The sequence below is a fragment of the Apibacter sp. ESL0432 genome (genome assembly GCF_019469225.1).
Taxonomy (GTDB): Bacteria; Bacteroidota; Bacteroidia; order Flavobacteriales; family Weeksellaceae; genus Apibacter.
Genome location: NZ_CP048266.1, coordinates 922,742 through 980,412, shown reverse-complemented (window position 1 = coordinate 980,412; position 57,671 = coordinate 922,742). Strand labels below are relative to the sequence as shown.

Sequence of the window (57,671 nt, the reverse complement as noted above, 5' to 3'; positions counted from 1 at the left end):
GTACTGATTGAAGACAGCATCGAAGAATTAGACCATCGCTTAAACTTGCACAAATCGCCGGACATAATATTCATTGACAGTTTACAATATTCAGGAATCAATTATACCTCGTATAAAGAATTGATTAAAAAATACTCAAACAAATTATTTATATGGATTTCACATGCCGAAGGTCGCAATCCGGAAGGACGAATTGCAAAAAAAGTACGATACGATGCCTTTGTTAAAATTTATGTTGAAGGCTATACAGCAAATGCCGTAAGTAGATACGGGGGAAAAGAAAGTTATATAATTTGGCAAGAAGGTGCCGACCAATACAATCTAACCATTAGATGAAAATCAATCAGTTAGAAAAAAAAGTTAATTGTTAAACTTTCACCCCATGAATAACAATAAAAATGGACTCCCAAAAACTTGGTAAAACTAACCCGAAATAAACATTTATGACAGTAAAAGAACTAAAAGAAAAAATCAAAGATTTGCCTGACGATATGGAAGTAATTCTAGAGCAAACCAAAGAAGAGTTTAAATATGGTCTATTAAACACAATTAAAGTAAATGAAGAATTATTTATAGATCCTTTTTTCCGGGTTACCCTGATGACTGATGAATCTATTATTTTATCTGATGAATAAACAACTATGAAACCAACCCATACACAAATTAATTTTTGCCGACTTACAAAAACTTCACAAGAAGACTATCAAACCAATCTGTTTGAAACGGGATGCGAATTTGCCGAAAACTTGGGATATACCTGTCCTCAAAAATATAAAGAAGAATACATACAAATATTACTTTCTCTTCCCCAATATTGGAAGTGGTGGTCAACCCAATGGAATATCCGAACACAAGAAGCATTCGGAGTAGTCGGAATATCAGAAAATGAAACCCATATAAATTCACTTGAAACAGATGCCCTCAACGAAGCATTTGCCTCGGCGCACAGCTTATCAAGCTATCAACATATTTACCCTAATAATTTAGTAATGAAAGCCTTAAAAGAAAAAATACAAACACATGAAACCACTACCCTTAAATCAAATACCTCTAAAGGAATGGAGCGAAACCGAATTAGAAGATCACGTGTATCGGTTGAGCTGTGAATTAGATAAATATCAACAAGGAAGCATTTTGCTTAGAATTTTACTCCGTATGGAAAGAACACGAATACTAAAAGAATTAATACGAAGAGACGAAAATAAATGTTAACATGAAACTATTGGCAAATATTGAAATATTACGAGATCTTTTATCCTATGATACGGAAGAAAAGAAATTTTTAAACTTAGCAGAGCGCTGTGAAATCCATCGAAACATAGGCAAGATTACAAGATGTCAGCCCCCTTCTTTTCCCCTTTCATTACAGGAAAAATTATTATCCAAACTTTTGGAAATCAGAAGAACCGAATGGAAACGCCCTACGATGCATTGGGAAGAAAATCATTTCGGCCAAAAAGTGAAAATAAAAATTAACTAGCTTTTAAAAACTTTAATTTAAAATCAATCATAACATGTCCATACCAGATCTAAGCACAGTAACCGAAAAAGAGCTTTTAGAAGCTTTAAAAAAGAAAAAAAAAGAAAAAGAATCGGACCGGATAGCTTATAAAGAGTTAGTTGAAGAAACTATACCGGAAGTCATCCACCATCTTATTAAAACTTCACAAGAACTTCGCTCTTCCAAAAAATTTACCTTTTCTGCCTTAAAAAAACTTATTCAATTAAAATATTCCATATACGGAGTAAAAGAAGAACAACAATCCCATACATTTACCACCGCAAACGGCGAATCTGTAACCATCGGTTACCACGTTACCGATAATTGGGATGACACGGTAAACTCAGGAATAGCTAAAATAAATGAATACATAAGGTTCCTTGCCAAGAAAGAAGCCGACGCCCATACTATAACCATCATTAATCAACTATTAAAAAAAGATGCCAAAGGAAATTTAAAAAGTTCCCGTGTGCTTGAATTAATTTCATTAGCCGATAAGTTGGATCACGAAACTTTCACCGATGGTGTTCGTATCATACAACAAGCCTATAAGCCTACCCGTTCCAGCTTTTTCATAAAAGCTCATTACCTCGATAAGTTGGGTCATAAAGTAACCATAGATCTCTCCATCGCCTCCGTGGATTTTCCAAAAGATTTTTACTTAACATTCTTACTTCCTGAAAAACATAAACAAGATGAAAACACCTAAAGTACATGACTATCAAATCAAGCAACTTTTCAGTTTATTCTCCGAAGAAGTAAAAAAAGACCCTGCCCTGCGTCAACAGTTAATTTTTCATTTTACTCACGGGAGGGTAACCAGCACCAAAGATCTTACCGATGAAGAAGCAAACAGGTTAATTGCTGCTCTCAAAGAAACATATACCCACTGGGGAAAGTTTGATAAAAATAATAAACAGCATTTAACTCTATTACGTTTATGTTACGATTTAAATTGGACTATTTTTAATAAAAAACATAACCGTATAGTCGCCGATTTAAATACTCTGGGAAAATTTATAGCAAGTAAAAAATCACCCGTAAGAAAACCTTTATTAGAAATGTCAGTAAAAGAATGCAGTAAACTAATTACGGCCTTAGAAGGAATACTTAAATTTAAGTATAAAAAAATGGATTGAGAAATACCGACGCCACCTGTTGAAAAATATTTTGTTTGTGCATTTTATTTTTAAAAAAAACAGGGTCATCAATGAGCGATAATTGCTGTATAAACAAATCTGTTGAATCGTTCGAACAATAAAATGATAAGAGGTTACATCATTCTAACTGCCAAAAAATCACAAAAAAATCATTATTTGGATATTTCATACAATAATAATAATTTTGTGTAAATGAGTACCAAAAACTTACGAAATAATACAAAATTAAGATACAGAGCCATAAAAGAAGAATACCGTTTACAAGTTAAACGCAATAACGGTATGCCTCTTACTCAAATATACAGACAATTTATTTATCCCAAGTTTTTCATATCCAGACAAACCTTATATACGATCATATTTACTCCGGATTCCGATTTAAACTAGCAATTGGATATACTCATCGTATAAAATACATGAAGTTCTTGAATACCATCCTCTCTTAGGACAGATTTCCAAGAAGATCTTTTCAAGCTTCCGCAAAAACTTTTCGGTCTCCATTCGTGCAATTTTTCATGTATTTTTTTTAAATAATTCCAACCTTCCCAAGCATTTGCTTGCACATCCTCAGAATTACTGCTTTGACTTGAAAATTTTAAAGTAGCAACCGTTATGTCAAACGTTATAAAACCTTGTTGTTTATGATGGGAAGTCATTGACTTGCTTTTTCCATTATCCTCGAAAGTAGCTTCTGTAATGGAAATTAATGCACAAGGCCAAGATAAAGGGTAAGGGATTTCCTCATAATTTAATTGTCCCCAATCTTCTCCAACATATGAAAATTCCTTAATTTCAGCTATTCTCGCCTGTAGAGATTCTAAAATTTCGATCATTAATTATAAATTTGGTTAATAAATATCTTACATCAACATAAAAAGTATTATTTAACAAACTTTCTCAAATACTCTTCAGTTGAAAATTTTATCAATAATGAATTGCTTATAAAAACTTATATTCTTAAAAAAGGTTACTCTTTACTAAAATCACTAATTAATAAGTAACCGATACATGGCTAAAAAATAATTCGGCTGTAGATCATAATTAACCGCATCTAAGAGTAACCTGTACTATGGTTTTAAACAAATATCTAAGAAAATAAACGCAACTTGTATTAGTATGTAAAGAAACTTGACACTTCTGTGCAAGTACTTTACAAGATTGTCAAGAAGCTTTACAACTTTCTTTACTTGCTATCTTTTATGATTCAATTTTGCCGTATAAAATTTCGAACGATTAAGGATTAGTTACGGTAAAAGAATTATCCGTCATTAAAAAAAATCATTTGAAAGCATACAAAGAAAATAAACCAAATAAAAAAATATTGTCTGCTAAGCAAAAGGTTAACCAACGCGTTAAAACGAAATTCACGAATGAATCGCAGGCAGACAGTATTTAATAAAATAGCAATATGAACCTTAAAAAATCTATACGAACCATAAAATATTTGGTTATACACTGTGCCGCGACTCCCGAAGGAAGGAACGATAAGGCCAAAGACATAGATCGTTGGCATAAAGAAAGAGGATGGGCCGGAATCGGATACAATTACGTCATAGATTTAGATGGTACTGTTGAACCGGGAAGGGATGTAGACAGGATACCTGCCCAAGTTGCCGGACATAACAAAAATGCCATAGGTATTTGCTATATAGGAGGAGCTGACAAAAACTTGAAAGCTAAAGACACACGAAATCCGGCCCAAAAAAAAAGTCTGATTGAATTACTTAAAGAATTAAGAAAATTATATCCAACTGCTCAAATACTGGGACATAGAGATTTTGCATCTGCCAATACCACTTGTCCAAGTTTTGATGCCATAGAAGAATATAAAAATATTTAAAGAAATGAAATCGTACAATTATAGGAAGATCGTCGTAATTTTTATTATTCCCGTATTCTTTACTATGCTTTTGATAAGCTGTAATGAAAATAATAAAATAGCAACCCCTGATCGATTCACAGATAAAAAAATAACTAATAATGAAGTAATCAGAGATTCGATTTTTAAAATCCAACCCGATACAAGTTCTTTAAAGGCTTTAATTGAGTGGAGAAACGGAAAAGCTGTAATTAAAGAGATCATCCAATCAGAATCCGGAAAAAACCATCTAAAATTCCCTAAAATCCGAATAAAGGATAATATTCTTACCGTGGATTGTGAAACTCGTGCGCAAGAATTAGTGGCCACTTGGAAAGAACATCACACAAAAGAATTTAAAACCGAAACCATAACCCATACCGAATTTAAAAATTTATCACGCTGGGAAAGTTTTTGTTTAGGGACAGGTAAAATTGTGACTTTATTATTCATAAGTACTTTCATTATCTATCTACTTAGAAAGGGTATTAAGAAATAAAGTGTATTACAATCAATCATAAAAAAACAAATAAGATAAATAACATCAATAATCAAAAATCAAAATTAACTAATAATGAATTTACCAAAAATAACCATAGACTTTGACAATGGTGTTCTAGGAGCAGTAGCAGCCAATTCGGATGGCGTATTCGGATTAGTGGCACATGCAGAAGCTACTGAATTTTTCGAATTGAATAAACCCTACATGGTTAAATCCATGAAACAAGTAGCTCAATTGGGCATAGTATCGTCAACGAACCAAAATTTATATAAAACCCTTTCTGAATTTTATAAAGAAAGCGGAGAAGGGCGTGAATTATGGTTACTGGGTATGCCTAAAAGCACAAAAACCTCAAATTGGTTTTCAGTGGATGAAGTTACAGGAAAAGCACCGGTTGAAATATTATTAAATGCTGCCAATGGTAAGCTTACCGGTATTTTTACTAAATGTTCTTCAGATGATAATGAGAATTTAACCATCGTAAACGGATTAGATGAAGATGTGTTACTTACTGCAACCAATGCTCAATCCTTAGCAGAAAGTTACACAAAATCTAAATATGCACCTTTCTTTGTGGTTTTAGAAGGATATGGATTTACCGGTAATGTAATTGAATTACCAAACTTATTCGAATATTCCAACAACCGTGTATCCATACTTTTAGGTGATACAGAAAAAGGTAAAGGTTCAGCCATCGGTATCGTAGCCGGCAGATTGGCAAAAAATCAAGTACATCAAAATATTGGAAAAGTTAGAGACGGGGCTTTAAGCAATTTACATGCTTACATTGCAAATGAACCGGCAGAAACTTTTGATGTAGAAGCTTTAAATGAAAAAGGGTTTATCTCCTTCAGAACTCATGTTGGAAAATCAGGCTATTATTTTACAGACGACCATACTGCCAGCCCGGTGAGTGATGACTATCATTATCTTACTAACAGAAGAGTAATTGACAAAGCATACCGAATTACGTATCAAACATTAATCAACTATTTATTGGATGATATCGATTTGGAAATCGACGGAACCATCAACCCTATTTATGCCAAATGTATAGAAGGTGATCTTGAAAATGCTTTGGTTTCGCTTATGACAAACTACGGTGAATTGTCTTCTAACATTGAAAATAGAGATAATGGAGTTAAAATATTTGTAGACCCGTCTCAAAACGTTGTGGCAACATCCCGAATAAATGTTGTGGCTCGAGTTCGTCCTCACGGATATAACCGATTTGTAGATGTGTTATTAGGCTTTGATATAACTAAAAAATAATAAAAAAATGTTTAACAGTAGAGAATATGAATGGGCAGATTTTACTGCTACGTTAGGAGGTAAAGATTTAACCGGAATCAGAGGTGTAAAATATACCCGAAAAATAGAAAGAGAAGCCGTATATGGAAAAGGCAGAAATGCACGAGCAATTCAATCCGGAAATGTTTCAATAGAAGGTGAAATTACATTACTTCAATCAGAATATGAAAGTTTAGTAGCTTCTGCTAAAAACAGAGATATACTTAACCTTTGTTTAGATTTAGTAGGTGCCTATGGTAACCCAACCAATGGAGATATGTTAATTATGGATCGTATCACCGGTGTACGTTTTACAGAGGCCGGAAAAGAATTTAAACAAGGAGACAAATTCATGGAAATTACCCTTCCGTTTATTGCTCTTGATGTAATATCTCAATGCTAATTAGAAATTAAAAAAAATTATGAATACTCAAACTAACCCAATCAGCCAAGAACAAATCGAGGCATGGAAAGCTAAACACAAAGAAATTTTTAAATTAATTGTTGAAGATAAAGAGGCCTATCTAAAAAAACCGGACAGGAAAATCTTAGCTGCCGCAACTGCTGCAAGTTCAACTAATCCTATGAAGTTTAATGAAGTTATTCTTACCAATTGTTGGTTAGGGGGAGATGAAGAAATAAAAACCGATGATTCTTACTTTTTAGGTGCTTCCGCTAAATTAAGCGAGCTAATTGAAATAAAACAAGCGGAATTGGAAAAGCTTTAGCCGCTGCCAAGATCGTCGAGGAAAATGTAGAATGGATACGTTTGAGCCATGCCATGCTCAGATATTATTTTCATATAGATCCGGATATATTAACAGATAAAGAATGGGCAGAAAGAATGCAAGAGCTTAATTATATCCGGATTAAAGAAAATTCAACTAATGCCAATTAATGTCATACCTAGTGAAAAACTCAAAAGAGATAACCGATAATGTTCTAAAAGCCATACAAAAAATGGGTATGGGTAACAATTCTGCATCATTTAAAATGCAAGAATTGGTTTATATAAGTACAATAAGTTTACACGCAAGATTAGGCAATTTAGCTTCCAAGACATCTAAAAAGTTAATTAAAGCAGCGGAAAATTCTAATAGATCAATATCAGAAATTCAAAAATCCGTAACCAATACTTTAGAAAAATTAGAGAATAATTCTAAAAAATTAGGTTATACTATTAAAAGTATCAATTCCAATTCTTTAGAAAATGTAGTGGAACTTTCTAATAATTCAGGATCCGGAGCTCAAAATAACGTTTCCTATAATTTTACTAATACAACGGAAAGTTCTAATAAATCAGGAATTGAAATTCAGAATTCCGTTATAGGTAATTTATTTAAAGCAACAGAATATTTTAAAAATTTTGGACCCGGAATTCATAAAATCTTTGCTGATAATTTTATTAAAGCTGCGGATAGTTTTAAAAAAATAGCACCTGTAATTCAAAAAACTTTTGTTAAAACAGCAGATATTTTTAAAAAATTAGGACCTATAATTCTAAAAACTATTTATAATAAGATAGCTAATTCATCAGGACTTACAAAAAAAATAGCTCCTTTTATTCTAAAAACTATACTTAAAACAGCCAATAGTTTTAAAAAATTAGGATCTATAATTTATAAATCTGTTTCTAATATAATAGGTAAAACCATTGGATTTTCTAAAAGATTTGGATCTGCGCTTCAAAAAACTGTTTCTAATAGTAGATTAGGCAAAACCATTGGATTTTCTAAAAAATTAGGATCCGTGGTTCAAAAAACCGTTACTAAAGCTGCATCAAAAGTAAAAAATTTTGGTAAAAGAGGCATATCTAAAAAGAGTTCAAATAATCAAAAATCCGGAAAAAATAGTGCAAACAGTACTTCTGATTCTGAAACAAATGGCAGTGAAAATGAATTAAATTTTAAGTTTCCACAAGAAGCATTTGTCGATTTTTTGAATATGGGAATTCAAAAAGAATTAAGCAAAAAAAAGTTTGAGGTTTTACTTAGTTCAAAGAGTTCTGCTAAAAAAATGATGGATGATATTATAAATCTGTCGAAAAAAGTAAAGATTTTTGATCAATCCACTCTGGAAAGCAATGCTCAAACACTATTAAAAAGTGGAATGAATGCGGATCAGGTCGTGCCTAATTTGGATGCCATCAGTAACATATCCATGGGTGATACTCATGCCATGGATTCTCTTACTTCTTCTTTAGCCCAAGTAATAAATATGGGTACACTTACCGAAGACTCGTTACTGGCTATGGTTGAGGCAGGTTTCAATCCTCTGAATGAAATTTGCAGGACTACCGGATTAAGCATGGATAAGGTTAATGAAGAAATGATGAATGGTACTATTACTGCCCAAATGGTTACCAACGCTTTTCAATCAGCGGCCTCAGAAGGGGGACAATTCTTTGGAGTTGCCAATCAATTGTCCAATACGTTGGGAGGTCATTTACAAAGTACTACCAATAATTTAAATAATGTATTATTCAGATTATATGAAATCATTGCCCCTATGGTTCATATGTTTTTGGATTTAATTGACGCTGCCTTATTTTTAGCCGATACTTTGTTTGATGTTACTGACTTTTTCAGTGAAGTATTGAATAAGTTTTCCATCGGTAAAGGTGCAATAACAACTCTCAAAGCGATTATAGTGAGTTTAGCATCTGCATTTATGACATATAAATTTGTTATGGGCTTGGCTGCTGTAGCTCAAGCAATCCTCAATGGAGTTATGATTGCCAATCCAATCGGACTTATTATAGCCGGTGTCGTGGGGTTAATAACCTTTATATATCTTCTAATAAACTCTGTGGAAGGTTGGGGTGATGCTTGGGATCATACCATGGAAATGGTCAAATCATTATGGGATGCAGGAATTTCATATCTGAAACTTTCGTGGTTGAATTTTAAAGATATACTTTTAACCGGTATAGAACAATTACAAATTGCTTGGTATACGTTTTCTAAGCTTTGGAATAAAAAATCAGCAGAAGAACATTTAAAACAAATCAGAGAAAATGCTAAAAAACGTAGTGATGAACGTAAGCTATTAATTAACGACATGGCTGATAGTATGTTAAATGCTTGGGATCACTTTAAAAAAATTGGAGGAAGTTTATCTTTTAAAACCAGTTCTGATAAAGAGAGTCCGATTATTTTAGACAATACTACTGAGGTATCTTCTAACAATGCCGGAGCTGAGAGTTTAACAGCAATCAATAAAAATTTTTCGTTACTTACTGACAGTTACAACAAAACCACTACGGACAATAGTCTATTTAACGACAAAGGCGGATTATCTTTCATCAGTGATACATTGGAAAAATATAATCCTAAAAATAAAATTGCACCGCCTAAAAAATTAACCGATGAAACATCGGCTAATTCTTTAAAAACTGTAAATCCATCGATAAAATCAACAGGAGCAGCAACCAATAGCTCTATTGTTACCGGTGGAGAAAAATCCAGCACAATAAATATTTCCATTAAAGATTTAATCGGAGTATTAAATATTCAAGGTAAAGATTTCAACGAAACAACGGATAAAATGGTTGATCAAACTGCAGATGCATTATTACGATTATTAGCCATGGCAAATTATTCAGTAGGATAAAAAATAAACGTATGAAAATTAATAATAAAAATTTATTATTGGCCAGTTTATTAGGTTCAAAGGTGGCCAAAAAATTACCACGGTTTGAAGCACTTGAAAATGAATTAGCTAAACATGTGTTGCCACCAAAACCTTTTTTACCTCTTAAAAATAAGTCAAGATTTACTTATCAGGAAGTAGATTGGAATGATAAATTCATGGTAATGCCGGAACAAATTCCGGAGGATAAACAATTTTTTCCCGTAAAAATCAGAAATATCAATGACAGCCAATGGTATTTATTGCCTTATGAACCTATGATTACAATCTCAGGTAAAAACAATATCATCAAGCGAGAAGTAGCTAAAAAAGGAAATGACAAAAATTTGTTCGGTACTATAAAAGAATATTGGAGTCAAGACGATTACGAAATTACGATAACCGGTGCCTTATATGGAGCTTTAGAAACCGGATCTGTTGATGATTGTTATCCTAAAGAAGATTTTAGAGCGCTTAAAGACTTTATTCTCAATCCGCAAGGAATTGAAATTGATTGTCAACCGCTGAAATTATTAGACATTACCAGAATAGTAGTTGAAGATTTTACATTTCCGTTCACCAAAGGTGAAAATGTACAGGCATATGAAATTAAAGCAGTGAGTGATTCTACCTACGATTTGTTTAAACTTTTAAATGACTAAAATATATGTATAAGTTGTCATGGGACATAGAATTCAGCCACGAATCTAAAAAATTTAATTTGCCTGTAATTGCAGAATGTGAAATAAATAAATCTGTTGATTCTTTAGTAGCCACCGCTGTTATCATATTGCCTGAATACATAGCCAATCGTCCTTTGAATCTCGAAAAAAAGATTCCGATAGGTTCTCAAGTAAAAATTAAATTAGGATACGACGATGTTTTAATCAATGAGTTTAGCGGATACGTGCAAAGAATAACCAATGTAGACAGCTGTTTAAAAATTTTTTGTGAGGATGATATGTATGTATTTAGAAAACCGGTAAAAAATGAGGAATTAAAACCTACTTCTATTGATAAAATTGCTCAAACCCTGTTAAATCAAGTTATGCCCGAATATACTTTGAACTGTGACTATGAACTTTACTATGAAAAATTCGTCATCTTTCGAACAACGGCTTATGATGTATTGAAAAAATTACAGGAAGAATCCGCAGGAAATATATATTTAGATACCGAAAATAAAGTACTCCATATTCATCCTCCTTATGTTCAAAAAAAAGGCGAAGTCAAATATTCAATGCAACATAATGTAGAAAAAGCCTCTTTAGAATATAAAAAAGCGTCAGACAAAAAAATTCAAATTACTGTTGAAACAACAGATAAAAACGGTAAAGTGCTTACCGAGACTTACGGCAACGAAGATGGAGAGAAAAAAACTGTTAAAATATCAAGCATAGCACTGGCTTCACTTAAAATACGAGCAAAATATGAATATACCAAGCATGCATACGACGGATACGAAGGTACTTTTGATACCTGGCTTCTGCCCTATGTTGAGCCTAGTTATTCAGCAAAAATAACAGATGAAGATTATCCGGATAAAAACAGCAAGTATTACGTAGTAAGCGTTAAAACCAGTTTTAGTTCTTCCGGAGGAAAAAGAACCATTACACCGGGTATACTTTTATCAGTTTAAACTATGGAAAAGGGAGAAAAAATAAAACGATTAATAAAACAACTGGTTGGTGCAAATCCTAATTTTCCAATTATAGGGACTGTTACGGAATTACAAAAAGAAACCTGTTCATTGGCATTGGATGAAGATTTGATTATTACCGATGTGAGGTTAAAGGTTAGTTATGGTGGTTCGGAAAATTATATGATTCAGTACCCTAAAATAGGTTCCAGAGTTGTGGCTTTGAGTATCAGCGGCGAGCTTTCTGATTTGATGATAATTAAGGTAGATGAAATTGAAAAAATAGAAATCAACCAAAACGGATTGGTCTTGTTGCTGGACAGTACTGATGGAAAAGTTTGTATAAAAAATAACTCTCGAAGTTTAATAGACCTGTTCCAGCTGCTGACTGATACTCTCAAGGGATTGAAAGTATTTACATCAACAGGAGCCAGCGGAACTCCTTTACCGGATACTCAAAAAAAATTAATTGATTTTGAAACGGGATTTAAATCACTTTTAAAATAGATGTTAAAATGGCACTAAATAAAGGAAGTTTACAATCAGGCATAAAAAAATTGTTAACTGACATGCATACCAGAGAAGATTCATCCATAGAAGAATTTTCAAAGAGATTAAGTGAATTGATAGACAGCTATGTAAAAACAGCTACTATAAAATATGATGGCGGTTTATCTGCTCCCAACGGACCGGTAAACGGAACTTTTAAAGGAAAATTGGAATGAGAGACATATTAATTACAAATGAAGGTGAGCTTAAAATCGAAAACGGAGATTTTGTAGTTGAAAATTCAACTTTACAACATCAAGCGTTGATACTTTTAGCCAATCCGGGAGAATTCAAAGAAGATCCGATGCTGGGCGTGGGAATTGAAAATTATATTTTGGATTCCTGTATGGACGAATGCGAATTTGAAGCGCATAAGCAATTTATATCGGATGGAATGAGAGTTAAAAAATTACTTTTTAAGTCCAAAGATAATATGATTATAGATGCAGAATACGGATAATATGAAAGAATTATTTACAACCTATGTAGGAGAATTTTTAACCGTGCTGACGGCCGGTTTCGGAGGATGGTTTTATAATCGAAAAAAAGATTCCAACAATAATCATAATGCAGCCATAGATCATGGAGCAAGAGCTGTTAATATTTATAAAGAGGCATTGGAAGATCTGGGGATCTGTTATGAAAAAAAATATAAAAACATTATAACATTATACGAAAGTCGTGAACAACTTTTAAGGGATGAAATAATGGCATTGAAAAATAAGATAAAAATATTGCGAAAAGAAAATATTTCCTTAAAAAGGAGGATTGAAGACTTGAAAAAACAACTGTAATATGAAAATAATTATTCGTAATAATCAATCCCTATTGGATGTAGCCGTCCAATATCGAGGAACAGCTGAAGCTGCCTTTGAGATAGCTTTGGCTAATAATATAAGCATTACGGACGATCTTACAACAGGGCAAGAACTGATCATTCCCAATACACGATATTATAATAAAATAGTTTCTGAGTATTACGAAGGAAAAGGATTTTTACCCGCTACCTCCATATCCGATGATTTTATTAACAATCTGGTAGATCTGGAAATTGGAGAGATGATTATAAATATAAACTTTAAGCCTAAAGCATTAAAAAATAGTTAAGATATGGCAAGGAAACTTAAGGACATAACAGAAGAAATTTTAAACGAAAAAGGAAAATATCGTGAATTGGATCCGTTGGATTCTACCTCAAAAACCTCAATATGGAGATTGTTTGTATATGTAATAGCCTATACCATATTTAATTTAGAATTGCTGTTTGACCGACATAAAGAGGAAGTAGACAGCTTAATTGCCGAATTGAAACCGCATTCGGCAAAATGGTACAGAAATAAAGCATTGGCCTTTCAATATGGATTTGATTTATATCCGGATACGGATGTATTTAATAATGAAGGGTATACCGATGATCAGATAGAAGCAAGTAAAGTAGTAAAATATTCTGCCATAACTGAAGACAGCACTCAAAGCAGACTTATTGTAAAAGTGGCCGGTGAAAAAAATGGTGAATTGGTGCCTTTAACCACGGGTGAAGTAAACTCTTTTACTGCATACATGGAAGAAATTAAAGATGCAGGTGTACCGTTAACCATCATCAATTATTTGCCTGATTTATTATATTTAAATATTACAATAAAAATTGATCCATTGGTATTAGATGAACACGGAAACGCCATAGCCCCATTAAATGGAAATATACAACCGGTGGAAACCACAATACGTCAATATTTACGTGAATTACCTTTTAATGGAGAATTAATGTTGTCAAAATTGGTGGACAAATTGCAGCTGACTCCGGGGGTTAAAGACGTAAATATTTACCGAGCTTCGTCTTCATGGATCGATCCTGAAACCAAGAATTACGGAAATCCAATTGACTTTACGATGAGTATAATCCCTAATTCCGGATATTTTACCACTATAAAAAACAATGGAGATAATAAGTTGGAAAATTTAGTAAAAATAGATTACAATGTGGTATAATATAAATATAAAAAAACTGGCAATTTTACATTTACCCACGGTGCTTAGAAAAGCCCGAGAAATCAAATTTTTACTGAGCCTGGTAAAGCCGTTATCCCGTATACATTACGATTGGTTATTGCTAAGAAATGAAAATATATATAAGTTAAACCACAATTCACAAGTATGCTACCTGCGCAAAACTCTAAATGATCGTTTTGACCCTGTAGAAAGAAGAATACTTATTTCGGATTCTCAAATATATAAACAAAATTATATTTATACTGAAGGAGAAAACAAGCCCTATAAATTGGGAAACAGCTCATCAACCGATTGCGGCCCCATGTATTTAAGACAGGCTTCTGACTATAATCTAACTTCCATAAACTTTGTAGTTAAAGTACCCAATGAGCTGTTAATCGATAATATAAATAAAATAAAAGCAATTATTGATTATTACAAGCTAGCGAATAAAAAATACAAAATTGAAAAATTATAAACGTATAAGTAACTAAAAATGGATTATATTAAATTTAATCAAACCGGTGGATTTCCCTTGCAAACAGACACTTTAGAGTTTTTGCAACAAATGTTCAGACCATTTCTTAACGGTATAGGACGTATGGCCGGAAGAAGAGCAATAATTTGCGGATGTGAAGAATATGGCACTAAGATAACCCAAGGGCTCATTCAAATAGACGATGAAATTTTTATTTTAGCTGAAGGAACTAAACAAGAATCCATCACTATAATTGAAGAAAATAAAGAGTATGAATTTGAAAATGGTGAAAAAAAGGTAACCATTGTTATCAGACATGCCACTTTTGGCTCGGGAGCTGTCTCCTATTCCTGGAGTGAATTTAAACGAGTACCGGATCTTAGCTTGATTACTGAAGATTTTAAACGGTTGGATTGGAGAATAGACGGAAGAGTACCTTATGATGTTTTTGATCAACACCTCGATGAAAGCAAAAAACATCAAGCTCATCTTCAAGAACAAATCAACGGACGATTAACTAAAAATGAATACGGTGAGTTTTATAACAAGAATAAAGAAGTTCAAGCGTATCTTCAAGAACAAATTGACGGAAGGTTAACCTTAAGTGATTTCGATAACTTCAATAAAAAAAATGAAGATATAAATACCTATCTTCAAAAACAGATAGACGGTCGAATTACTCACGATCAGTATGCCCATTTTTATAAAGAAAATATGGATGCTCATCAATATCTTCAAGCACAAATTGATGGTCGAGTGACCGAAGAACATTTTGCCAATATTTACAATGAAAATATGGATGCTCATCAATACCTACAAAAACAAATTGATGGTCGAGTAACCTTAAAAGATTTTACTAATTCTTATAACGAAAATATGGATGCTCATCAATACCTTCAAAATCAAATTGATGGTAGGGTTACCAAAGATGATCATGGTAAACTTTATCATGAAAATCTTTCTGCTCATAGCTATTTACAGCAACAAATTGACAGATTAAATAAAGCAGTTTTTGGATAATTCCGTTTCTTACTAATTGTATTGAAATATAAAAACTACTTATTAAATTTTTAGATATACCCTATATTATTTAAATAAAATTTATAGTAAACCTAACCAACCTTATCAGCGAACCAAACCTTTATATTCTTTATATAAATACAAAATAATAAAAAAAATGACAACAAAAGATACCTTAAAACAGTGGTTTAAAAATGGTAAAAAACCCGACGAGTCTCAATTCTCGGAGTGGATTGACAGCTTTTGGCATAAGGATGAAAAATTACCGATTGATATCATTGAAAATATAAATAATATACTAGCTAATAAATCTGATACTTCTTTAGTCAATAGCCTGATAAATCAACTGGAAGGTAAAGTAGATAAAGATGTTACGGAATCATTAAAAAAATATATTAGGGAAATCATTGATGACAGTCTTAATCATTCTTCAGATAAGACCTATTCTATAGATAAAATTCAACAAATTGTTGAAACTTTTGACCAAAAACTCGGCACCAAAGCGGAGTCCTCTTCTCTTGGCATTGTATTGGAACAATTGGAGCATAAGGCTGATAAAAAGGTGGTGCAAAATTTATCCAATTATGTGTACAGCTTGATCGATGATAGTAAATCTTCTGCTTCCGATAAAACGTATTCCATAGATAAGATCCAAGAAATTATTAATACGTGTGTTAAAGATGCAATCGTTGATAATAAATACAGTAATCTAAACAACACATTTCCGGTTCAACATCAAAATGAAGAATACCCATATTCGAAAGCGATGTTTGCACAAAAAGATATAGAGATAAAACCTTCCGGAAAAATTAATTTCCCTTTTACCAATGATTTCGAAGACTATAAAGAAAACGGGCAATTTTTAAATAAATGCTATTATCGAAAAATTAACAATAAGGTATATATCGAGGGGGTTTTTCATCCTATATCACCAAATTTAGCTTTAGACCAATACGAAACACTGATCGGAATTTTGCCTGAAGAATATCGTCCAACATCTGTAGTATTTAGACCTATAGCTACCAGTTCTACTAATTTAAATACTAATGTTAGGATTGACCCTAATGGTGAAGTTAGAGCTTCTGCTTTTGGAAATAATTGGACAAGCTTTTCGGGGGTATCATTTTTTGTGGACTAACTAATACGTAAGAGTTTATTATCACAAGTATATAGTAAGAAATATTGACCGAAATACTTCAATTACAATTTCTTATAAAATTTTTTATGGCAGGAATGTATAAATTCTTACTCAATAACACATTTTCATAAACATAAGTAAACCCAATAAACTCATCAAATTAATTATAGAAATTTAAAATTTCAGTTAATCTAATCCGGTTTCACAACATAATTTTTTTCAAAGAAAAAGAATATAAAATTTAAAAAATGACAACAAAAGATACCTTAAAACAGTGGTTTAAAAATGGCAAAAAACCCGACGAGTCTCAATTCTCGGAGTGGATGGACAGCTATTGGCATAAGGATGAAAAATTACCGATTGAGATCATTGAAAATATAAATAATATACTAGCTAATAAATCTGATACTTCCTTAGTCAACATCCTGATAAATCAACTGGAAGGTAAAGTAGATAAAGATGTTACGGATTCTTTAAAAAAATCCATTAAGGAAATCATTGATGACAGTCTTAACCATGGTTCGGATAAGACCTATTCTATAAATAAAATTCAACAAATTGTTGAAACTTTTGATCAAAAACTCTCCACCAAAGCGGAGTCCTCTTCTCTTGGAATTTTATTGGAACAATTAGATTATAAAGCGGATAAAAAGGGTTTGCAAAATTTATCCAATTATGTGTACAGATTGATCGATGATAATACATCTTCTGCTTCCGATAAAACGTATTCCATAGATAAGATTCAAGAAATTATTAATACGTGTGTTAAGGATGCGGTTATCGATATCAAATATAATGATCTGACCAACAAATTATTGGTTCAATACCAAAATGGTGAATCCCATGAACTGATTATAAAAGATAATTTTTTATCGGAAATAACCTATGATCCTTATCATAAAGAAATTAAGTTTATTCTTGAAAGCGGAAAAACTTTTACTGCAAATATCTCTGATTTGCAGGACATTTACAAAGCGACTGAAAACGGGGGGATTGAAATAGATAATGAAAATCAGATCTCAATAAAAAAAGGGGGTATAAACGAATCCATGTTTGACGAGGTTGTTAAAGATAAAATCAATCATACCGATACGTTACAACAAATTACTGAAAAGGGCAATTCAACCACTAAAGATTTACTTATAAATTCTGCTTCTCTGGGAGCTGATAGCAATGGTAATATTAAATTTGGTACAGATGCATTAAAGAGCAAAAACGAATCTACGCGTAACAACCTGGCTATCGGAAGTCAAGCATTATCGAAAAATGTTACCTGTCCCGATATGTTAGCAATCGGAAACCATGCTTTGAAGGAGTTTGACGGTATGGGTTCAGAATCCGATTGGATCACCAGCATTGGCCATAACTCCGCAACAAAATTAAGAAACGGCGCCAACTCTTTATTTGCAGGACACGGTGCCGGACAAAATTTAGAATCTTGTAACTTCGATACGTTTATGGGCGCATTAACCGGTGCGAATGCTAAAAAATCTGTCAGCAATGTTCTGATTGGACAAGCAGCGGCTTACAACGCTCAACAATTGACAGATGATACTGCTATTGGTCATCTTGCATTGGGAAAATATAAAGGAGTGGATTATAAATCATCTACAGATAGTAAACCCATGACCTCGGGAGGTAATATTTCTATTGGTAAATATGCTTCATATAAAACTCTATATGGTCGCGAAAATACATTTATCGGACACCAATGCGGATATGATTTCTTAAATTACGGTGAATATAACACCTATTTGGGTTCCGGTATAACCAAAGGTTACAATCAGGTATATGGTAATACCAGTGTTGTAATTGGTGCATATGCCAACTTGCCGATGAGGTTTGAATTAACTAATAAATTGGTGATCGATGCCAAAAGACCGGAAGATCCTAAAAGTGATCCTTTAGTTTACGGAGATTTTAAAGAGAAATGGTTTAAAATAAACGGGAAACACAGACTTAATTATGAGTATACGCCTCATGCGGATTTAAACCGAGATTTTAAACCAAGCCTTATGCTTGTTTCTGACGATGAAGGTACTGTGGGAGTCACAAAATATGTTGATATAGTTAAGGCTACTTATTCACATGAATATGAAATTAATGATTCTGAGTTTTCGAAGATATGTTCTTTTTCTTTTAATCAATTCAACGGTCAGGCATTTTTAAATCTATTATTAGATGGGATTGATGCTAATTTGAAAAATAGCATTTCAACGGCATATATACGTTCAAGTGTGATAAATAATTCCAGGATAGTTAAAGGTCTTCAAGAAAACAAAACGGATAATGTCAACTATAAGCTTTATTATAAAAAAGAATTTGGAAAAACAGATGATTATATTTTTCAACCTATAAGCCAAGATAATGGTACAAATGGCGTGACTTTCCCAATCAAAGGTTTGCCCGGCAATTCTGTTATCTGTATTGATGATAAATATGTTCATGTTGCTTATGCTGATGAAAGTAACGGAAATGGATTCTCTAATACGCCTGAAGGTAAAAATTTTGTAGGTATATATGTCGATCGTATTTCTGAAACTAATGAAAACCCTAAATTATATACATGGAGCTCAGTTACAGATCTTCTTGCGGTCAATGATGATGTAATAACTATATCTTGCGGTGAATTCGAAGGTAAAACGCATTATTTACATATTGCATATGCCGACAATGATAAAGGAGATGGATTTTCCACTGATAATACTAAAAAATTTATAGGACTTCTCTTGGATACTAATGAAGTAAACCAACAATTTTCTCTTTTTCTTAAATCTGAAGATGCAGACATGAAAGTTCAAGTCAGCGTCTTATCTTTGGATGAGAAAATGGGCAAAATAGATTTTATCCAAGACGAAAAAATAGATTACGATAAATTTTCCACTGAATTTTCTGTTTTATAATAATTTAATATTCTAATTTTTAATAAAAAAGCCTCATTTAAGAGGCTTTTTTAGTTTATATATTTATGTGTGTAATTTTATACACAATTTAATTATTAAAAAAGGTACATTTTAATTTTCGGATTATAAACTGTCCTTATATAATATTTGATATAAGTTTTTAAGCGTATTTTATTACCATTATTTTTAATAATTTTCATTATTTCTTTCATTTTGGTTGCTCCCCCGTAGTTATAGGACTCTAATAAATCTTTATCTAGATCAATGGTGAATTTATCTTTTTTAACTTTCTTTAAATAAGTATTTATCCTAGTTTTAGCCATGAAACGTTCGTCAAAATCATTTTCGTTATCAAGACTAAAGCATAAACTATCCTTTCTATAGGTAATACAATATAGAGGAAAATCATCAACGGAATAGTTTTTAGATAACTCACCTGCTTTGATAACAAACAAAGCCTCTTCCCCTATTCTTTCTTCATCAAAAATTAAGTTATTTTTTTCGATAAAATTTCTGTTAAACATTTTAGCCCATACTTCCCAATTTTTATATATTAATTGATCTTTTGCTTTTATTTTATTATATCTAAACTTTTTGTAATATTTTTTTCTTGTTTTGAGTAAATATAAATGTCTAGTAGATTTCTGTAACGTATTACTTTCTACACTGGAAGCCAAATAATAAATTATTTCTTCAGTACTATCTTTATATTTATCTAGTGCATTTAAAAAATTTGGATTAAAAAAATCATCGGAATCTGCAAATAATAGCCATTTTCCTTTAGCTTTTTGTAATCCTATATTACGTGCGTACCCAACTCCTTTACCCTCTTTGGTAAAATATATTTCGACATTTTTTCTATTGTATCCGGGAAACTTTTTAAAATCTACATATGAAGAATCACTGTCGTCATCTATAATTATAATTTGTATATCATCTCTATAAGGAATTGAATTTAGACATCTTTGCAATAATTTTGGTGTATTTTTATGTGGAATAACTATAGAATAGGTATACATATAGGAACTTTATTTAAAAGATTTTTTTAAATAAATTTTTAATCGCTTGGAGTAAGGAATGTTTTTTATATTATTGAAAAGTTCAACGCTTATATATTCCGGGATTTTATTTGTAGGTGTTGTAAGGTATATTTTCCTTAGTAATTTATTTCTATATTCTTCTGTTCTTTTTAGTAATTGATTTAATTTGTTTTTCTTACAAAAGTCTATTCGATCTTTCAATGCTTCGATAAAAGCGATTTCTTTCTTATATGAAAATTCTTCATAAACTTTATTGGTAATACTATTTGCCCTTTTAAAATAAAAATAAAGAATTTGATCCAATTCACATATTTTATGGGCTTTAAACATAGTTTTATACCAAACATATTCATCTTCACATATTTTTACATTTTCAGGAAATCTCAATTCATCCCATAAATATCGTTTGTAAAGTTTATTCCAAATAACTACATAACGAACGGTATCTTTCTTGTAAGTAAAATTTTTAATAAAATTATATCCATTGTATTCATTGCTATTATATAAAGAACGGTTATCCTCCTTTATTTCATTGAAATGGGTAAAATTTTGAAAATTACATAAAATGAGATCACTATTCGTCTTAATCAATGTATTATATAGAATTTCATAGAAATGTACAGATATAACATCATCAGGGTCTACAAATCCAATGAACTCACCTTTTGCTCTCTCTAACCCTCTATTCCTGGCAATTGATGTTCCTTTATTTTCCTGATGAATAACAACAATCCTGGAATCTTTTTTTGCATATTCATCGCAAATAAATCCGCTAGAATCAGTAGATCCATCATTAACCAGAAGTATTTCCAAATTTGAATAAGTTTGATTTATTACAGAATCTAAACATCTACTTAAATATTTTTCTACATTATAGACGGGAATTATTACTGATATCATTTATTAGCCGGATTTTTATTAAAAAATAATTGTAATTGATTTTCAAATTCTAATTCTTCATTTAGAACTTCGTTTCTGTACTCATTAAAATCCAAAATGGCATGATTATAATTTGTCATAGAATATTCTATTTTATCAATAATTTTTGAAAGCTCATTTTTTGCATATTTAAACTTATATCCCATTGGAATATTCAAATCTTGTTGATATTTTGAAGAACCACCCATACCTGAAATAATTATACATTTCATTACTGATGATTCTCTTAACATTTTGTCTCTTCCGGGATTGTATCCAAAATCTATATATAGTTTTGCTTTTTTCATGGTTTCAACCACTTGATCCGGTGTCATGTTCTTTATAGGTATCCATGTATACTTCGAGCTTTTCTTTAGTATGGATTTTAAATCTTTATTATTTTTTTTAGGATTATAGATTATTATATTTTCTTTATTAACTAAATTTTTAATTTGATTACTTTTTGCTAAAAAAAGAGGATTTATATAATCACACACAAAAGATATCTTATTTTCAGGTATATGATTTTCGATTAAATATATATAGGATCGGTAAGATTGCGCCCAATGAAACACATCAGGAAGATTTTCAAAATGGTACTCTTGGTCTTCTTGCTGACCTTTAAAATATTTTGAAATATAAAATTTTAATCCTCTGTGTCGATTCTTCATACAAATTGAATAGAAATCAACACTTAACCACCAAACGATCTTCTTACTTTTTTTAAACTTGAAAATATAATTGGTAAGGGATTCCGGAATGATAATAACATTATTGGGATGATCATCAATAGTCTCAATCTCTGATGTATCGTAGATATTATAAACTTGCGGTTTTGGATTTACATTAGATTTTTTATGTATATAATACATTTTAGCATCTAATTTAAAAACAGTTCGTAATTTATGACTTAATTGATGTAATGCTTCGGGTCCACCGGTTGAGATATTTGCAGGACAAATTATATATATTCTTGATGGATAAGTTATTATCATAATGTCTTCTAGCTCTGCAAATGTAATCAATTCTTACATTCTATAGAATTCCACAGATGTTTTTTTATTAAATTTACGTTACTAATTTCTTTACAATGAACATAGTTAAATGTTTAAAAAACTACTTTACATTTACTAATTATGCTAAACATGTAGAAAAAGATGAAGCAAATTATCCTCATGAAATTCTCTTATCATATAGGATTATGGACCATCCTTTTGTTTCTTTAGAACGATTAGCTAATCAGATGCTATGGATACAAAATTCACTTTCTAATGTAGTAATTAAACCCAATCAGGTATTTTCTTTTTGGAAAGTTTTAGGTGATCCCGTTCATATGTTACACAATTCTGATTCAACATTCTTATATGAAATATACAGCAGTATTATTTACCATCTGGCACTAATAAGTGGATTAGCAATACTTGAGAGACATCCTTCAACGGTAGATCATTTCACTGAAGATCAAAGAATATATCCGTTAGGTGCGGAAGCATTAGTGTTATATAAATCCAGAGATTTAAAAATTAAAAACGGTTATGCTTTTCCTATAAAATTTAATTTTCAATTTAAAAATCAAATTTTGAATGGATCTATTTTAAGTTCAGAAAAAATAATACGTAACGAAGTAGTTTTTACCAATAGAGATTTTAAAAATTTCAAGGAAGTTTTAACTCGAATAAACCGTAGAACTACAGAAGTTTCCTTTTATAAAAAGAAACTATAAAAATATAGCTTCATGTATTCTAACATGAAGCTACGTTTTATAAAAATTTTTATTAACTGTTTAAATTTAAAAACTTTTTATCTATGAAATCATGAATTGAATCTTTCAAAAACTAAAATTTCTTGTCCATTATTATAAAATGATAAAATTGAATCTCCTTCTCTAATTTCATCAATACTTTGCATAGCATTTAAAAATTGAGATTCATCAAAATCACAAGGCAATTCAGTTGAAGATAATCTTGATAAATTAAAGATAGTATTCTCCCAAGTATAGTAGGCAGTAAATTTGTTACAACCTGTTGTTCCGTAAATTTGTTTCCAAGGTTCATCAAATCTCATTAAGGGTAAATTTTCGTATAAATCAGAAGCATTTTGAGAATTCAATCTAACTAATCTCCATTTCACTACATTCTCATCACCTAGATAAACCATTATTTTATCTAGTTTGCCCTTAGGTTTTTTAGTTGTATTAGTTCCTTGATCCTCTACTTTTATAGTAATTACATTATCTGCGTCATCGATTGTATCGGTACTTATAGTAACTTCATCAATCGGTTGATTTATTTGAACTTCGTTATAATCTTTCAATGCTTTTTTTGATGTTCCACAGCTAGTGATTAAAAATAATGGAAATAACCCTAAGAAAATTAAATGAAAATCTAATAAACTTTTTTTCATAATATTTAAGAATGTATTGTACGATTAATTAACTTTTTGAGCATAATAAATATTAGGTAAAGATATAAAAAACCTGCAATAACAACTATTTTTTTTATATTTTTTTTTCAAACAAAAATAAGATTTAAGTTTCAAAATTAATTTTATTTTGTTGAATTAATTGACACAAAATAACTTAAGCTTTATATGGGTCAAAAATTTTTATTTGAAAGTACTATGAATGAGTAAGGATTGAATACTATCATATTTATATATTTGTAATATTCAAGACAATAATACAGACTAAAAGTAAATAAATTATTCTCTATGCATCTAACCGGACAACTAACCAAAATGATAACCGAATATAATTCTCCTATTCAGTATTATCTAAATTTTAATGATGAAATACTTATTATAAATCAACTATTAGATAAAAAAATCAAAATACGATTTGATCATTATAAATGTCTGGGATGTGGTTTGGATAAGGAAATATTTGCCATGGGATATTGTAAGGATTGCTATTTTACTTCTCCCTATGCAGGAGATTGGATCCTAAGACCTGAATTATCTAAAGCCCATTTAGGCATGGAAGACAGAGATTTAAGTGTTGAATCTCAAGCTCAACTCCAGCCTCACATAGTTTATTTAGCAAACTCCGGTGGAATTAAGGTTGGTGTCACAAGAAAATCACAATTACCTTATCGTTGGATCGATCAAGGGGCCGAGTATGCCATAAAATTAGCAGAAACTGAAAATAGATATGAAGCAGGAGTCATTGAATCCATTCTTAAAAAGCACGTTTCAGATAAAACCAATTATAGGAAAATGTTGAGAGAATCAGTTCCCTATATAGATTTATCAATTGTGAAAAATGAGCTTAAAACATTTATACCCGAACAATTAGAAAATTATATTTTAGAGGATAACGAAATTTTTAACTTTCAATATCCAGTAATCGCATACCCACATAAAGTAAATTCGGTAAACCTTAAAAAGGTTTTTGAATTTGAAGGAATTCTAAAAGGTGTTAAAGGTCAATATTTGCTTTTTGATAATAATATGGTGTTTAATGTTAGAAATCATGAGGGATTCGTAATCGACTTAATCCTTTGATTTTACTAAAGATAATTCATTATCTATCAACCTGTTATTATATTGTTGAATATACGATTTTATTTTTAATTCAAGTTTTTCTTTAGGATAATTTGAAATTGAATGTTGTAATAAACTGTCTGTTGTATAATCATATACACGTAAAATCTTTTTACCGTCAAAAGTAACATAATACTGATTGATTAAAAATCTATAAATACCCTCATTAAAATTGGCAACCACTCGATCTTTACTTTCAACGGGATTGCCAAAAGAAAAAATTTGTCCTTTATAACCCAGATAATTCAAAACTTCAGGGTAAATATCAATTTGACCCATTAATTTATTTTCTGTTTCCTTTAATTTAGAATTAGAAGGATCAAATAATAATATAGGTATTGAATAATTACCAATTTCTGTTAAAAAATATTCAGGTTTTGCCCCTCCTCTACTTGTATGATCGGGAGTTAAAACAAAGACCGTATTAGTATACCATTCTTGTTTTTTGGCATTTTCAAAAAATTTTCTTAAAGCAAAATCGGAATAAGCAATACTCTCGTGAATATCTCTGTTTCCTTTAGGAAATTTATTTTTATATTGTTCTGGAATGGTATAAGGAGAATGTGAAGAAACGGTAAAAATAGTTGAAAAGAAAGGTTGTTTAAAAGTATTAAATTTTTTTAGTGTAAACTGTAAAAATTCTTCATCAAAAATCCCCCACACTCCATCATATCCCCCTTTTTCCGTATATTCATTTTTACCAAAATAATTATCATAACCGGAAATACGGGCAAATTCATTGAAATTTTGACTTCCATTAAATGCGCCGTGAAAAAATGATGTATTATATCCTTCTTTTTTTAAAACAGCATTAAATCCATCGATATGATTAAAGGAATAAGGTGAAGATATATAAGAAACTTCCATAAGACAAGGTATTGATGTAATTACTGATGGTACTGCATCAATTGATTTTAATCCATTAGCAAAAGCATTGGTATAATACCTGCCCTCTGTAAGTAAAGAATCTAAAAACGGTGTTAATTTCCTACCTTCAAATTGTTGGTAAATATTTTCTTTTCCAAAACTTTCCAAAATAATAATTACTAAATTCTTTTTATTAAAAATTCCATCCGAATTGATATCTATTATTGGTTGATAAGTAGTTTTTAATTGTTGAGGGGTAAAATAATTCTTCTTTTTTAAATTATCTTTTTTATTTATAGTTTTAAAAATTGTAAAAGTTGTGTTTAATACCACTGCGGTATTTTGGGGATAATCGGTATAATTTATAGCATCAACCGTTTTAATTGGAGCTCTTTGGATTCCTCCTCTTCCCAATAATATAATTAAGCCGACAAATAATAAAAAAACTAATGAGCTCACGAAGATCCCTTTCCATCCGTTTTCTTTTTCTTGTCTGTATGATGTTTCAGGAATAAATTTCCAAAAATAAAACATAGCCACTAAATATCCTAAAAACATATACCAATATTGAGCTAAGAATACAGGAATTAGTCTGAGTATATCTCCTTCCATACCGGAAGCGGTAATCAATGCATAGGTACTTCTTTTATTAGTATATATATAATATTTTATATCAATGAAATTGACTCCTATAAAAAAAGCATTGATTAAAAAAAATAATATTTTTAAACTTTTTTGAAAGGTACGATTATACTTGAAGTTGCCCGGAATCGTACTTAATATAATTATGAGTATATTACTTAAAAAAATTGCTGCCAAATCAAATCGTAAACCTCCTAAAAACTCCGATAATCCTATGTTTTTGAAAAAATGAAAATTGAACACATAGAAAATTGCTCTACAGAGTTGGTAACAAAAAATTAAGAGCAAGATTCTAAGCAATAACTGTTTTATGCTTAATTTATAATTCATAATAGCAAGTGAATAGTTAGTAATACAAAATTATATAATTTTTCATCAATTTAATCAATAAAATTTGTCTTTTTTTAATAATTTGATACTGATTCTGAGTATAACATAAAAAATTTAATCTCATTCCATATTTTTTTCCTAGTTTTGTCTTTCTAATTATTAACTATGGCTGAATATAAACTTATATTACCTCCTATGGGAGAAGGTATAATGGAAGCTACAATTACCGGATGGGTTAAGAATGAAGGAGATTATGTAGAAGAGGATGAAACTATTGTTGAAATTGCGACAGATAAGGTCGATTCAGATGTCCCTTCCTCCATTTCGGGAAAACTACTAAAAAAGCTCAAAGAAGTAAATGATATTTGCAAAATTGGAGAAGCTTTTGCTATATTAGAAATTGAAGATACTGATGAAAAATCATCTGCTGTTTCTAAAACCGAAATATCTTTAAATCAGGATGATACTTTAACAATCAATACATCTATAAATGTACCTAATATAACAGCTGAATTAGAAAAACCTTTGGTTTCTAATTCTGAACTACATAACAGTAATGCTTCTAAAAGTACGTATTATTCACCCTTAATTAGATCTATTTGTAAAAAAGAAAATATTTCTCAATCGGAATTAGATTTATTACAAGGTACTGGATTAAACGGTAGAATTACAAAAGAAGATATTCTTTCCTATTTAAAAAGTAGAAATCTTTCCGCTACCATAAAAGTATCACCTATACTGGAACCGGTTCATAATAGCCCTAAAGTATCAGAAAATACATCTGATACCTCTATATTAAATTCTTCTCCTTCCATATCGGATGGTGATGAAATCATAGAAATGGATCGAATGCGTAAGCTTATTTCTAAAAATATGCTGCAAAGCAGACAAATTTCGGCTCATGTTACTTCATTTGTTGAAGCAGATGTTACCAATATAGTACTTTGGAGAAATAAAAATAAAGATTCTTTCTTCAAAAATGAAGGAGTAAAGCTCACTTTTATGCCTATGTTTATTCAGGCAATTGTTAAAGCAATAAAAGATTTTCCTATGATTAATATCTCCGTAGATGGGGATAGAATTATAAAAAGGAAAAATATTAATATAGGTATAGCAACTGCTGTTCCTAATGGCAATTTAATTGTTCCAGTTATAAAAAATGCAGATCAATTAAGTTTATCCGGGCTTGCAAGATCAATAAATGATTTAGCAAATCGTGCAAGAAATAATCAGCTAAAACCGGAAGATACCAATTGTGGAACGTATACTTTGAGTAATATTGGAAGTTTTGGAAACCTTGCAGGAACGCCGATCATCAACCAACCTCAAGTTGCTATTATGGCTGTTGGATCGATTGTTAAAAAACCGGCAGTTATTGAAACTCCACAAGGAGACATGATAGGTATACGCCATATGATGATTATCTCACATACCTATGATCACAGGGTCATAGATGGAGCTTTAGGAGGTGCTTTTGCTAAAAAGGTTTCTGATTATTTAGAAAAATTTGATCCTAATACAAAATTTTAAAGTGAAAAATATTTAAAAAATTAATTGTAGCTTGTGAACATTCATTCAATACAATATTATATACTGCTAATTATATTTAGTTGCCTTTTGAGCAGTTGCGATAAGAAACAAACAATAAAATCTTCTACCCAAACTGATTCTTTATCTGTATCTTCTTCAATTAGGGATACTTTACCTAAGAAATTTATCGGTACTTATCAAGGAAGTATTTCATGTGATGATTGCGAATTTGTGGTTCTGACTTTAGATCAAAGTAATACGTATAAGTTAAAAATTCAACTTTTTACTGACGAAGATTCTAAAGGATCAATTATTTATGAACAAGGTAATTTCAATTGGGATAGAAAAAATTCAACGATAGCTTTAGATAAGTTTGGTTTTAAATTTAAAGCTTTTGAAAAAAAACTGTACTATCTTGACAATACAGGTCAATACGATACCGAAGAATATTTAATTAAACAATAATCTATATAAATAATCAAGTAAGTTTAATATTACTTGATTATTTCATTCTCAATAAATTTTGTCGATTTTTTGAAATAAATATTTAAAATTCTAAATCATAATTAGAGATAGATAAACTTATTAAAATATTTTTTTCATTAAAGTAAAAAGTAGTATAAATTTTATCTGACACTACTTTATACGTAGGTTGTTTCGTGTTTTTAAATTTTATTAAACGCTTAGCATATATTTTTTCAATGGAACTTAGAGAAGATTGATGTAAGACAATTGAATTTGATAATTCCACTGAATTGATTCCTCCATAATTGAAACTAACCAATGAAATTTTATCATTACTTCCTAATCGCCCGCCACCCTCTGATATTGCACTAATTTGAAAACCATTCGTGAAATCCCAAGTATAAATGTTTCCTGAACCTTCGATGGGTTCTGCACCCGTATAAGTAGCTATAGTATTTATTGCCTCTATTTTTTGCGGTAATTTAAATCCTTTAGCAGTAAAAAATAATTCTTTAATTTTAGCCGCAGATTTGGGACCTAAAATAAGGCTTTTCTTTTTTAATTTAGTAGTTGTTATTCTATTGGTTTTATTTTGTGAAAACAGCTCTCCGCTGTTTAAAATCATTAGTAGAGTGAAAACGAATACAATTTTTTTCATTATAATTATTTTAGTATCTTACAATATATCTAATTTTTTTGGCTTTAAGATTACAATTTCAAACGGTAACGTCTGTTTTAGCCTATTGTTTGAATCCATTAATTTATGGAACAAACATTTGTTTTATTTTATAAGTAAACTTTGAAAAAATAGAGGTAAAAAAATACTTGTTTTCCGTCTGATTAGTAGTGAAACTAATAAGAGCTACAAGACTATGATCATTATCGGCTAATTTTAAAAGCTTGATTATGATTTTTTCTTTATCTAAAGATGGTAAAAACTTTATACATTTTAAATTTTCAATTATAATTTGCTTACGAACTTCTTTATCACTTTTTAAAAGTAAGAAGTTGATATTTTCATCAGACAATAATTTTTCCAACCCTGAATATAACGCATTTTTACTTATTTTATTAATGCCTCTATCATAAATGAATTTACGAATATCCTGAAACTTTTTTAAAAAAATATAAGGTGTAATGGGTTGAGAATAAGAAGATATTTTTTTTCTGTACCTTACGTCATAATTTTTACGAAATTCTTCATTAGATAAAATATGATATGCTTCGTTAATATCTATAAAAAGCTTTTCATTATCTTTATTATTTAAATTCCTGTCAGGATGATATTTAAGAGCTAATCTTCTATAAGATTTTTTAATTTCCTTACGCGATGCAGTCGGATCGACTTCTAATATAGTATAAAAATCTTTCATTATTTTAGGCTACAATCAGTATTAAAAAGAACATTCGGTACAAATATAAGCTATTTAAAATACATTTACACCGATTGATAAACATTTAAACGAAAAAAGACTATTTAAAAATAGTCTTTTTATAGGATATAAGATAGTTATAATTACTACGATTCACAGCTGCTGCAATTAACCAAATTAACCACCAACTCTTTAGCCACACTTTGACTTCTTTGATAATAAAGAGTTTTAATACCTAATTTCCAAGCTTCTATTAATAATCGGTTTACCTCTTTTACCGGAAGTTCAGCAGGTATATTTAAATTTAAAGATTGGGATTGGTCCACATATTTTTGTCTTATAGAGGCCTGTTGAACAATTTCCAATTGGCTGATTTCTTTAAAAGTTTTGAAAACTTGTTTTTCTTCATACGATAAATCTTTTAAATGTTGTACACTTCCACCATTTAGCATAATACTTCTCCAAGTGTCTTCATTATTAATATTTTTCTCCGTAAGAAGCATATCCAAATACTTATTTTTACGCATGAAATTACCTTTGGAAAGACCCGCTTTGTAATAATTGGAACTGAACGGCTCTATCCCCGGCGATGTTTGACCTAAGATCGCAGAAGATGAAGTGGTTGGCGCAATAGCCAATAAAGTAGAATTTCTTCTTCCGTAACCTTTTAATAATTCTGGTTCTCCGTAAATTCTGGCTAAATCTTCAGTTGCTTTATTGGACTTATCCTGCAAATATTTAAAAATCTCAACGGTCTTTTGTTTAGCAACCATTCCTTCAAAAGGAATCATGTTTTTTTGCAAATAAGAATGCCATCCTAAAACTCCCAAGCCTAGTGCTCTGTGCTTTTTAGCAAATTTATTTGCGGGTGACAAGTAATAATTACCTTCTGTTTTTACAATAAATTCCTGTAAAACGGCATCCAAAAAGAATACGGCTAATTTTACTGCTTCCGTGTCTTTCCATTCATCATATAATTCCAAGTTCATGGATGAAAGACAACATATAAAAGATTCTTCTTCTGTGGAAGGAAGCATAATTTCTGAACAAAGATTAGAAGCATGGATAACCATTCCTTTATCTTTGTATACTTGTGGTTTATTTTTATTAATATTATCAGTAAAGAATATATAAGGTAAACCTTTTTGTTGACGACTTTCTAAAACTTTAGCCCAAATTTTTCTTTTATCAATATCCCCGTCAATCATTTCCTGCATCCAATAATCAGGAACGCATATACCGAAAAATAAATTTTGAATCGGATTTCCTATATCGCGGATGGATAAAAATTCTTCAATATCGGGATGATCAATATCCAAATAAGCAGCAAAAGCTCCTCTTCTCACTCCCCCTTGAGATATGGTATCCATGGCAGTGTCAAATAATTTCATGAAACTTACCGCTCCACTACTTTTGCCATTATCCGAAACCGCTGATCCTCTTTCTCTTAAAGCTCCAAAATAACCGGAAGTACCTCCGCCAATTTTGGTCTGCATGATTACTTCTCCTAATTTATGAGTTATTCCTTCTATACTGTCAGGAATATGAACATTGAAACATGATATAGGCAATCCTCTTTCTGTTCCCATATTTGCCCATATGGGTGAGCTTAAACTCATCCAGCCCCTTTCAATCATTTCCTGAAAAGCTTCTTTTAGTTCAGGTTTGTATAATCGTTGAGCTGCAGCGGAAGTAATACGATCAATTGCTCCTTCAACCGTCTCTCCCTTTAGAAGATACCCCCTATTTAATATTTGTTCACTTTCCGAATTTTTCCACCAAAGTTTTTCGCTCATAATATATATTAATCTAATCTTTTAACCATTAATTCTAATTTACCTTTTAATCCGGTTTCATTATTTACTGCCATTCTTCTTAAAAAATACCCGTTATCTTTTCCTTCTTCATCAATAAAAGGCATTTCATATATTTCAGATAAAGAAAATGCTCGAAGATATCCTGAAATTATTTCTACTAACTCTTCCCATATTTCTATATGACGATCTCTGTCTTCTAATTTGGTAGCAATTTCTCTTTCGATAGTTGCATTAAAATCAAGATATATAAAATTGGCTTTAATTAAATAAAAATCTCCCATTTAAAATAAATCGTTTTCAGTTATACTTTTATCATATTTGGTATATTCGGTAGGTCTTTTCGCAAAAAAGTCGTCCAAACTATTGGCAAATACTTCCTCTTCAAACCATGCCATAGGTTTATATTGCTCTGGTGTAACATGATACAACCGTTCCATTCCTATTTGTTGTAAGCTTTCATCTACCCTGAATTTCATGAAGTTTAGGAGATTTTCTTTTTCAATTGAGTTTACTTCTCCTTTCTCAAATATCCAATCTAATATTTTACCTTCAATGATGATTGAATTCTTAACGGTATCTTGAATGTGCTTAATGGTATCTTCATCAAAAAAGTCGGGATATTCTTCTTTAATTTTATTAACTAAATAGATTCCCGCATTGGCATGAATTTGCTCATCTACCGAAGTCCAACCAATGATATTGCTAACATTTTTCATCAGACCTTTAAATCTTGTAAATGATAAGATTATAGCAAATTGACTGAATAAAGAAACATTTTCAATAAGAATAGTAAATAAAATAAGTGATACTACGTATTTTTTTCGATCATCGGATTTAGCATATTTTAACGCATTATCTAAATATTCCACTCTTTCCCTGATAACGGGAATTTCCAACAACTTTTCGAATTCATTATTATATCCCAAAACCTCCAACAATCTGGAGTAAGCTTCTGAATGTCTAAATTCACATTCCGCAAAAGTACTTCCTAATCCATTGAACTCCGGCTTTGGAAAATGCTGATATATATTTCCCCAAAAACTTTTAACAGCGACCTCAATTTGGGCAATTGCTAATAAACTGTTTTTGATTGAATTTCGCTCTCTGTCTTCTAAATGCGAATGAAAATCCTGTATATCGGCAGTAAAATCTACTTCTGAGTGTACCCAATAGGCATGATTAATTGCCTCAGTAAATTGTAAAATTTCAGGGTATTCAAAAGGCTTGTAATTAATTCTTCTATCAAATATTGACATAATCCTTAATTTATTTTTCTTTTTTTAATAATTTTTACTTTATTTTTAAAAGACAGAAAATTCTTTATAAGAGCCGGTCTCGTGTATAATTTTTAACATATACAAACTCTTATATTCAAATTTTATAATCTTATGATTTTTATAATTAACTTTCTTTCAATTAATTAATTCTTTTGTTTTAGGCACTTACTATGTATTTAAAATTAAAAATATTTAACATATTTGACCCTAGAGAATTTCAAAAGATATTAAGAAGTTATAAACACTGAATTTTATTTTGAATTGAAAAAACAAGTTTTTTAATTCCTCGAATCAGTTCCCCATTTTAATTTTTCCCGAAGATTTTTAAAATAAGAATAATTATTATACTTGACTATTTTTATTTTAAATGGTGCTTTTTTTATGATTATTTCATCGTCTATTCCTACCGTATTATACCGTGAATCCAGACATAAAGAATATTTTTCCGATCTACTATGAACTTTCAACCGTATTTCTACATCATCTTTTAAAATTAATGGTCTTACATTTAAATTGTGCGGACAGATTGGAGTGATAACCACTATATCGGCTTTAGGATAAATGATGGGACCTCCACAACTTAATGAATAGCCCGTTGAACCGGTAGGAGTTGATATAATTAAACCATCTGCCCAAAAGGTATTCAGAAATATATTATCTACATAGGCATCTATGGTTATCATTGAGGTTGTATCCTTACGCATTACTGCTGCTTCATTTATGGCATAAGGCAAGAATTTATGAAAATTACTTTTCACTTCTAATACGGAACGTTCACTTATGGTGCAATTACCATCTAAAATATGGGGCAATTCCTTCAAAAATTCATTTTTCTGGAATGTGGCTAAAAATCCTAATCTTCCTGTATTGATTCCCACAATCGGAATATTAGATCCTTTAATATAAGCAACAGTAGACAAAATAGTTCCGTCTCCTCCAAAAGTAAATAATAATTTGGTTTCTTTAGGAAGCCCTTTCTTTTTGGTGAAAGGAATAAAGCCGGGATTTTTTAAGCCTAACATTTCTTCTAATTCCTTTACGTAGGATTCATATACATAAATGGTTATACCTTTTTTTTCTAGTTGTTGAAAAAAAGCCGAATAAAGTTCATAATCTTCTTTGTGAACTACTTTTCCATATACACCTACTATCATTGAATTATAATTAATTTATACTTCCATAAATTTTTGCAATTGATCAAATCTCTCTTTTAAAAGTTCTTGCTTGGAATCTTCAAAGTATTTGTTGGAAATTTGATATCCAAATCTCTCGAAAGTATCTCCAATGGAACTTATATTTTCTGCACTAATCTTAAGTACTATTTGAGTAGAGTCTTCATCGGTATTGACTAATAACATCCCTAATATCCTTCCATTATTGCTTTCTACTATATTTGCTATTTCACTGGTAGAATATTTTTTTATAGGAGTCGTTATGATCATATAAACTCCATATTCGGTAGTAAACTGAAAGGAGGCCAATTCATCAATAACTGTTTCTTCTAATACTATTCCTAAAAATTTTTCTTGGTAAGATAAGATTGGGATTATATTAGTTTCATTTTCGCTAAAAACGCGTAAGGAATCAAAAAGTATAGCACTATCAAGTAAATAGAACTGTTCTAAATCTAAAAGATGATCTTTTAATGATTCTGATTTATCTAAATCTCTAATGATATTTAAACCTATATTTCCTTTTACTCTTCCTTTACTTATAACAGGATAATGGCTTACTCCCAGATCAATCATCAATTGCTCTGCTCTTGCAACGCTGTCATTTTCATAAAGAGTTAATACATCATTTGAAATATAATTGGTAATTATCATTATGCTAAGATATAATAAGATTTTTGACTAACCAAAATTTTAAAATTTTGTTCATCTCTTTTTAATTATTTATTTAAGTACCTCTGTATAAGATAGTTTAATAAGATTTTTTATAAAATCATCCGTTAAATTTCCATTCATAAAAACTGTATTCCAATACTTTTTATTCATGTGATATCCGGGTTGTATTTCCGAATAATTTTCTCTTAACTCCAATGAATATTCTGCCTCACATTTTAAAATTATTTTAAAATCCGGATCATATAGATTAGTTAATGCAAACATCTTACCTTTTACTTTAAAAACTAAAGTTTTTTCATCAAAAGGCAAACATTCTTCCACATCTGATAATTGTAAACAATACTCTCTAAATTCTTCAATATTCATAGATTGATTAGCTTAAATTTTAAAAATTTTAAATTTAAGATAAAAAATTAGATTATAAGATTTCATATTAGTACATTTGAATGAAATGCTATAAATTAGTTATCATATGAAAAAAATATTTTTTATAGTTTATTATATTTTGATAAGTTTATCTCTTTATTCACAAAAAACATTTTTAATTAAACATTTTGATTCTGATTTTTATGCAAAACAGTGGGCCGGCTTTTATTTATATGATCCTGTGCAAAAAAAGGAAATTTTTAATTATAATGGTAATAAGTATTTTATTCCGGCATCCAATGTAAAAATTTTTACCTTATATACCGGATTGAAATTAATTTCTGATTCTATACCTTCCCTAAAATATGTTTCCAAAAATGACACGCTTTATATTTGTGGAACAGGAGATCCAACTCTATTGGAACCCTATTTTAAACAAAATAAAGTAATTGAATTTTTAAAAAATCGAAAAGAAACTATAGCTTTATTTACAAAAAATTTTGATGATACTATCTACGGCCCCGGTTGGTCTTGGGAAGATTATAAAGAATATTTTTCACCTGAACGCACTTCTTTTCCTATATACGGAAATTTAGTAACTATTTCTTCACCAACTCAAGTATATCCCTCTTATTTTATAAATTTTGTACTATTGGACCATAAAGAAATTGTAAGAGATTTAAGAAAAAATAAGTTTCATTACTCCGATAATAAAAAAATGGAGATACCCTTTATTACTTCCGATTCGTTAACTAAAATACTACTGGAAAGGGAACTAAATAAATCCGTTTATTTAACCGAAAAATTTCCTGTTGAAAAACCTTCCTATTTATATAGCATACCCTGCGACAGTTTATACAGGAGAATGATGGTTGTAAGTGATAACTTTTTAGCAGAACAAATTCTTCTGATGGGAAGTCTTTCCATTTCAGATAAACTTAACAGTTCCTCTGCAATACATCATATGTTGTCTTCTTATTTAAAAGATTTGCCACAAAAACCCAGATGGGTGGATGGATCCGGTCTTTCCAGATATAATAATTTTACTCCTAAAGATATGGTTTATGTTTTAACTAAGCTCTATGAAGAAATCCCGTATAAAAGATTAATTTCTTTATTTCCGGCAGGAGGTGTTAGTGGAACTTTAAAAAATAATTATAAAGGGAATCCGCCGTATATATTTGCAAAAACAGGAGGAATGAAAGGAGTATCAAACCTGAGCGGATATTTAGAGACCAAATCGGGAAAAGTATTGATATTTAGCTTTATGAATAACAATTTCCAAGATCCATCCGGAGAAATAAAGAAACAGATGGAAGAAGTATTGGTACATGTGAGAGATTTTTATTAATCAATGTTTTACAGCACATGTGGATATTTGCGTAGGAATATTTCTGCTAAATTCTATTCCAAATCCAAGTTCTCCGTAATCATTCCTCCCCCATCCCCATAAGCTCCCATCTTCTTTGATGCCTATACTATGCTCAAAACCGGCGGAAACTGTTTTCCATTGGGAATGATCCAATAATACGGGGAGATTTTTATTAACTTGGGTTCCGTCTCCTACTTGTCCGCTATTATTCTTTCCCCATCCCCAAAGTGAACCGTCTTCTTGTATGCCTAAGGAATGGTATTCTCCTGCAGCAACCATTTTCCATTTAGAATGACCGATACGAACAGGAAAATCCTTATCCCGATTGGATTTATCACCTAATTGGCCAAATTCATTGTATCCCCAAGCCCAAAGGCTACCATCTGCTTGAATTCCTAAAGTATAGTCAAATCCGGACGTAATGTATTTCCATTTACTGTAACCAATTCGTACAGGAATTGTAGAATATTTAAATTGGTCAGTCCCTAACTGACCGTCTTCATTATTACCCCACCCCCACAATGTCCCGTCTTCCTGTATTCCCATACTATAATTAAAACCGGCCGTTATAAACTTCCATCTTGCATTTCCTATTTTAATTGGTTTATTTTTATCGTCGGTGGTGCCATCTCCTAACTGACCTTCTTCGTTGCTTCCCCATGCCCATAAAGAACCATTTTCTTTTATAGCTAATGAGTGATATTCTCCGGCGGAAACACTTTTCCAATTGGAATGATCAATTTGAACCGGATAAATTTTAGTAAAATTTGTACCATTACCCAGCTGACCGTTTTCATTCAATCCCCAGCCCCATAAAGAACCATCTGATTTTATACCTAATGAATGATTGTAACCGGAATACACTGATTTCCATTTTTTGGAAGGATCCACTTCGGCAGGAAGAGATTTATTTTGGTCGGAGCCGTCTCCTAATTGGCGTTTATCATTTTTTCCCCAGCCCCATAAGGTGCCATTATTTTGTATACCTAAACTGTAATAATTTTTTACTGAAATTAATTTCCAGCAAGCATTAATTTGTGCATTTACATCAATAACATATATACCTGCAAATGCCAAAACTATACAAATAAATTTCATACAACTTTTGCTTCCCTGTTTTTAAGCGTACGTAACGGTAAATATAAATTTCTCAATCAGTAATTGAGATTTACTTATCAAAATAAATTTATATTATAAACAAAAGTTGTATGTTATTTATTGTTATATAAACAATTTTTTTATTTTATATCTTTATTTTTTACTGTGAAGTGAGCTTCTAAATCAATTTCTCCACCTAATAAAGCTGCAGAAGTGGCTTCAGGGTCTTTTTTTGCCGGTTGATGAAGTAAATAAATATATACCGTTGAAAAAGCTTGATCCTCTACGGTCCAGACCGTATGATGTCCTAACTTTCTGCCTAATGTATCAATATTATCATGATCAGCATAGGTAATGCTTAACCCTTTAGAATCAATCTTCTGATAAAATACAAAATGATCATCGGCATCTTCAATAAAAATTTCATCGGTCACATCGTGTAAATGATTTTCATGTTGTGAATAAAATTTTATTTCAACATTATACGTTCCTGTGGGTAAGCTAATATCCGTAATCGGTATTTCGGTGCTTCCTTCCGGTACTTCGTAAACATATTCTCGAATTAAATTTGGGTCTGAACTATTTCTAAATTGCAATATCACCTTTGACATTTCATCGTGATCGTGTTCCGGTAAAGAATTTAAAATGTCATCTCTGTCATGAGAAGAACAAGAAAAAATAGTAACTAAAAGTAAGGTTAACGGTAACCAATAGATTAAATTTTTAATTTTCATATATGTATTGTATATTTTTAAAAGTTAAATTGTATTTTTAATAAAAAGCTTCTTCCGCTTTCGTCCGTATAATAACGCAACCGATTCATATAATCTCTGTATGCGGTGTCAAAAATATTTTTTACACCTAATGAAATATTCATCGTGTGTATGGTTGTGATATCGAATGAAAAACCGGTAATAAAATCAAATAGCTGATAAGCAGCAGGAGGAGAACTAATATCTAATGTTTCCGAAACCACTGCTCCATTTTTCACTATGTCAATTTCAAAATTATAATTAGGAAAGTGCGTTTGCTTAAACACCGAAGTGGAAGTAAGTTTTGCAAAATAATTTCTCCATTTTTTATTTTTATATTCTATTGAATTGATCCATTGCAAAGGAGGCATGGAAATTAAGGACGTTTTATTTTTTATATCTTTTCCTCTCAAATAAGAAAAATTAGTGGAAAATTTCAACGGTCCCAATATTTGATAATCAGCCATTACATCGATACCATAAATTTTAGCATTGGTTTGTTTATATTGCCAAACCGGAAATGCTCCTCTAATAGTATATTCTGCACTTACAGGAATAGAGTTTATAAAGTCATTTATATAATTATAATAAGCCGTTAATTCAAGAGTTAGCTTATTATTCAATCCAAACCCTTTATAGGTCGTCATGAGCTTATTAGACTTCTCATTTTTTAAGTCTAAGTCTCCCAATTCAATAGCTGCGGCTGAATGATGCAATCCATCGCTAAATAATTCACTTGGATTAGGTGCTCGACTGCTTAATGAATAATTGAATGTAATTTCATCAAACTTTCCCAACTTTAATTTTAAGCCTAAAGTAGATGCAAAACCGTTATAGGTAAGAATCGGATTTACCAAATAATTAAGACCGGTATCTTTAAGTATTTTTTTTGAATATTTTTTATCGTAACCCAAAGATACCCATCGGCTTTTTTTATAAAATTTTAAAGCATCTATTTTTTGATGATCAAATCGTATTCCTCCTTCGATTAGTAATTTTTTACTAATATTAAAATATTCAATCCAATAGAAGGAATAATTATTTTTTTCATAAAAGGGGATTAATGGACTTACGCCGGTACCAGCATTTGGAAAATTTTCTTGATAAGAATAGCCGCTTCCTAATTTTGTTTTAAGTTTAGTATAGGCAGTCGATTCATAATCTAAATTGAGAGTATGTGTAGTTAAATCCAAATTGAGAGACGCCTTGTCGGCAAGTTCGCTTCTTCTGATATCATATTCTTTCCGATTATTAAATTGATATCCGTACACTAAACTTAATTTACCGAAATTAAAATTATAATGAGTATTGAATTTAAATAAATTATGCTGAATTTTCTGTTTGGGCGCATCTATTTTCATCGTAAAATCATCAATAACTAAGGGTTGTTTATTATTGATGGCATTTAAAAGATTTTCCAGGTTACCTACATGCGCTGCTTTTAAAATACCATTGTCTGAACCGAAATAACTATAGAATAATTCTATGCCGTAATTTCTTTGATTTTTACCTACTTGAATTGAAAAATCATTTTCTTTAAGCCCCGTATTAGACATAATATAATCAGGCGCTGATAGATCTCCGGATCTTTTATAAGTACCTTGTAAGCGCATAGCCCATCCTTTTTTCCATCCTTTTTCAATTTGGGCTGTAGTATTTCCTCCTTTGCCATTGGAAACATAGGAAGTTATAAGACTTCCCGTAAGAGTATCTTTTGTATATAATTTTTTTGGTTCAACCAATACGATACCCCCGGTAGCATCGCCCGCATATTGTAATGCTCCCGCTCCTTTAATGATTGAAATGGAATTGGCAACATTAAGGTCAATATCCGGAGCATGTTCAACGCCCCATTGTTGATCTTCCTGCCTTATGGCATGATTAAATATGGGCACACGGCTGCTATGCAATCCATGAATAATAGGTTTAGCTATATTATTTCCCGTTTTTAATATACTCACTCCCGCAATCGAAGCTAATGCACTAGCTAAGTTAGTATCCGAAAATTCATTAATTTGATTTTTGGTTAATTTATTTTCTGTTGAAGTTTTAGTTTTTCCTAAGGATTTTCCAACAGTTACTATTTGTTGTAATTCTTTTTCTTTACGTTCTAATGAAATATCTTGATTTAAATTATTCTTTACTGTTATTTCTAACGTTTGAGAACTATAGTCAGGATGTGAAATGATAAGTCGATACATTCCTGGACAAACATTGGAAATTGTATATTCTCCGGATAAATCAGTTATTGTTATGGATTCTTTTCCATTAGTTGCTATGAGCTGTATAGAACCGTTTTTTATTCCACGAGTGGAATGTAAATCGGTAAGTTTACCTTTAATATGCAAGGTACATTGAGCATACGATTTTATATTCAATAAAATAAGAAATGTAAAAAAAACGTATATTGTCTTTTTCATAAAATAAATAATATAAGGTATGACTTAATTGAAAAAAGTTATATCCTTTAAAAAAGATATAAATACGGATCTTTTTTTCTAATTTTTATTAAAAAATCCGCATCATATTATTATTTTTATGAAAATATGGGAGGTGGCCTGTTGAAATAATTAGATTTATTTATATTTTTATAAAATATAAAGGTATAAATATCTTCAAGGTGATTAATTATTTCAGAGTGATGATGAAGTATAAATGTTGGGTCTTCCGCTACATCAAATAATTGATATTTTCCTAAATGAAAAATAGTATGACATTGTTGGCAATGATCATGACTAATTTTGTTTACTTTATGTTGTTCTAAGTGAATATATTCCTGTATAGAAAATATCTTAAATACGAATACTATCGAAAATAAAAGATAGATAATTCGTATTTTATTGGAATGAAGAAATTTCACTTTAGATTGTATAAATTATTTGGAAGCAAATTTAAATAAAAAAAATCTTTCATGAAGTTGAAAGATTTTTTATTTTATTATTTTTTGCTAACTACAGCTAATTTTTCTTTTTCTGCAGTTTGTTTTTTTTCAAGTTCTTTGCCCAATTCAATAATGTAGTCATGCAAACTATCTTTTATTTGTGGATGGACTAAACCATATTGAATACTAGTTTTCATAAATCCGAATTTATCTCCTACATCATAACGGGTACCGCAAAAATTACGAGCAAATACTCTTTGAATTTTATTAAGGGTATCAATTGCGTCTGTTAATTGAATTTCACCACCTGCTCCGGGAGCTTGATTTTCCAAAATACTGAATATCTCGGGTGTCAATAAATATCTACCGATAATTGCCAGGTCACTGGGCGCATCTTCAGGCTTAGGTTTCTCTACAAAGTTGAGCACATTATACAACCCTTTTTCTATTTCTCTTTCAGGAGCGATAATTCCATATTTTGAAGTTTCTTCATGGGGAACTTTCATTACTGCAATGGTAGAAGCATAGGTTTTTTCAAAGTCCATAATTAATTGCTTTGTTAATGGTATTTTATCTTCCATTATATCATCTCCTAACATTACCACAAAAGGCTCATTACCTACAAATGCTTTTGCTTGTAATACAGCATGTCCTAATCCTCTAGGATGAGACTGTCTAATAAAATGTAAATTTATATCAGTCGTTTCTTCAACGAGTTTTAATAATTCCGTTTTATGCTTTTCTCTAAGATTAGCTTCTAATTCAGGATTGGAATCAAAATGATCTTCTATAGGTCGTTTTCCTTTGCCGGTTACAATTAAGATATCTTCAATACCGGAGTTTATAGCCTCTTCTACTATGAATTGGATAGTAGGTTTATCTACAATAGGAAGCATTTCTTTAGCCAATGCTTTTGTAGCTGGTAAAAACCTGGTACCTAAGCCAGCAGCCGGAATAACGGCCTTTTTTACTTTTTTCATAATTTTATAAATAACGGTTAAAAATAGCTAGTTCAATAAAATATATAAATGATTTATTTATGTTTGTTAATTCATATTTTATTTTATACAAATATAGAAAAAATGAACTTCAATTTCTTTCAATGAACAATATTAAATTAATTATTTAAATAAAAAAACATTTTAAAAATTTAATTTTCTCGACGATAAAAATGATACAGAAAATCCTATAAATAATACAGTAATCAATACAATAAAATAGTTAGTAAGATCGAATTTAACAGGAAATGGCATAAAAGGATTTGCCATTACTAGTCCGAAATTAGATTGTAACCAAGTCAAAAAGGTTCCTAATACTATACCTATAACTACTCCAAACATGGTTATGATAATTCCAATGGTAAAAAATAATTTTTTTAATCCTGAAATGCTATATCCCAGAGCAATAAGCGATTTGGATTGATATTTCTTATCCAATATAATAATAATAATAGCCCCCGCTAAATTAAATGAGGCAATTATAATTACTAAAATAAATATCAAATAAATAAACAATTGCTCCACTTTCATCATTTTTAAAAAAGAAGCATCTTGCTCTTGTCTATTTTGAATGATATAGTTCTTTCCCAGTTCGTCTTTTAATTGCTTTTGCAAGGATTTTACATTGTTCTTAACTTTTAATTCAATTGAAAAAGCACTATTAGGAGGTAAATTCAAAAGATTGCGTGATAACTGTATGGGTACAAAAATATAATTTTCATATTGATCATTTAAAGCAAATACCCCCGTCATATGCACCGTTGCTTTTTTAAATGCATCATCCGTATTAGATATCAATTTTTTCCCCGGTTTAGGCATATATAAAGAAGCGTAATATTCTTTATCAATAGGAACACCCAGACGATAGGCTAAAGCATTACCAAAAGCTGCTTCATTATCGGAAGATGTGTTAGGAAATTTACCCGCTTGAAAACAAGTATCGATTTTAACAACATTCAAAAAATTTTCATCCACCCCTTTAAGATATGCTATTTCATCCTTTTCATAAAACAAAACATATACTTTCTCTTCTATGACTTTCGTAAATGCTTTAACTTCTGAATGAGAAGAAAGAATTTTTTCAACCCTTTCAATATCAGGCAAGGTTTTGCCTGTTGCCGGTAAAATTCTTAGATCCGGATTTACATCACTAAAAAGTTTAATATTAAAACTTTCTAATCCACTAAACACCGAAAGGATAACAAACATAGCACAGGTAGCAATCGCTATGGCCGTTAAAGAAGTATACATAATGATACTTACAGCTTGAGTGCTCTTTTTGGATATAAAATACCTGAAGGCTATGTACCAGGATAGATTTTTCACAAATTACAAAATAGGATTTTCATCTTTGCCTTTTAAAGCTTTCTCTATCTTTTCAACTGTATCTAAGGTTACATCAAGATAAAATATCAATTCGGGAACTTGCCTTACCTGTTTAGCAATTCTATTACCTAAAATTTTTCTAATTTTTGGATTAAGAATTTGTATTTCCTTCATTAAGGCCTCTCTGTACTCTTGCGGATAAATACTTAAATAGACTTTAGCCACTCCTAAATCTGAAGACACTTTTACTTCGGTAACAGATATTAGTATTTTAGAATTCATCTCCGCTGATTGTTTCCTAAAAATTTCAGCTAACTCTTTTTGTAATAATTGATTTATTTTCTTTTGTCTATTGCTTTCCATAACTATTTTACAAATTTAGATAATTTTAAGTACTGCAAAAATTTTAATTTTATAATCTTATTTTTATTTAAATTTTCATATTATTTTATCATCACTACATTATATCTATAATTTATATTAATTTGTAATTATTAATTTTTATTTTATACGTATCAATTTTTTATAATATACTATATGGATTTTAGTAATTAATTACCAAAATAAATAAAGTTCTATTAAATTAACCGGTAAATTATAATTTATCCGAAAAATTTGAAACATTCAACAAATAAAAATTTCAGACGGATAAACTGTTTTTAACTAATATCTTAACAACTCGAAGATTTAATTATAAAATAGTATTATTTTTGCTTATATATAAAATAATGTATAATTAATAGATAATAAATAAATTAAAAATGAATTTGTACCAAGTAAATCATCAATCAATTTCCAATGAAATAATCAATCCCACAGCTATTGAAAAATTGCTAAATAAATTACTTGATTTGGTTTATGATCTGGGAATAAAAATTGTTACCTGCTTAGTGGTTTATTACCTGGGAAGATTTTTAATAAAATGGATTGAAAAATTATTTCATAAATTTTTAGAAAGGAGAAAAATTGATCCTTCTGTCAAGTCATTTCTGGGAAGTTTATGTAATATTACTCTAACCATTTTGTTGGTTTTGTCCATAATTGGAATTTTAGGAATTCAAACCACTTCCTTTGCAGCATTAATTGCTTCTGCCGGTTTGGCTATTGGTATGGCAATGAAAGACAATCTTGGAAATTTTGCCGGAGGAGTCATGATTCTTTTTAACAAACCTATAAAAATTGGAGATCACATCTTAGCTCAAAATCAAGAAGGAGTGGTGCAATCCATTGGTATATTATATACAGTTTTAACTACCGGTGACAATAAAACCATATATATCCCTAACGGACCATTATCCACAGGATCCATACTTAATTTTTCAACGCAACCACAAAGAAGAATAGATATAACCATAGGGGTTGATTATGGAACTTCACTTCAAGATGTCAAAGACATTCTTAATGAAATTATCAGATCCAATACTTCCATACTAAAGTCTCCTGAACCTTTCATTGGATTATTAAAATTAAATGACAGTTCTATTGACTTTGTAATTAGGGTTTGGGTTGAATCATCCAACTATTGGCCAGTTTATTTCTTTCTCAATGAAAACATTTATGAGAAATTTACACATGCCAAAATTAATATACCATTCCCTCAGCTTACCGTGCATATGGCCAATGATAATTAATAGCTAAAACTAGCTTTTTAAAAATCTAATTTCCCTTTAAACTAACTTAATTATTTTGAAAAATTTTATGAATGTCTTTAAAAATTTAAGTTAAAAATTTATTCATATTGTTAAAATAACTATATATTTGCACCGTCAAATATTTAGGTCAAATACATTTTGGCCCAGTATTTGATATTGTAAAACACGATTAATAAGCACACTTATTATATGGAAACTTATAAATTTAACATACAATAATTTGCATTTTAGTAAGTATACATATTATATTTGCACTTTCAATTTTTGTTAACGAAAAAATATGCAAACTAATTATAAGGGATTTCTCCTAAATATCACCGATAGCGACAAAACAGGATTTCTGCTTTGGAAAGTAAATAATCTTTGGCAAAGAGAATTTAAAAAAAACTTTGAACACTTAGATTTGACACATAGCCAATTAGTATTGCTTTTATCTATTTTATGGGGAGAAACTAACCAAACTGAAGTAACTCAAAAAAGTCTTTCAGATAAAGCGGGTATTGATCCCATGACTACTTCTACCGTTTTACGAACTTTACAAAAAAAAGGCTTGATCAAAAGAAAATTTAATAAAAAAGATTCGAGAACTAAACTAATTTCATTAACAGAAGATGGAAAAACAATTATTAAAAATGCAACTAAGGTTATAAAAAAATTCAATACATCATTTTTTAGTTCATTAAAAGATCAACAAAACCAATTTCAACAAAATTTGGTAACTCTTTTAGATGATGACATCTATGCTGATGAAATTAAACAAACCTGTTGTAAAGAATACGTACTTAATAATAACAATAATTTAGAAAAATCATAAATATGAAACTCAGAAAAATACAAATTATAGCTTTGCTATTCACTGCTGCAACATCCACATTGTATGTGTCTTGTAGTGGTGATAAGAAAAATGCAGCAGGTATGGCTGCTATGGGCGGGCAAGCCAATCAAGTGCTACCCTATCCGGTAAAAGTAGTTACTTCACAAACTGCTGTTTTGGAAACAGATTATCCGGCAACCATAAAAGGTGAAGAAGACATTGAAATTCGACCAATGGTTGAAGGATTCATTAAAACAATTAATGTAGACGAAGGTTCTGTAGTTAAAAAAGGACAAGTTTTATTTACATTGGATGCTCCACAATACAAACAAAATGTATTGAATGCAGAAGCTGCCATTAAAACTGCAAAAGCTCAAGTTGACAATGCAGTTATGGATGTAACAAAAATCACCCCTTTGGTTGAAAAAGGAATTGTAAGTAAATATCAATTAGAATCTGCACAATATGCTTTACAGACTAAACGTGCCGCTTTAAATCAAGCACAAACTGCTTTAGCTATTGCGAATACCAATTTATCTTATACAGTTCTTACCAGTCCGGTTAACGGAATTGTAGGTTCCATACCTTTTCGTTTAGGTAGTTTAGTTAACAGTACCACTACCTTAACCACTGTGGCGAATACTTCCAATGTATATGTATACTTTTCTTTAAACGAAAAACAATTATTGGATTTCCTTAAAAATACACCGGGAGCAACTCAAGCAGAAAAAATCAAAAAATCCGAACCGGTGACTTTAATTTTAGCTGACGGTACTGAATACAATGAAAAAGGAAAAATTGAAACTATCAACGGTATTGTAAACACATCTACAGGTTCTGCAAATTTCAGATCTAGTTTTCCTAATCCGCAAGGTATTTTAAGAAGTGGTTCAACCGGATCTATACGAATCAGTACAACTGTTGAAAATGCTTTGGTTATCCCGCAAAAAGCAACCTTTGAAATTCAAGGTCAAACTTTTGTTTTCGTGGTACAAAAAGATAATAAAGTAAAACAAGTAACCATCAAAGTTACTCCAACACCGGATGGACAATCCTTTATCGTAAATTCAGGATTAAACGAAAACGATAAAATAGTTGTTAACGGAATCCAGAATTTAAAAGAGGGAATGGAGATCAAACCTCAACTTTAATTTTCTTAACGTAAAAAGAAGTATTATAACTTTAAATAATAAAAAAGAAATAAAACAATGCTTAAAACATTCATAGAAAGACCCGTTCTTTCCACAGTTATATCCATTATAATTGTGATTCTGGGTATTTTAGGGGTAGTTTCTCTACCGGTTGCCCAATATCCCGAAATTGCTCCGCCAACGGTACAGGTAACTACAAACTATCCGGGAGCAAATGCCGACGTGGTCATGAAAAGTGTTATCATTCCATTGGAAGAACAAATTAATGGAGTTGAAAACATGACTTATATAACATCGAGTGCAACCAATGACGGTAGTGCTACCATTACTGTCTATTTTAAACAAGATGCGAACCCTGATATTGCTGCCGTTAACGTTCAAAACTTGGCAGCTCGTGCCAACAGTTTACTTCCATCGGAAGTAACCAAAAACGGGGTGATTGTACAAAAAACACAAAGTAGTAATATCTTGTTTATCGGTTTAGTTAGTAAAAGTAAAAACTACGATCAAAAATTTTTACAAAACTATGCCAACATTAACATATTACCTCAGATAAAAAGAATCTCCGGAGTGGGTGATGCTCAAGCGAGAGGTGCTAATACCTATTCCATGCGTATATGGTTGAAACCTGACGTAATGGCAACGTACGGTATTACTCCTGCTGACGTAAATGCTTTATTAGCAGAGCAAAACTTAGAAGCAGCTCCCGGTGCATTAGGTGAAAATAGTGCACAAACATTTACCTATACGTTAAAATACACCGGTCGTTTAGTAAGTACTGAACAATTCGGTGATATGGTTTTAAAATCTCTTCCAAATGGGGATGTTTTACGATTAAAAGATATTGCAAGAGTGGAAGTTGGTTCTGAAAACTATCAAATTACTTCTACCATCGACGGAAATCCATCTGTAATTATCAGTATTGCGCAAACTGCAGGTTCTAATGCACAACAAATTATCAACGAAGTTGAAAAAGTTTTAGATAATGCAAAAAGTTCTTATCCTCCGGGAGTAGAAACTGTATATATGATGAATGCGAACGATTTCCTTAATGCTTCCATTGAAAAAGTTATTCATACCTTATTTGAAGCATTCGTATTAGTATTTATCGTTGTTTTGGTATTCTTACAAGATTTACGATCTACTTTGATTCCTGCCATTTCAGTTATCGTGGCTATCGTAGGTACATTCTTCTTCTTGTTAATATTTGGATTTACCATTAATATTTTAACCTTATTCGCATTAATTTTGGCAATTGGTATCGTGGTGGATGACGCGATTGTGGTCGTCGAGGCCGTCCATGCTAAATTGGAAGACGGAATGAAAGATGCCAAAAAAGCTTCTTTACATGCGATGGACGAAATAGCGGGAGCAATTGTAGCCATTACATTAGTAATGTCTGCAGTGTTTATTCCGGTTAGTTTTATTGGTGGAACTTCAGGAGTTTTCTATAAACAATTCGGGTTAACCTTAGCGGTTTCTATTGTACTTTCTGCGATCAATGCGCTTACATTGAGCCCTGCATTATGTGCATTATTATTAAAACCTCACGATAACAAAAAACAAAATTCTGTTGTTAAAAAACTAAAAGACGGATTCAACGGAGCTTTTGAAAGTTTAACCAACAGATATAAAAAAGTTTTAATTTGGACCTCTAAAGCTAAATGGTCTGCATTTGCAATTATTATAGTTTTCTGTGGAATTTTATATTTCCTTATGAAAACAACTCCTACCGACTTTGTACCTCAAGAAGATAGTGGATTTATCATCGGGGATATAAGTCTTCCTCCGGCTTCAACACTTGAGCAATCAACAGCTATTGCTAAACAAGTATTTGAAGTTGCGAAAGGAATTGAAGGAGTATCCAATGTTGCTCAAATTAACGGTATGAGCTTTATTAGTGGTGCGGGAGGAAACTACTCCGTAATATTAGTAAAATTAAAACCGTGGAAAGAGCGTCCTAAAATCCAAATAAACGATGTAGTAAAACAACTGTTCATTAGAACAGCAGGTATACAAGGTGGTAAGATTATCTTCTTCGGAACTCCTACCCTTCAAGGTTTCGGTATCAGTAACGGATTTGAATTCCAAATTCAAGATAAAACCGGAGGTGATATCCGTAAATTCTCTGAAATCAGCGGTAAGTTCTTAGGAGCGTTAAATCAACGACCTGAAATCATGTATGCAACTACTTCATTCAACCCGAACTATCCTCAATACCAAATTAATGTAAATGTTGCTAAAGTTAAACAAGCCGGTTTAGCCGTAACAGACATTTTAGGTGCTTTACAAGGATACATTGGTGGTGTATATGCTTCTAATTACAATGAATTCGGTAAACAATATAAGGTTATGATCCAGGCAGATCCTAAATACAGAAAAAATGTAGAAGATCTTAATGGAATGTATGTAAGGACCAATAGTGGAGAAATGGCACCAATTGCCGGATTTATTACCTTGACTAGAGTGTACGGTCCGCAATCTCTACAAAGATTTAACCTTTACCAATCCATACCTGTAAATGGACAACCCAATGCAGGATATAGTGCCGGTGATGCGGTTAGAGCTATTGAAGAAGTTGCTAAACAAACGCTTCCTCAAGGATATTCTTTCGAATATTCAGGAATGACCAGAGAGCAAGTGAACAACAGTGGTTCACAAACTGTTTATATATTCTTATTGTGTTTGATTTTCGTATATTTCTTATTATCAGCTTTATATGAAAGCTACATTTTACCTTTAGCTATTATCATTTCTTTACCTATAGGTTTAGCTGGAGCTTTCTTATTCGCTAAATTATTCGGAATTACAAACAATATTTATTTACAGATCAGTTTAATTATGCTTATCGGTTTATTAGCGAAAAACTCTATTTTGATCGTAGAGTATGCCGTTCAACGAAGAGAGCACGGAATGAGTATCATTGATGCTGCCGTTGAAGGTGCCGTTGCCCGTTTAAGACCTATATTAATGACCTCCTTTGCATTTATTTTCGGATTATTCCCGTTAATGGTAGCAACCGGTGCAGGAGCTGTTGGTAACCGTTCGATCGGTACAGCTGCTATTGGTGGTATGTTAATTGGTACTGTAATTGGATTAGTAGTTACTCCTATGCTGTTCGCTGTATTCCAATCTTTACAGGAAAAGGCAACGCATAAACCTTCCGTGGTTTTAAGAGAACAAAACGATAACGATGATGATGATGATGAATAAGTATAACAAAATAAAAGAATTAAGAATGAAAATTCGACCAATTCAATATACAACCTTATTATTAGTTTCAGTAGTACTTAGTTCATGTATTACCGCTAAATATGAGAAACCTCAGATAACCGATAATCAATTGTACAGGGATATGCCTGTTAAAGATAGTACTACCATTGCAGATATTCCTTGGAGTGATTACTTCAAAGATCCCAATTTGCAAAGCTTGATTAATGAAGGTATTCAAAACAGTTATGATTTAAAAATTGCTGTTACGAGAATAAAACAAACTGAAGCTGCGCTTCGTTCTGCCAAACTAGGTTATTTACCTAGTTTGTCTGCAGACGCTTCTTACTCTAACAGTAAATTAAATACTGTTCAAGGAAACGGAGTTAAAACTCATTCAGAAGTTTTCCAATTGGGAGCATCTGCAAGCTGGGAGCTTGACATTTGGGGAAAAATTTCCAGTGCCAAAAGATCAGCTTTAGCTTCTTATCTTCAAAGTGATGCGTATAGACGTTTAGTTCAAACTTCTTTAGTGGCAAATATTGCAAATAATTATTATTCTCTAATTGCTCAAGATGAACAATTGAAAATAACGCTAAACACCATTAAATTATTAGAAGATAATGTGAAAACTATGGAAGATCTAAAAGAAGCTAACATAGTAACCGGTGCAGCTGTTGAACAAAGCAGAGCTTTATTATACTCTACTCAAGTGAGTGTTCCTGATTTGGAAAATAATATCAAAGCTTTGGAAAACAACATCTGTTATTTATTGGGTAGAACTCCCGGACCTATACAAAGATCTTCAATGGCCCAACAAACAGTTCCTAGTCAATTTGACTATGGAGTGCCTGCTCAATTATTATCAAAAAGACCTGATGTAATGATGTATGAACTTGCGTATCGTGCTGCATTTGAAGATACCAATGTTGCGAAAGCATCTTTATATCCTTCTTTAACAATTACCGGTAATGCAGGGTATTCTACCTTAAAGAATTTAGATAATTTCTTTGATCACTCCAGTCTTTTTGCAAGTGTGGTAGGAGGTTTAACACAACCTATTTTTAATCAAGGAAAATTAAGAAGCCAACTGAGAATAAGACAAGCTCAACAAGAAGAAGCCTTGCTTAATTTCAAAAATTCGGTTTTAAATTCAAGTGTTGAAGTTTCTAATGCTTTATTTGCTTATGAAAAAGCTAAAAGTAAAGACTACGACAGAAGTTTACAGATAAATTCTTTAGTTAAATCTGTTGATTATACTAAACAATTATTAATATACAGCGATGCTAATTATACAGAAGTTTTAAATGCTGAAAGAGACTTATTAAATGCAAGATTAAGTCAAGTAAATGATAAACTTCAACAATTACAAGCTTCAATTAACCTTTACAAAGCTTTAGGTGGAGGTGTTAACTAAACCAAAGATGTAATGTATTAAAAAAGTCGGATTTTATAAAAATCCGACTTTTTTATTTTATGCTGTAAATTACCGGTATGCTAAAATGTGAACACACGTATTATTTTAACTCTTGCATTAACTTTAAATAATGTGAGTATCTTTTTTCTGATATTCTTCCTTCCTTGACTGCTTCAATAACGGCACATTGCGGTTCATTGATATGTAAGCAATTATTATACTTGCAATAAACCTTTTCGCGTAAAATTTCGGGAAAATAATCTTGTAATTCTTCTTTATGAATGTCTACTAATTCAAATTCTTTAATTCCGGGTATGTCAATTATTGCCCCCCCAAAATCCCACTCATACATTTGCGCAAATGTGGTGGTGTGTTTTCCTTTTTCATTATAATTTGATATAGTCGCTACTTTTAAATTTAAATTTTCTTGTAAAGCATTGATGGTAGAAGATTTTCCACTTCCTGAATGTCCTATAAATACAGAAGTTTTATCTTTTATTTTATTTTTCAACTCTTCTATATGAAGATTCGTTAAAGCAGAAATTCGTAAGGTTGAATATCCAATATTTTGATATATCTTTTCAATTTCTTGCAATTCTTCTAACTCCGTTTCGGATAACAAATCGATTTTATTAAAAACAATCAAAACAGGAATCTGATAGGCTTCACAAGTAATTAAACATCGATTTAAAAAACCTAAAGAAGTTTGAGGATGTTTTAGGGTAAAAACTATACAAGCCAAATCTATATTGGATGCTATAATATGTGTTTCTTTAGATAAATTAACCGATTTGCGAATAATATAATTTTTTCGAGGATAAATTTTCGTTATCCAAGCAATATCATGATCTTCTAATTCGTATTGTATGCGATCTCCTACAGCTAACGGATTGGTATTTCTAATTTTATCTTTTTTAAATTTACCGCGAATTCGAGCATCATAAACTTTTCCTGTTGTTATGTCTTTTACCAAATACCAACTTCCTGTAGATTTTAATACGATTGCTTCATTCATAACTCAAAAATATAAAAAAATGCATCCTAAATTGATGCATTTTTATTACTATCTAAAACTTATGATTATTCTTCCATAATTTTATTCTGCAATTCAACGGATTCTTTATGAATGGAAACTAAAAGATGTTCTAAAAAATCTTCTGATAATCCCATTCGTTCTCCATTGCGAATGGCTAAGTTTTTTAACACATTCCATCGATCGGGTTGAAATATAGCCACATTATGTTCTTTTTTAAGATTTCCGATTTTTTTGGCTACATCCATTCTGGCTGCTAATAAACCTAACAATTGATTATCCAACTCATCTATTTCTCCTCTATATCGGTTTAATTTGGCTGAAAAATCATCCGAATTATCGTTCTTTTTTCGTAAAGTAATATCTACCAAAATATCCTTCAAGGCTTCAGGCGTAATTTGTTGTTTGGCATCACTCCAAGCTTCATCCGGATTATTATGGACTTCAACCATTAATCCGTTATATTCTAAGTTAAAAGCTTGTTGAGCAACTTCTGCAATTAAATCTCTTCTTCCTGTTATATGTGACGGATCTCCTAAAATAGGAATATTGGGAAATCGGTCTTTAAGTTCTAAGGCTATCTGCCATTGAGGGTTATTTCTATATTTTGATTTATTGTGTGAAGAAAAACCTCTATGAATAACCCCTAAATTTTTAATTCCTTGAGCAGCCAATCTTTCCAATGCCCCGATCCATAAATCTAAATCAGGATTAACAGGATTTTTAACTAAAACAATTTTATCTGTATCTCGTAAAGATTCTGCTATTTCTTGTATGGTAAAAGGGTTTACAGTTGAACGAGCTCCGATCCAAAGGTAATCCACATCAAATTCCAAAGCTAATTTAGCATGAGAAGCATTCGCTACTTCCGTAGCTATAGGCATATTAAATTCATCTTTTACCCTTTTAAGCCAATTAAGACCTATAGCCCCTACCCCTTCAAAGCTTCCGGGTTTAGTACGAGGTTTCCAAATACCGGCACGAAACACCTGCATATAATTCCGATCCATTCGCTCAGCTATTTCCATAACTTGCTTTTCACTTTCTGCACTGCAAGGCCCCGCAATTACTAAAGGCTTTTCGAATTGTTTAATCCAATTCTGGTCTAAATCTTGTAAACTCATAAATATGTTTTCTAAAAGTATGTAAATCTAAAATTTTTTTATTAAATGTCATAAAGTATTTTGCATTTTAAATGAATTTTTTATGTTTATATGAGAAGCTTTTTAGTAAAAACTGCAAAAGAGAATGAAATAAAATAATTTGCTTCTTCGTTTTTCTTCCATACGAAATATAAGTTGTAAATAATTCATGTTTGATAAGTTTACATGATTGCTAATAAATTTTATTAATTGTAGTTTGCTTCTCAAAAAAATTAGAATTTGTAATTGTATTTTTGTTAACTATTTAAAAAATTATGAAAGAAATTATAATTAGTATTTTTTTCAATATAGTTGTTTCAATCCTATTAAAACTATATAATAAGAAATCCAAAGGGGTTTCTTTAGTCATTACGTACAATTATTTATTTTCAGCAATTTTTTGCTATATACTTTTCAAACCCGATCTACCTTCTTTAAATTATTCATCGGCTCCGTGGTTCATTTATTTTCTGATGAGTATTTTAATGCCCGTAGTTTTTTTATTGATTGCTGAATCTATTAAATATACGGGAATTGCACGAACGGACACAGCACAAAGAATGTCTTTACTATTAACAGTGAGCGCTTCTTTTTTATTTTTTAATGAGTCTATCAATTCTCTTAAAATCTTGGGATTATTGATTGGATTTATCTCAATACTCTTTATATTTTACGCTAAAAAAGGAGATCAAACTTTTCCTTATAATAAATTGTATCTCCTTATTCTTATATTTTTCGGATTAGGAATTATTAACATCTTATATAAGTTAATAGCGGTAAATCAAAATTTTTCGTTTACAACTTCCACCTTTTTTATATTCATTGGTTCTTTTATAGTTGGTTGTATTATTACTTTTGCGCAAAAAATACGGTTTACTTTTAAAGAAATTTTATGGGGAATTACTTTAGGTATTTTTAATTTCGGAAATGTATATTTTTATTTAAAAGCGCATCAAACTTTTAAAAATAATCCATCTCTTGTTTTTGCTTCGATGAATTTAGGAGTAATTGTATTGGGCAGCTTAGTTGGAATATTAGTTTTTAAGGAAAAAATGAATAAACTCAATTATTTGGGATTGGTACTTGCGCTTGCAGCCATTACAATAATTTCTTTATCCACTTAACTTGAAAATTTTTCGAAAACTCCCAGTCCGAATAAGGCAAAATCATATTTCACGGGATCGTCGGCATCCAGCATTTTTAAATTTTTCATGAGATGGGAAACCGATTTCCAATCATTTTGAGTTCTGGACAACAAGTTTAAAGATCTTGCTACATTTCCGGAATGCACATCCAGTGGACAAACCAATTGGGATGGAGAAATGGAATTCCATAATCCAAAATCAACTTTATTAGGATCGTTTCGTACCATCCATCGAAGAAACATATTAATTCTCTTAGCTGATGAATTTTTGGCCGGACTGCTTATATGTTTTTGGGTTCGCTGTAAATGTTCTATTTCGAAAAATCGTTCTCTAAATCGTTCTATTACTAAGAAAGTGTCTTCCTCTTCTTTCTCTGCAGAAAAAACTTTTTCAAGTCCTCCGTGATTTTTATAAATATTTTGCAGAGATTTGATAAAAAACACTAAATCGTGAGAATTAAAAGTTCTGTGTATACTTCCTTCAATCTTTTTTAAATCTTGAAAAGCATGATTTAAGATAAAATCATGGGGTGCATGGTCTAAAAAATGCATTATTTTTTCTGCATTTTTAATTATAGACTTCCTGTTTCCCCAAGCTATAATTGCTGTTAGAAAACCTGAAATTTCAATATCTTCTTTTTTACTAAATTGATGAGGGATTTGAATGGGATCTGTTTCAATAAAATTGAGTGTATTATATTGTTCTACCTTTTCATCTAAAAAGGGCTTCAATTTCAGAATTTTTTCCACGTTTATTATTTACCCAATAATGCTAATTAGCTAAAAGGAGCGATTTGAATCTCTAACCCATTTAGATCATTGGTAATTGGAATTTGACATCCTAAGCGACTATTTTCTTTAACATGAAATGCCTCTGAGAGCATAGCCTCTTCCTCATCTCCTTTTTCCGGCAAAGGAATATTGTTACTTAAAATATAGATTTGGCATGATGCACACATCGCCATACCTCCACAAATTCCAATCGTTCCTTCGGGTACTAATTCGTAAGCTCGTATTAATTCCATGATATTCATGGACATATCCGTCGGCGCTGAAACCGTATGCTTATTTCCTTCCCTATCGGTGATATTGATGGTTACTTCTGACATATAATTTGTTAAAATTATTGAATTGATTTAACAACCGGTTTTTCTGCTTCTTTTACTGTTCCGTCAAATCCTTGTACACCTCCAACGGTAGTATATTTTAAAACATACTTTCTGTCGGGATATATTTTACTGTAAATACTTTGACACATCAAGGTGGCCTCGTGAAAACCGCAAAGAATTAATTTTAATTTTCCCGGATATATATTAATATCTCCAATGGCATAAATCCCTTCAATATTGGTTTGGTAATCCAACGCATTATTTACCTTGATAGCATTTTTTTCAATTTCCAATCCCCAATCGGCAATAGGTCCCAATTTAGGAATAAGGCCAAATAAAGGAATAAAATAATCCACTTCTTTATCAAAGGTTTGCCCTTCCTTTTCAATTACTAAGGATTCTACCTTACCGTTCCCCTTGATTCCTACAATTTCGGCAGGAGTGATTAAATTTACTTTTCCTTGATTTTTTAATGATTGAACTTTCTCAACGGAATCCAGAGCGCCCCTAAATTCATTTCTACGATGTACTAATGTAACTTCTTTAGCGATATCTGCTAAAACAATGGTCCAATCCAACGCCGAATCTCCTCCTCCTGCAATTACTATTTTTTTATTCTTATATTTTTCGGGATCTTTTACAAAGTATTCAACTCCTTTTTCTTCATAATCGGCAATATTATCTATCAAAGGTTTTCTAGGTTCAAAACTCCCTAATCCGGCTGCAATCGCCACAGCTTTAGCATGATGCCGGGTACCTTTATCTGTAGTAACAATAAAAGTTCCGTCTGCTTGTTTATCAATGGTTTTAGCTGTTTCATTGAGAGTAAACCCGGGTTGAAATTGCTTGATTTGTTCGCGTAAATTTTTAACTAATTCACCTGCCTGAATGGAAGGATACCCC

General features: G+C 31.0%; 62 protein-coding genes (2 of these 62 running past the window's edge). 36 read left to right on the top strand and 26 right to left on the bottom strand.

The features are described 5' to 3' along the window. From GYM73_RS04150 to GYM73_RS04120, 7 genes are all read left to right on the top strand, one after another. Nucleotides 1–336: the 3' portion of a hypothetical protein gene (locus GYM73_RS04150; RefSeq protein ID WP_160542212.1), read on the top strand. 279 nt of this gene lie to the left of the window's left edge; 336 of the gene's 615 nt are visible here — the last part of the coding sequence; the start codon falls outside the window, past its left edge; it ends in the stop codon at nucleotides 334–336. A gap of 107 nt (nucleotides 337–443) precedes the next feature. Further along, nucleotides 444–635, top strand: coding sequence for a hypothetical protein (locus GYM73_RS04145; protein WP_220234230.1), 192 nt, complete (start codon nucleotides 444–446; stop codon nucleotides 633–635). A gap of 6 nt (nucleotides 636–641) precedes the next feature. Then, nucleotides 642–1,106, top strand: coding sequence for a hypothetical protein (locus GYM73_RS04140; RefSeq protein ID WP_105297467.1), 465 nt, complete (start codon nucleotides 642–644; stop codon nucleotides 1,104–1,106). Nucleotides 1,107–1,213: 107 nt separating this feature from the next. Then, on the top strand, nucleotides 1,214–1,480 hold the full coding sequence (locus GYM73_RS04135) for a hypothetical protein (protein WP_220234229.1): 267 nt from the start codon (nucleotides 1,214–1,216) through the stop codon (nucleotides 1,478–1,480). Nucleotides 1,481–1,514: 34 nt separating this feature from the next. Further along, nucleotides 1,515–2,210 carry a DUF3164 family protein gene (locus tag GYM73_RS04130; protein ID WP_220234228.1) on the top strand — a complete coding sequence of 232 codons (696 nt, stop codon included), beginning with the start codon at nucleotides 1,515–1,517 and terminating at the stop codon, nucleotides 2,208–2,210. Then, nucleotides 2,197–2,640, top strand: a complete 444-nt coding sequence (locus tag GYM73_RS04125; protein WP_220234227.1) for a hypothetical protein — start codon at nucleotides 2,197–2,199, stop codon at nucleotides 2,638–2,640. Before GYM73_RS04130 ends, GYM73_RS04125 begins: the two co-directional genes overlap by 14 nt. A 213-nt stretch (nucleotides 2,641–2,853) precedes the next feature. After that, a complete protein-coding gene (locus GYM73_RS04120; protein WP_105297464.1) occupies nucleotides 2,854–3,048 on the top strand; it encodes a hypothetical protein in 195 nt (64 codons plus the stop codon). Here the strand turns inward: GYM73_RS04120 and GYM73_RS04115 are convergent. Continuing rightward, nucleotides 3,045–3,494 (bottom strand): hypothetical protein, encoded by a 450-nt coding sequence (locus tag GYM73_RS04115; RefSeq protein WP_220234226.1) that lies wholly within the window; start codon nucleotides 3,492–3,494, stop codon nucleotides 3,045–3,047. The genes GYM73_RS04120 and GYM73_RS04115 overlap by 4 nt on opposite strands. A gap of 575 nt (nucleotides 3,495–4,069) precedes the next feature. Here GYM73_RS04115 and GYM73_RS04110 point away from each other — a divergent pair. From GYM73_RS04110 to GYM73_RS04025, 18 genes are all read left to right on the top strand, one after another. Further along, a complete protein-coding gene (locus GYM73_RS04110) occupies nucleotides 4,070–4,501 on the top strand; it encodes an N-acetylmuramoyl-L-alanine amidase (RefSeq protein WP_166006475.1) in 432 nt (143 codons plus the stop codon). A 4-nt stretch (nucleotides 4,502–4,505) separates the two neighbouring features. Next, nucleotides 4,506–5,018 (top strand): hypothetical protein, encoded by a 513-nt coding sequence (locus GYM73_RS04105; RefSeq protein WP_220234225.1) that lies wholly within the window; start codon nucleotides 4,506–4,508, stop codon nucleotides 5,016–5,018. A gap of 75 nt (nucleotides 5,019–5,093) precedes the next feature. Further along, nucleotides 5,094–6,293 carry a DUF2586 family protein gene (locus tag GYM73_RS04100; protein ID WP_220234224.1) on the top strand — a complete coding sequence of 400 codons (1,200 nt, stop codon included), beginning with the start codon at nucleotides 5,094–5,096 and terminating at the stop codon, nucleotides 6,291–6,293. A 7-nt stretch (nucleotides 6,294–6,300) separates the two neighbouring features. Continuing rightward, nucleotides 6,301–6,714: a hypothetical protein gene (locus GYM73_RS04095; RefSeq protein ID WP_105297459.1), complete on the top strand. Its 414-nt coding sequence runs from the start codon at nucleotides 6,301–6,303 to the stop codon at nucleotides 6,712–6,714. A 19-nt stretch (nucleotides 6,715–6,733) separates the two neighbouring features. Next, a complete protein-coding gene (locus GYM73_RS04090) occupies nucleotides 6,734–7,039 on the top strand; it encodes a hypothetical protein (protein WP_160542221.1) in 306 nt (101 codons plus the stop codon). A 181-nt stretch (nucleotides 7,040–7,220) separates the two neighbouring features. Beyond that, entirely contained in the window at nucleotides 7,221–9,923 is a 2,703-nt protein-coding gene (locus GYM73_RS04085) for a tape measure protein (protein WP_220234223.1), read from the top strand. An 11-nt stretch (nucleotides 9,924–9,934) separates the two neighbouring features. Further along, complete coding sequence (locus GYM73_RS04080) at nucleotides 9,935–10,603, top strand: DUF6046 domain-containing protein (RefSeq protein WP_160542223.1); 669 nt, start codon at nucleotides 9,935–9,937, stop codon at nucleotides 10,601–10,603. Nucleotides 10,604–10,608: 5 nt separating this feature from the next. Continuing rightward, nucleotides 10,609–11,580: a hypothetical protein gene (locus tag GYM73_RS04075; RefSeq protein ID WP_220234222.1), complete on the top strand. Its 972-nt coding sequence runs from the start codon at nucleotides 10,609–10,611 to the stop codon at nucleotides 11,578–11,580. A 3-nt stretch (nucleotides 11,581–11,583) separates the two neighbouring features. Next, nucleotides 11,584–12,087, top strand: a complete 504-nt coding sequence (locus GYM73_RS04070) for a hypothetical protein (protein ID WP_160542225.1) — start codon at nucleotides 11,584–11,586, stop codon at nucleotides 12,085–12,087. An 8-nt stretch (nucleotides 12,088–12,095) separates the two neighbouring features. Further along, entirely contained in the window at nucleotides 12,096–12,305 is a 210-nt protein-coding gene (locus GYM73_RS04065; RefSeq protein WP_160542226.1) for a hypothetical protein, read from the top strand. Then, nucleotides 12,302–12,589, top strand: a complete 288-nt coding sequence (locus GYM73_RS04060; protein WP_160542227.1) for an oxidase — start codon at nucleotides 12,302–12,304, stop codon at nucleotides 12,587–12,589. The genes GYM73_RS04065 and GYM73_RS04060 overlap by 4 nt, the downstream gene beginning before the upstream one ends. Then, complete coding sequence (locus GYM73_RS04055; RefSeq protein ID WP_160555772.1) at nucleotides 12,573–12,923, top strand: hypothetical protein; 351 nt, start codon at nucleotides 12,573–12,575, stop codon at nucleotides 12,921–12,923. The genes GYM73_RS04060 and GYM73_RS04055 overlap by 17 nt, the downstream gene beginning before the upstream one ends. Nucleotide 12,924: 1 nt before the next feature. Beyond that, nucleotides 12,925–13,236, top strand: a complete 312-nt coding sequence (locus tag GYM73_RS04050; protein WP_160542229.1) for a hypothetical protein — start codon at nucleotides 12,925–12,927, stop codon at nucleotides 13,234–13,236. A gap of 3 nt (nucleotides 13,237–13,239) precedes the next feature. Continuing rightward, nucleotides 13,240–14,118: a nucleotidyltransferase gene (locus GYM73_RS04045; RefSeq protein ID WP_255571026.1), complete on the top strand. Its 879-nt coding sequence runs from the start codon at nucleotides 13,240–13,242 to the stop codon at nucleotides 14,116–14,118. Next, entirely contained in the window at nucleotides 14,108–14,596 is a 489-nt protein-coding gene (locus tag GYM73_RS04040) for a hypothetical protein (protein WP_160542230.1), read from the top strand. The genes GYM73_RS04045 and GYM73_RS04040 overlap by 11 nt, the downstream gene beginning before the upstream one ends. An 18-nt stretch (nucleotides 14,597–14,614) precedes the next feature. Further along, complete coding sequence (locus GYM73_RS04035; RefSeq protein WP_220234221.1) at nucleotides 14,615–15,616, top strand: hypothetical protein; 1,002 nt, start codon at nucleotides 14,615–14,617, stop codon at nucleotides 15,614–15,616. Between the two features lie 157 nt (nucleotides 15,617–15,773). Then, nucleotides 15,774–16,754 (top strand): hypothetical protein, encoded by a 981-nt coding sequence (locus GYM73_RS04030; protein WP_220234220.1) that lies wholly within the window; start codon nucleotides 15,774–15,776, stop codon nucleotides 16,752–16,754. A 248-nt stretch (nucleotides 16,755–17,002) separates the two neighbouring features. Continuing rightward, nucleotides 17,003–19,657, top strand: coding sequence for a hypothetical protein (locus tag GYM73_RS04025; protein WP_220234219.1), 2,655 nt, complete (start codon nucleotides 17,003–17,005; stop codon nucleotides 19,655–19,657). Nucleotides 19,658–19,752: 95 nt separating this feature from the next. Here the strand turns inward: GYM73_RS04025 and GYM73_RS04020 are convergent, their stop codons facing one another. Genes GYM73_RS04020 through GYM73_RS04010 form a run of 3 tightly spaced genes read right to left on the bottom strand, consistent with a single transcriptional unit; the run spans nucleotide 19,753 to nucleotide 22,640 of the window. Then, nucleotides 19,753–20,676, bottom strand: coding sequence for a glycosyltransferase family A protein (locus tag GYM73_RS04020; protein ID WP_220234218.1), 924 nt, complete (start codon nucleotides 20,674–20,676; stop codon nucleotides 19,753–19,755). Between the two features lie 9 nt (nucleotides 20,677–20,685). After that, a complete protein-coding gene (locus GYM73_RS04015; protein ID WP_220234217.1) occupies nucleotides 20,686–21,597 on the bottom strand; it encodes a glycosyltransferase in 912 nt (303 codons plus the stop codon). After that, nucleotides 21,594–22,640: a hypothetical protein gene (locus GYM73_RS04010; RefSeq protein WP_255571025.1), complete on the bottom strand. Its 1,047-nt coding sequence runs from the start codon at nucleotides 22,638–22,640 to the stop codon at nucleotides 21,594–21,596. The genes GYM73_RS04015 and GYM73_RS04010 overlap by 4 nt, the downstream gene beginning before the upstream one ends. 65 nt (nucleotides 22,641–22,705) lie before the next feature. On the opposite strand from GYM73_RS04010, the gene GYM73_RS04005 reads away from it, so the two are divergent. Further along, entirely contained in the window at nucleotides 22,706–23,338 is a 633-nt protein-coding gene (locus GYM73_RS04005; protein ID WP_220234216.1) for a VanW family protein, read from the top strand. A gap of 89 nt (nucleotides 23,339–23,427) precedes the next feature. On the opposite strand, the gene GYM73_RS04000 is transcribed toward GYM73_RS04005, so the two are convergent. After that, a complete protein-coding gene (locus GYM73_RS04000) occupies nucleotides 23,428–24,018 on the bottom strand; it encodes an META domain-containing protein (RefSeq protein ID WP_166003473.1) in 591 nt (196 codons plus the stop codon). Between the two features lie 306 nt (nucleotides 24,019–24,324). On the opposite strand from GYM73_RS04000, the gene GYM73_RS03995 reads away from it, so the two are divergent. Then, the gene (locus tag GYM73_RS03995) at nucleotides 24,325–25,116 is read left to right on the top strand and encodes a DUF2797 domain-containing protein (RefSeq protein ID WP_220234215.1); all 792 of its coding nucleotides are present in this window, start codon (nucleotides 24,325–24,327) and stop codon (nucleotides 25,114–25,116) included. Here the strand turns inward: GYM73_RS03995 and GYM73_RS03990 are convergent. After that, nucleotides 25,105–26,907, bottom strand: coding sequence for an LTA synthase family protein (locus GYM73_RS03990; protein ID WP_220234214.1), 1,803 nt, complete (start codon nucleotides 26,905–26,907; stop codon nucleotides 25,105–25,107). The genes GYM73_RS03995 and GYM73_RS03990 overlap by 12 nt on opposite strands. Nucleotides 26,908–27,159: 252 nt before the next feature. Between GYM73_RS03990 and GYM73_RS03985 the strand changes: the two genes are divergently transcribed. Together GYM73_RS03985 and GYM73_RS03980 are read left to right on the top strand one after the other, a co-directional pair. Beyond that, nucleotides 27,160–28,524, top strand: a complete 1,365-nt coding sequence (locus GYM73_RS03985) for a dihydrolipoamide acetyltransferase family protein (protein WP_220234213.1) — start codon at nucleotides 27,160–27,162, stop codon at nucleotides 28,522–28,524. An 87-nt stretch (nucleotides 28,525–28,611) separates the two neighbouring features. Continuing rightward, complete coding sequence (locus GYM73_RS03980) at nucleotides 28,612–28,989, top strand: copper resistance protein NlpE N-terminal domain-containing protein (RefSeq protein ID WP_220234212.1); 378 nt, start codon at nucleotides 28,612–28,614, stop codon at nucleotides 28,987–28,989. An 82-nt stretch (nucleotides 28,990–29,071) separates the two neighbouring features. On the opposite strand, the gene GYM73_RS03975 is transcribed toward GYM73_RS03980, so the two are convergent. The 8 genes from GYM73_RS03975 to GYM73_RS03940 form a co-directional block, all read right to left on the bottom strand. Next, the gene (locus GYM73_RS03975; RefSeq protein ID WP_220234211.1) at nucleotides 29,072–29,647 is read right to left on the bottom strand and encodes a hypothetical protein; all 576 of its coding nucleotides are present in this window, start codon (nucleotides 29,645–29,647) and stop codon (nucleotides 29,072–29,074) included. Nucleotides 29,648–29,750: 103 nt separating this feature from the next. Continuing rightward, nucleotides 29,751–30,362, bottom strand: coding sequence for a J domain-containing protein (locus tag GYM73_RS03970; protein ID WP_160556530.1), 612 nt, complete (start codon nucleotides 30,360–30,362; stop codon nucleotides 29,751–29,753). Nucleotides 30,363–30,508: 146 nt separating this feature from the next. After that, nucleotides 30,509–32,158 carry a ribonucleoside-diphosphate reductase subunit alpha gene (locus GYM73_RS03965; protein WP_105297435.1) on the bottom strand — a complete coding sequence of 550 codons (1,650 nt, stop codon included), beginning with the start codon at nucleotides 32,156–32,158 and terminating at the stop codon, nucleotides 30,509–30,511. 8 nt (nucleotides 32,159–32,166) lie between these two features. Further along, complete coding sequence (locus GYM73_RS03960) at nucleotides 32,167–32,460, bottom strand: hypothetical protein (protein ID WP_160542245.1); 294 nt, start codon at nucleotides 32,458–32,460, stop codon at nucleotides 32,167–32,169. Beyond that, nucleotides 32,461–33,435 carry a ribonucleotide-diphosphate reductase subunit beta gene (locus GYM73_RS03955; protein WP_160542246.1) on the bottom strand — a complete coding sequence of 325 codons (975 nt, stop codon included), beginning with the start codon at nucleotides 33,433–33,435 and terminating at the stop codon, nucleotides 32,461–32,463. A gap of 299 nt (nucleotides 33,436–33,734) precedes the next feature. After that, nucleotides 33,735–34,610 carry an NAD kinase gene (locus tag GYM73_RS03950; RefSeq protein ID WP_160556528.1) on the bottom strand — a complete coding sequence of 292 codons (876 nt, stop codon included), beginning with the start codon at nucleotides 34,608–34,610 and terminating at the stop codon, nucleotides 33,735–33,737. Between the two features lie 15 nt (nucleotides 34,611–34,625). Then, nucleotides 34,626–35,282 carry an HPP family protein gene (locus tag GYM73_RS03945; protein WP_220234210.1) on the bottom strand — a complete coding sequence of 219 codons (657 nt, stop codon included), beginning with the start codon at nucleotides 35,280–35,282 and terminating at the stop codon, nucleotides 34,626–34,628. A 69-nt stretch (nucleotides 35,283–35,351) separates the two neighbouring features. Next, complete coding sequence (locus GYM73_RS03940; protein WP_220234209.1) at nucleotides 35,352–35,669, bottom strand: MmcQ/YjbR family DNA-binding protein; 318 nt, start codon at nucleotides 35,667–35,669, stop codon at nucleotides 35,352–35,354. Between the two features lie 106 nt (nucleotides 35,670–35,775). Between GYM73_RS03940 and GYM73_RS03935 the strand changes: the two genes are divergently transcribed. Then, nucleotides 35,776–37,020 (top strand): D-alanyl-D-alanine carboxypeptidase, encoded by a 1,245-nt coding sequence (locus GYM73_RS03935; protein WP_220234208.1) that lies wholly within the window; start codon nucleotides 35,776–35,778, stop codon nucleotides 37,018–37,020. Here the strand turns inward: GYM73_RS03935 and GYM73_RS03930 are convergent, their stop codons facing one another. The 7 genes from GYM73_RS03930 to rbfA form a co-directional block, all read right to left on the bottom strand. Continuing rightward, nucleotides 37,021–38,139, bottom strand: a complete 1,119-nt coding sequence (locus tag GYM73_RS03930; RefSeq protein ID WP_220234207.1) for a hypothetical protein — start codon at nucleotides 38,137–38,139, stop codon at nucleotides 37,021–37,023. 140 nt (nucleotides 38,140–38,279) lie between these two features. Further along, nucleotides 38,280–38,873: a hypothetical protein gene (locus GYM73_RS03925; protein ID WP_220234206.1), complete on the bottom strand. Its 594-nt coding sequence runs from the start codon at nucleotides 38,871–38,873 to the stop codon at nucleotides 38,280–38,282. Nucleotides 38,874–38,890: 17 nt separating this feature from the next. Continuing rightward, nucleotides 38,891–41,311: a TonB-dependent receptor domain-containing protein gene (locus GYM73_RS03920; RefSeq protein WP_220234205.1), complete on the bottom strand. Its 2,421-nt coding sequence runs from the start codon at nucleotides 41,309–41,311 to the stop codon at nucleotides 38,891–38,893. Nucleotides 41,312–41,427: 116 nt separating this feature from the next. Further along, a complete protein-coding gene (locus tag GYM73_RS03915) occupies nucleotides 41,428–41,751 on the bottom strand; it encodes a hypothetical protein (RefSeq protein WP_220234204.1) in 324 nt (107 codons plus the stop codon). Nucleotides 41,752–41,828: 77 nt separating this feature from the next. Further along, nucleotides 41,829–42,752, bottom strand: coding sequence for a UTP--glucose-1-phosphate uridylyltransferase GalU (galU, locus tag GYM73_RS03910; protein WP_220234203.1), 924 nt, complete (start codon nucleotides 42,750–42,752; stop codon nucleotides 41,829–41,831). Nucleotides 42,753–42,914: 162 nt separating this feature from the next. Further along, nucleotides 42,915–44,096 (bottom strand): ABC transporter permease, encoded by a 1,182-nt coding sequence (locus GYM73_RS03905; RefSeq protein WP_220234202.1) that lies wholly within the window; start codon nucleotides 44,094–44,096, stop codon nucleotides 42,915–42,917. 3 nt (nucleotides 44,097–44,099) lie between these two features. Continuing rightward, nucleotides 44,100–44,459, bottom strand: a complete 360-nt coding sequence (gene rbfA, locus GYM73_RS03900) for a 30S ribosome-binding factor RbfA (RefSeq protein WP_160542256.1) — start codon at nucleotides 44,457–44,459, stop codon at nucleotides 44,100–44,102. A gap of 398 nt (nucleotides 44,460–44,857) precedes the next feature. On the opposite strand from rbfA, the gene GYM73_RS03895 reads away from it, so the two are divergent. The 5 genes from GYM73_RS03895 (at nucleotide 44,858) to GYM73_RS03875 (ending at nucleotide 52,340) form a co-directional block, all read left to right on the top strand. Further along, complete coding sequence (locus tag GYM73_RS03895; protein WP_160542257.1) at nucleotides 44,858–45,727, top strand: mechanosensitive ion channel family protein; 870 nt, start codon at nucleotides 44,858–44,860, stop codon at nucleotides 45,725–45,727. A 301-nt stretch (nucleotides 45,728–46,028) separates the two neighbouring features. Then, on the top strand, nucleotides 46,029–46,562 hold the full coding sequence (locus GYM73_RS03890; protein ID WP_105297421.1) for a MarR family winged helix-turn-helix transcriptional regulator: 534 nt from the start codon (nucleotides 46,029–46,031) through the stop codon (nucleotides 46,560–46,562). Between the two features lie 2 nt (nucleotides 46,563–46,564). Continuing rightward, nucleotides 46,565–47,713 carry an efflux RND transporter periplasmic adaptor subunit gene (locus GYM73_RS03885; RefSeq protein WP_220234201.1) on the top strand — a complete coding sequence of 383 codons (1,149 nt, stop codon included), beginning with the start codon at nucleotides 46,565–46,567 and terminating at the stop codon, nucleotides 47,711–47,713. Between the two features lie 57 nt (nucleotides 47,714–47,770). Then, the gene (locus tag GYM73_RS03880; protein ID WP_220234200.1) at nucleotides 47,771–50,926 is read left to right on the top strand and encodes an efflux RND transporter permease subunit; all 3,156 of its coding nucleotides are present in this window, start codon (nucleotides 47,771–47,773) and stop codon (nucleotides 50,924–50,926) included. Nucleotides 50,927–50,951: 25 nt separating this feature from the next. Next, nucleotides 50,952–52,340: an efflux transporter outer membrane subunit gene (locus GYM73_RS03875; RefSeq protein WP_160542401.1), complete on the top strand. Its 1,389-nt coding sequence runs from the start codon at nucleotides 50,952–50,954 to the stop codon at nucleotides 52,338–52,340. 100 nt (nucleotides 52,341–52,440) lie between these two features. Here the strand turns inward: GYM73_RS03875 and rsgA are convergent, their stop codons facing one another. Both rsgA and GYM73_RS03865 read right to left on the bottom strand, forming a co-directional pair. Next, nucleotides 52,441–53,355 carry a ribosome small subunit-dependent GTPase A gene (gene rsgA, locus GYM73_RS03870; RefSeq protein ID WP_220234199.1) on the bottom strand — a complete coding sequence of 305 codons (915 nt, stop codon included), beginning with the start codon at nucleotides 53,353–53,355 and terminating at the stop codon, nucleotides 52,441–52,443. 65 nt (nucleotides 53,356–53,420) lie between these two features. Continuing rightward, nucleotides 53,421–54,497, bottom strand: a complete 1,077-nt coding sequence (locus tag GYM73_RS03865) for a bifunctional 3-deoxy-7-phosphoheptulonate synthase/chorismate mutase type II (protein WP_105297417.1) — start codon at nucleotides 54,495–54,497, stop codon at nucleotides 53,421–53,423. A 293-nt stretch (nucleotides 54,498–54,790) separates the two neighbouring features. Between GYM73_RS03865 and GYM73_RS03860 the strand changes: the two genes are divergently transcribed. After that, entirely contained in the window at nucleotides 54,791–55,639 is an 849-nt protein-coding gene (locus GYM73_RS03860) for a DMT family transporter (protein WP_220234198.1), read from the top strand. Here the strand turns inward: GYM73_RS03860 and GYM73_RS03855 are convergent. The 3 genes in view from GYM73_RS03855 to GYM73_RS03845 are tightly spaced (at most 17 nt apart) and all read right to left on the bottom strand, a layout consistent with a single transcriptional unit that may run on beyond the window. Beyond that, nucleotides 55,636–56,418 carry a TIGR02757 family protein gene (locus tag GYM73_RS03855; protein ID WP_220234359.1) on the bottom strand — a complete coding sequence of 261 codons (783 nt, stop codon included), beginning with the start codon at nucleotides 56,416–56,418 and terminating at the stop codon, nucleotides 55,636–55,638. The two genes, GYM73_RS03860 and GYM73_RS03855, sit on opposite strands and share 4 nt — an antisense overlap. Before the next feature lie 17 nt (nucleotides 56,419–56,435). Beyond that, entirely contained in the window at nucleotides 56,436–56,768 is a 333-nt protein-coding gene (locus tag GYM73_RS03850) for a 2Fe-2S iron-sulfur cluster-binding protein (protein ID WP_160556512.1), read from the bottom strand. A 14-nt stretch (nucleotides 56,769–56,782) separates the two neighbouring features. Continuing rightward, nucleotides 56,783–57,671: the 3' portion of an NAD(P)/FAD-dependent oxidoreductase gene (locus GYM73_RS03845; protein WP_220234197.1), read on the bottom strand. It continues 164 nt past the right edge of the window; 889 of the gene's 1,053 nt are visible here — the last part of the coding sequence; its start codon lies beyond the right edge, outside the window; its stop codon occupies nucleotides 56,783–56,785.

Coding starts and splice junctions, on each gene's coding strand:
- GYM73_RS04145 (WP_220234230.1), top strand. CDS start 444: ATGACAGTAAAAGAACTAAAAGAAAAAATCAAAGATTTGCCTGACGAT.
- GYM73_RS04140 (WP_105297467.1), top strand. CDS start 642: ATGAAACCAACCCATACACAAATTAATTTTTGCCGACTTACAAAAACT.
- GYM73_RS04135 (WP_220234229.1), top strand. CDS start 1,214: ATGAAACTATTGGCAAATATTGAAATATTACGAGATCTTTTATCCTAT.
- GYM73_RS04130 (WP_220234228.1), top strand. CDS start 1,515: ATGTCCATACCAGATCTAAGCACAGTAACCGAAAAAGAGCTTTTAGAA.
- GYM73_RS04125 (WP_220234227.1), top strand. CDS start 2,197: ATGAAAACACCTAAAGTACATGACTATCAAATCAAGCAACTTTTCAGT.
- GYM73_RS04120 (WP_105297464.1), top strand. CDS start 2,854: ATGAGTACCAAAAACTTACGAAATAATACAAAATTAAGATACAGAGCC.
- GYM73_RS04115 (WP_220234226.1), bottom strand. CDS start 3,494: ATGATCGAAATTTTAGAATCTCTACAGGCGAGAATAGCTGAAATTAAG.
- GYM73_RS04110 (WP_166006475.1), top strand. CDS start 4,070: ATGAACCTTAAAAAATCTATACGAACCATAAAATATTTGGTTATACAC.
- GYM73_RS04105 (WP_220234225.1), top strand. CDS start 4,506: ATGAAATCGTACAATTATAGGAAGATCGTCGTAATTTTTATTATTCCC.
- GYM73_RS04100 (WP_220234224.1), top strand. CDS start 5,094: ATGAATTTACCAAAAATAACCATAGACTTTGACAATGGTGTTCTAGGA.
- GYM73_RS04095 (WP_105297459.1), top strand. CDS start 6,301: ATGTTTAACAGTAGAGAATATGAATGGGCAGATTTTACTGCTACGTTA.
- GYM73_RS04090 (WP_160542221.1), top strand. CDS start 6,734: ATGAATACTCAAACTAACCCAATCAGCCAAGAACAAATCGAGGCATGG.
- GYM73_RS04080 (WP_160542223.1), top strand. CDS start 9,935: ATGAAAATTAATAATAAAAATTTATTATTGGCCAGTTTATTAGGTTCA.
- GYM73_RS04075 (WP_220234222.1), top strand. CDS start 10,609: ATGTATAAGTTGTCATGGGACATAGAATTCAGCCACGAATCTAAAAAA.
- GYM73_RS04070 (WP_160542225.1), top strand. CDS start 11,584: ATGGAAAAGGGAGAAAAAATAAAACGATTAATAAAACAACTGGTTGGT.
- GYM73_RS04065 (WP_160542226.1), top strand. CDS start 12,096: ATGGCACTAAATAAAGGAAGTTTACAATCAGGCATAAAAAAATTGTTA.
- GYM73_RS04060 (WP_160542227.1), top strand. CDS start 12,302: ATGAGAGACATATTAATTACAAATGAAGGTGAGCTTAAAATCGAAAAC.
- GYM73_RS04055 (WP_160555772.1), top strand. CDS start 12,573: ATGCAGAATACGGATAATATGAAAGAATTATTTACAACCTATGTAGGA.
- GYM73_RS04050 (WP_160542229.1), top strand. CDS start 12,925: ATGAAAATAATTATTCGTAATAATCAATCCCTATTGGATGTAGCCGTC.
- GYM73_RS04045 (WP_255571026.1), top strand. CDS start 13,240: ATGGCAAGGAAACTTAAGGACATAACAGAAGAAATTTTAAACGAAAAA.
- GYM73_RS04040 (WP_160542230.1), top strand. CDS start 14,108: ATGTGGTATAATATAAATATAAAAAAACTGGCAATTTTACATTTACCC.
- GYM73_RS04035 (WP_220234221.1), top strand. CDS start 14,615: ATGGATTATATTAAATTTAATCAAACCGGTGGATTTCCCTTGCAAACA.
- GYM73_RS04030 (WP_220234220.1), top strand. CDS start 15,774: ATGACAACAAAAGATACCTTAAAACAGTGGTTTAAAAATGGTAAAAAA.
- GYM73_RS04025 (WP_220234219.1), top strand. CDS start 17,003: ATGACAACAAAAGATACCTTAAAACAGTGGTTTAAAAATGGCAAAAAA.
- GYM73_RS04020 (WP_220234218.1), bottom strand. CDS start 20,676: ATGTATACCTATTCTATAGTTATTCCACATAAAAATACACCAAAATTA.
- GYM73_RS04015 (WP_220234217.1), bottom strand. CDS start 21,597: ATGATATCAGTAATAATTCCCGTCTATAATGTAGAAAAATATTTAAGT.
- GYM73_RS04005 (WP_220234216.1), top strand. CDS start 22,706: ATGAACATAGTTAAATGTTTAAAAAACTACTTTACATTTACTAATTAT.
- GYM73_RS04000 (WP_166003473.1), bottom strand. CDS start 24,018: ATGAAAAAAAGTTTATTAGATTTTCATTTAATTTTCTTAGGGTTATTT.
- GYM73_RS03995 (WP_220234215.1), top strand. CDS start 24,325: ATGCATCTAACCGGACAACTAACCAAAATGATAACCGAATATAATTCT.
- GYM73_RS03985 (WP_220234213.1), top strand. CDS start 27,160: ATGGCTGAATATAAACTTATATTACCTCCTATGGGAGAAGGTATAATG.
- GYM73_RS03975 (WP_220234211.1), bottom strand. CDS start 29,647: ATGAAAAAAATTGTATTCGTTTTCACTCTACTAATGATTTTAAACAGC.
- GYM73_RS03970 (WP_160556530.1), bottom strand. CDS start 30,362: ATGAAAGATTTTTATACTATATTAGAAGTCGATCCGACTGCATCGCGT.
- GYM73_RS03965 (WP_105297435.1), bottom strand. CDS start 32,158: ATGAGCGAAAAACTTTGGTGGAAAAATTCGGAAAGTGAACAAATATTA.
- GYM73_RS03960 (WP_160542245.1), bottom strand. CDS start 32,460: ATGGGAGATTTTTATTTAATTAAAGCCAATTTTATATATCTTGATTTT.
- GYM73_RS03955 (WP_160542246.1), bottom strand. CDS start 33,435: ATGTCAATATTTGATAGAAGAATTAATTACAAGCCTTTTGAATACCCT.
- GYM73_RS03950 (WP_160556528.1), bottom strand. CDS start 34,610: ATGATAGTAGGTGTATATGGAAAAGTAGTTCACAAAGAAGATTATGAA.
- GYM73_RS03945 (WP_220234210.1), bottom strand. CDS start 35,282: ATGATAATTACCAATTATATTTCAAATGATGTATTAACTCTTTATGAA.
- GYM73_RS03940 (WP_220234209.1), bottom strand. CDS start 35,669: ATGAATATTGAAGAATTTAGAGAGTATTGTTTACAATTATCAGATGTG.
- GYM73_RS03935 (WP_220234208.1), top strand. CDS start 35,776: ATGAAAAAAATATTTTTTATAGTTTATTATATTTTGATAAGTTTATCT.
- GYM73_RS03930 (WP_220234207.1), bottom strand. CDS start 38,139: ATGAAATTTATTTGTATAGTTTTGGCATTTGCAGGTATATATGTTATT.
- GYM73_RS03925 (WP_220234206.1), bottom strand. CDS start 38,873: ATGAAAATTAAAAATTTAATCTATTGGTTACCGTTAACCTTACTTTTA.
- GYM73_RS03920 (WP_220234205.1), bottom strand. CDS start 41,311: ATGAAAAAGACAATATACGTTTTTTTTACATTTCTTATTTTATTGAAT.
- galU (WP_220234203.1), bottom strand. CDS start 42,752: ATGAAAAAAGTAAAAAAGGCCGTTATTCCGGCTGCTGGCTTAGGTACC.
- rbfA (WP_160542256.1), bottom strand. CDS start 44,459: ATGGAAAGCAATAGACAAAAGAAAATAAATCAATTATTACAAAAAGAG.
- GYM73_RS03895 (WP_160542257.1), top strand. CDS start 44,858: ATGAATTTGTACCAAGTAAATCATCAATCAATTTCCAATGAAATAATC.
- GYM73_RS03890 (WP_105297421.1), top strand. CDS start 46,029: ATGCAAACTAATTATAAGGGATTTCTCCTAAATATCACCGATAGCGAC.
- GYM73_RS03885 (WP_220234201.1), top strand. CDS start 46,565: ATGAAACTCAGAAAAATACAAATTATAGCTTTGCTATTCACTGCTGCA.
- GYM73_RS03880 (WP_220234200.1), top strand. CDS start 47,771: ATGCTTAAAACATTCATAGAAAGACCCGTTCTTTCCACAGTTATATCC.
- GYM73_RS03875 (WP_160542401.1), top strand. CDS start 50,952: ATGAAAATTCGACCAATTCAATATACAACCTTATTATTAGTTTCAGTA.
- rsgA (WP_220234199.1), bottom strand. CDS start 53,355: ATGAATGAAGCAATCGTATTAAAATCTACAGGAAGTTGGTATTTGGTA.
- GYM73_RS03865 (WP_105297417.1), bottom strand. CDS start 54,497: ATGAGTTTACAAGATTTAGACCAGAATTGGATTAAACAATTCGAAAAG.
- GYM73_RS03860 (WP_220234198.1), top strand. CDS start 54,791: ATGAAAGAAATTATAATTAGTATTTTTTTCAATATAGTTGTTTCAATC.
- GYM73_RS03850 (WP_160556512.1), bottom strand. CDS start 56,768: ATGTCAGAAGTAACCATCAATATCACCGATAGGGAAGGAAATAAGCAT.